Source organism: Paraburkholderia oxyphila NBRC 105797 (assembly GCF_000685075.1).
GTDB classification, from domain to species: domain Bacteria; phylum Pseudomonadota; class Gammaproteobacteria; order Burkholderiales; family Burkholderiaceae; genus Paraburkholderia; species Paraburkholderia oxyphila.
Map to the genome: position 1 here is coordinate 57,548 of NZ_BAYD01000027.1, position 57,671 is coordinate 115,218.

Genomic DNA, 57,671 nt, shown 5'->3' on the forward strand with positions numbered 1-57,671 from the left:
GCGGGACACGAGCGCGGCGTTTTTCCGATCGGCGTCTGATCGACTTCGAGCACGCGGTCGATGGTTTCCCATCCGCTAATCGAGTCGCAGCCTTGCCACGTATGCGAAACCTCGGGCTTCGGCTTCTTGCTCGTGCGCGCGAGCACGCTCGAACGGCGCTCGGCCGCGCTCGGTGCGCTCTCCTTCGCCGCCTTGCGCGCGCGGCGCTCCGCCGGCGAGGACAGCACCGAACGCCCCACCGCGTCGAGCAGGTTCGAGAGCAGCACGTCGCGCGCGAGCGTCGACTTGCCGGAGCCGCTCACGCCCGTGATCGCCACGAGGCGGCCGAGCGGAATCTGCGCCGTCACGTCGCGCAAGTTGTGCAGCTTGCCGCCATGCACGGTGAGCCACTGCTCGGGCACCGCCTCGCGACCTGCGCGCGCCGGCTTCACTTCGCGGCGCGGCTGCAGCGGATGCACGATCGGATGCGCGAGGTAGCGGCCCGTCACGGAGTCGGGCTGCGCCGCGAGATCGGCGACCTTGCCCTGCGCGACCACGCGTCCACCGCGCTTGCCGGCGCTCGGCCCGATGTCGATGATGTGATCCGCGCGGCGGATCGTGTCTTCGTCGTGTTCGACCACGACGAGCGTATTGCCCTTCTCGCCGAGACTGCGCAGCGCGTCGAGCAGAATCTGGTTGTCGCGCGGATGCAAGCCGATGGTCGGTTCGTCGAGCACATAGCACACGCCCTGCAGATTGCTGCCGAGCTGCGCCGCGAGACGAATCCGCTGCGCCTCGCCACCCGAGAGACTCGGCGCGGCGCGGTCGAGGCTCAGATAGCCGAGCCCGACTTCTTCGAGGAACTGCAAACGGCTGCGGATTTCGCTCACCACGTCGCGCGCGATCTGCGCGTCGCGTCCGTTCAGCTCGAGCGACTCGACCCATTGGCGCGTTTCGGCCACGGTCCACTGCGCGACATCGACGATCGGATGCTCATCGAACGTCACCGCTCGCGCCTCGGGATTCAGGCGCGTGCCATGACAATCGGGACACGGCTCGTCGACCATGCCCTCCGGCTCCAGCTCCTCGGACGGCAAGGTCTGCTCACGGCCGCGATCGTCGGCGCCAACGACGGTATCGTCATAGGCCGCGCGCTGCTCGCGCGTGAGCGCGAGACCGGTGCCTACGCAAGTCGTGCACCAGCCGTGCTTGCTGTTATACGAGAACATGCGCGGATCGAGCTCGGGATAGCTCGTGCCGCACACCGGGCAGGCGCGCCGCGTCGAGAGCACCTTGACTTCGCCGATGCGCGCAGTCGAGTTGCCGTTGCCGAGCGCATGACCGAGCCCATCGAGCGGCGCGAGCAGATGCACGACGCCCTTGCCGGCCTCGAGCGTCGCGGCGAGCATCTGGCGCAATTGCGCCTCGTTTTCCGGCTCGATCACGAGATCGCCAACCGGCAATTCGATCGTGTGCTCGCGGAACCGGTCGAGCTTCGGCCACGGCGAAACCGGCACGAATTCGCCATCCACGCGCAAATGCGTATTGCCGCGCGCCTTCGCCCATTTCGCGAGATCGGTGTAGACGCCCTTGCGGTTCACGACGAGCGGCGCAAGCAGGCCCACGTGCTGACCGCGGTGCTCGCGCAGCAGTTGCGCGACGATTGCATCGGCGCTCTGTGACGTTACCGGCGTGCCGTCGTGCACGCAATGCTGCACGCCGAGCTTCACATAGAGGAGCCGCAGGAAGTGCCAGACCTCGGACGTGGTCGCCACCGTGCTCTTACGGCCGCCTCGCGAGAGACGCTGCTCGATCGCGACGGTAGGCGGAATGCCGTAGACGGCGTCGACTTCCGGCCGTCCCGCGGGCTGCACGATGGAACGCGCGTAGGCATTCAGCGATTCGAGGTAACGGCGCTGGCCCTCATGGAACAGAATGTCGAACGCGAGCGTGGATTTGCCCGAGCCCGAGACGCCGGTAATCACATTGAAGCGGCCGTGCGGAATGTCGACGTCGAGCGCCTTGAGATTGTGCTCGCGTGCGTTCACGATGCGCACCACGTCTTCGCCCTGAATCTCGCGGCGCGCCTGCGCCGCGCGCAGCGCCGTCTGCAGCGCCACGCCCTCTTCCTCCGCCACGAGCGTGCCGACGCCGCTGCCGAGCGCGGCTTCATAACGCTCGAGCGCCGCGCCCGTATGCGAGCGCGGGCAGGCGATCGCGTCGTCCGGCGTGCCGACGCACACCACCTCGCCGCCCGCATCGCCACCCTCCGGGCCGAGGTCGATCAACCAGTCCGCGGCGCGGATCACGTCGAGGTTGTGCTCGATCACGAGCAGCGAATGGCCGCCCGCGAGGAGCTTGCCGAACGCGCGCATCAGCTTGGCGATGTCGTCGAAATGCAGCCCCGTGGTCGGCTCGTCGAACATGAAAAGACGGCCGCCAGCTGCGCTCTCCTTGCCCTTTGCCTGCGCCGTTTCGGCGAGATAGCCCGCCAGCTTCAGGCGCTGCGCCTCACCGCCCGACAGCGTCGGAACGGGCTGCCCGAGCTTCACGTATTCGAGACCCACGTCGACGATCGGCTGGATCACGCGCAATACTTCGGCATCCTCACGGAAGCACTGCGCCGCCTCACTGACGGTGAGGTCCAGCACGTCCGCCACCGAGAGCGTCCGGCCGCCGCGCTCGATCTTCACCTCGAGCACTTCCGGACGATAGCGGCTGCCGTCGCAGTCCGGGCAACGCAGATAGACGTCGCTCAGGAACTGCATTTCGATGTGCTCGAAACCCGAGCCGCCACAGGTCGGGCAACGCCCCTCGCCCGAGTTGAAGCTGAACATGCCCGCCGAATAGCCGCGCTGTTTGGCGAGCGGCGCCTTGGCGAACAGCTTGCGGATCTCGTCGAACGCGCCCACGTAGCTGGCCGGATTCGAGCGCGCGGTCTTGCCGATCGGCGACTGGTCGACGAACACGGCGTCGCTGATCAGCTCCGCGCCGCTCAGGTTGCGATAGACGCCTGGCGCTTCGGTGGCCTTGCCGAGGTGACGCGCGAGGGCCGGATACAGCACGTCCTGCACGAGCGTCGATTTACCGGACCCCGACACGCCCGTCACGCACACGAGGCGCTGCAGGGGGATCTCCACCGTCACGTCGCGCAGATTGTGCTCGCTCGCGCCTTCGAGCACGAGGCGTGGCGTGCTCGCGTCGACGGCGCGACGCGCCCAGTGCGAAGCGTCGGCGACAGCGCGGTGGCCGCCCAGGTACTCGCCCGTCAAGGTGCCGGACGAGCGAATGTCGTCGGGTGTGCCGTCGTAGACGATCGTGCCGCCACGCTCACCGGGACCGGGCCCCATGTCGATCAGACGGTCGGCGGCCAGCATCACCGAGGGATCGTGCTCGACGACGACGAGCGTATTGCCCGCGTCGCGCAGGCGCTGCATCGCTTCGACAATGCGGTTCAGGTCGCGCGGATGCAGGCCGATGCTCGGCTCGTCGAGCACGAACAGCGTCTTCGTGAGCGACGTGCCGAGCGCCGTGGTGAGGTTGATGCGCTGCACCTCGCCACCCGAGAGCGTGCGGCTCTGTCGGTCGAGCGTGAGATAGCCGAGCCCGACGTCGCACAGATACTTCAGCCGCGTGCGCACTTCGGCGAGCAGCAGCTTGAGCGCATCGTCAAGCAGTGCTGAAGATAGAGATAGACCATCGAAGAAGCGGCGGATGCGCTCGATCGGCAGCAGCATGACGTCGTGCAGCGTAAGACCGGGCAGCGCTTCGAGCTGCGCGCGCGACCACTCCACGCCGTGCGGCATGAAACGCGCCTCGGGTGCGAGCACTTCGTCCGCATTCTCTTGCGTGCCAAGGCGCCAAAGCAGAGCTTCCGTTTTCAGGCGCGCGCCGCCGCACGTTTCGCACGGCGTATAGCTGCGGTACTTCGAGAGCAGCACGCGAATGTGCATCTTGTACGCCTTCGACTCCAGATACTGGAAGAATCGCTTGACGCCGTACCACTGCGCTTGCCAGTTGCCCTTCCAGTCCGGAGTGCCGTTGAGCACCCAGTCGCGCTGCTCCTGGGTCAATTCCGACCACGCGGTGTCACGCGGAATGCCGGCCTTGGCGGCGTAGCGCATCAGGTCGTCCTGACACTCCTTCCACGCGGGCGTTTGCAGCGGCTTGATCGCGCCGCCGCGCAGCGTCTTGCGCGCGTCCGGAATCACGAGCCCCCAGTCGACGCCGATCACGCGGCCGAAGCCGCGGCACACATCGCACGCGCCGTAGGCGGAGTTGAACGAGAACAGGGCCGGCTGCGGGTCCGCGTAGCGCAGATCGCTGTCCGGGCAATGGAGGCCAGTGGAAAAGCGCCAGATCTGCGGCTCGGGTTTCGCATCGGAAACATCGGCAGCGCCGTCGGTTTCCGATACGACATAAATGTTCACGCGTCCCGCGCCGCGCCGGAGCGACGCCTCGATCGCCTCGATCACGCGGCTCTTTTCGGCGTTCTGCAGGCGGAAGCGGTCGGCCACCACGTCGAGCACCTTGCGCGTGCCTTCAGCGGTCTTCACTTCGCGCTCGGCCTGCACGCGCGTGTAGCCGCTAGCGGAAAGCCACTGCGCGACCTCCTCTTCGGTGGTCGTCTCGGGCAACTCGACCGGGAACGTCACGACGAGGCGCGGGTCGCCCGCGGCCGTGCGCGCGCGCAATTCCGCGTAGATCGTCTCGGGCGTGTCGTGGCGCACCGGCTGCGCGGTCACGCGGTCGAACAGATTCGCGGCGCGCGCGTAGAGGAGCTTCAGATGGTCGTTCAGCTCCGTCATCGTGCCGACCGTGGAGCGCGAGCTGCGCACCGGGTTGGTCTGGTCGATGGCGATCGCGGGCGGCACGCCGTCGACGCGATCGACCTGCGGCCGGTCCATGCGGTCGAGAAACTGGCGCGCGTAGGCGCTGAAGGTTTCGACGTAACGGCGCTGCCCTTCCGCGTAAAGGGTGTCGAACACGAGGCTGGACTTGCCCGAGCCTGACGGCCCCGTCACGACCGTCATTTGGCCGGTGTGCAGGTCGAGGTCGAGATTCTTGAGGTTGTGCTGGCGGGCACCGCGGATACGGATGGATCGGTTATCGCTCACTTGCGCTGGCATTCCGGCTGGATCAAACGCGTGGGGCCGGGCGGCGCTGCCCGGCGTCTCTCAGCCCTGGTGGGGCCGTCTGGGTTGAGATTCTACTGTATATTTATACAGGGCGCCGGGCGCGTGCACGGCGTGCCCCCGCCCGGGCCGCCGCGCCGGTTTGCAAGCTGGCCGAACGGGCTAGTCCATCCGGCCAGCCGCTCCGCCCCTGTTTCATGGTGCGCTTTCTGGCACGTCGGTCGACGCTCCACTCCGCTCACGCCACATCGCTTCGTAGGCGGCTTCCATGCCCCTCGCGAAACGTGCGCCGTCCATGAGCGGCGACGCCTCCATGCATGCGCGCAATGAAGCACGCAGACCGGCGAGCCGTGGCAGATCGTTCGAAAGTTCGACAACCGTGCGCACGAATGCATCGTCGGAAAACGCGGCGAGTTCGTCGAGCCCGAGATTCGCCAACTGAGACAAGCCGGCGCGCCCCGCGCAGGTCGCACCCACCCGCGTCACCACCGGCACGCCCATCCACATCGCGTCCAGGCTCGTGGTGTGACCGTTGTACGGCAGCGTGTCCAGCGCAAGATCGATCTCGTGGTACGTGCGCAAATAGGCATCGCGCGGCTGGAACGCCGCGAAACGCACACGCGCGGCATTAATGCCGTGCCGTGCCAGCCGTGCCGTGAGACGCTCGCGCGCCTCGCCTTGTGCTGCCATCAGCAGCAATCGCGCATCGGGCAGCGCCGCGAAGACCGCCGCCCAGAGATCGAGCGTGGCGTCAGTCAGCTTGCACGGGTTGTTCAGGCTGCCTAGCGTCACATATCCGGCGCGCTCCGCCGGCAGCGCGTTGACGGCCGGCTCCACCGTGAGCGGGTCATAGCACCAGAACGTGTCCGGCAGGCGAATCGAACGTTCGCTATACTGACTGTCGTGCGAGGACGGATCGAGAAACGGATCAGTCAGACGGTAATTCATGGCATCGAGGCCAGTCGTGCCCGGATAGGCGAGCCAGGCGACCTGCACCAGCGCTGCCTGACGCGCAAACAGCAAAGGCCGGCCATCGGCCATGTGCATCGCGAGATCGACGAGAATATCGATGCCGTCCGCACGGATTTTTTCGGCTAGCGCGGCATCGCCGAGCTGACGCACGTCGTGCCAGACGTCCACGTGCGAAGCGAGGCGTGCCGTGACGGCGTCGGGACGCACGACGCTCGAATACGCGTGAATCTCGAAGCGCGTCCTGTCGTGGTTCGACAATAGCGGCATCATGAAAAATGCCTGGCAATGCTCACGAAAATCCGCCGATACATAACCAATCTTCAAGCGCCGTCGTGAAGCACGTACCGGAGCAGGCACGATGCGAGACCCACGCAGCGGCCTCTCATGCTGCGCGGACCAACGGCGCGCCTCGGCAAGAATCGCCGCGGCATCGGACGACTGGAACGACAGTGCGTAGAGCAAATTGCTATGCGCGGTCAGGTTGCCGGGATCGCTTGCGAGCGCCTGACGCAGGCACGCGATGCCCTCGTCCAGCTCGCCGCGGTCCTTGAGCACGTTGCCAAGGTTGTTGAGCGTCGCGGAATGCGTGGGCGCGAGCGCCAATGCCTTGCGCAGCAACGCGCACGCTGCGTCCTGGCGGCCGAGCGCGCGCAACAGGTTGGCCGCATTGTTATAGGCATCGACGAAATCGGGCCGCGCCTGAATGGCCGTTTCGAACGCCTCCATTGCCGCCTTGTGCTCGCCCAGCTCGCGACACACGTTGCCGAGATTGTTCGCCGCTTCGGCATGGCCGGGCTCGATCTCGAGCACTCGCCGATACTGCGCCTGCGCCTCGCGGCCATGGCCTAGCGCATGCAGCGCGTTGCCGTAATTGAAGACCGCGGGCGCGAAGGCCGGCGCGATCGCCACCGCACGCGCGAGCACGTCCGCGGCCTCCTGCGGATTCCCGTACTCGATCAACACCGCGCCGAGATTCACGAGCGCGGCCAGCGACTCGGGTGCCGCCGCCACGGCTTCGCGCAGCAATACTTGCGCTTCCGCGTGCCGGCCTTGCGACCGGAGCAGCGTGCCGAGGTTCGTGAGCGCGTCCGCATTCCCGGGATGCGCCGCCAGCGCGCGCTCGTAGGCGGACTCCGCATGCGTCGGCTCGTCGAGCAACCTGAAACAGTTGCCCAGGTTGTTGAGCGCGTCGGCCCTATGCGGATCGCGCTGTGCGACGCTCTCCCATGCCGATGCCGCTTCTCGCAGCGCTCCCTGCGCCTGGAGTGCGCTGCCGAGTCCGAACCAGAGATCGGGATCGTCGGCGTCGTCAGCGAGCAAGCTGCAATAAATCGACGCGGACTCTTCATGCCGTTGCTCGAACGCATACGCTTGCCCCAGCGCCTCGCGATAGCGTCGATTACCCGGCTCGAGCTCGAGCGCGCGGGTCAGGCGCGCAATGGCGTCCTGAAAGCGTCCCTCCTGGATGTCGACTGCGGCGAGCCGGAATATCGCGGCGGCATGCAATGGATCGAGGTCCACAATGCGGCTATAAGTCTCGCGCGCACGCACGAGGTCGCCGCCAATATGCAGTTCATGAGCAAGCTGGAAGAGGTCTTCGATTTGCATTTGGATAAGTCGATCCAGAGGACCGCTCGATTGTAATCAAGTGAGCACCCGACGTGCAAAGGTACTCAAAGCGCCAACCGGCGAAAATTACAATTTATTTCGCACTGCAATTCAAATTGCGCTCGTTAGAAAACATTACAGAAACGTTGCCCGTGCAAGCTCAACGCAAGGTAAGCCGCTTTTCGGCACACTGATGCAAGAGGCGTCGCGCCAGCACACGCTCCGGCGTCACGCTTCGCCTTGCAAACAGGAGCCCAGCTATGAGCAAGACGATGCAGGCCGCAGTGGTCCGCGCTTTCGGCCAACCCCTTGCGATCGAAGAAGTGGAGATCCCCACGCCAGGCCCCGGCGAATTGCTGGTCAAGATCGAAGCTTGCGGCGTGTGCCACACGGACCTGCACGCCGCACACGGCGACTGGCCCGTCAAGCCGCAGCCCCCGTTCATTCCGGGGCACGAAGGCGTCGGTTACGTCGTTGCCGCAGGCAGCGGCGTCAAGCACGTGAAGGAAGGCGACCGAGTGGGCATCCCGTGGCTCTACTCGGCATGCGGCCATTGTGAACATTGCCTCGGCGGTTGGGAAACCCTTTGTGAGCAGCAAAAGAACACGGGGTACTCGGTCAACGGCGGCTTCGCGCAATATGCCAAGGCCGACGCGAACTACGTGGGTCGATTGCCGAAGGACGTGAGTTTCATCGATGTTGCGCCGGTGCTTTGCGCGGGCGTCACCGTCTACAAGGGCCTGAAGGTGACCGACACGCGGCCGGGCAACTGGGTGGTCATTTCCGGTGTGGGCGGGCTCGGACACATGGCGGTGCAATACGCACGCGCGATGGGCCTCAACGTCGCCGCAGTCGACGTTGACGATACGAAACTCGAGCTCGCGAAACGGTTGGGTGCAACCGTGACAGTGAACGCGAAAACAACCGATCCCGCTGCGTATCTGAAGAAGGAAATCGGCGGTGCGCACGGCGTGCTCGTCACCGCCGTCTCGCCGATTGCGTTTTCGCAGGCGCTCGGCATGGTCCGGCGTGGCGGCACGGTGTCGCTCAACGGCCTTCCGCCCGGTGACTTTCCGTTGCCGATTTTCGACATGGTGCTAAGCGGCGTGACCGTACGCGGCTCGATCGTCGGCACGCGGCTCGATCTCGAGGAGTCGCTGATGTTCGCGCAGGAAGGCAAGGTCAAGGCGACCGTCAGCACCGACAAGCTGGAAAACATCAACGACGTTTTCGCACGCATGGAGCGCGGCGCAATCGAAGGCCGCGTGGTGCTGGACTTCGCGAGTTGAGCCCACTGGCACTCTACCAGGGTGCATAAGGGGCCGGGAGTAACAACACCCGGCCCCGGCATCAAACGCGTCCGACTTTCACGCTTGACTCGCTCGCGGCCCTACGCCGCGATATCCACACCCGTCAGCACCTTGACGTCGACCGGTTCGGCCAGCCAGTCGCCAATCTTGCCGCGAAACGCCACGTAATGCGCGCTCTCGCGATGCGCTTGCACCGCCGCTTCGTCCACATAGGTTTCGTAGAGGTAAAAACCCGGCGCGCCGTCTGCGCGACGCAGCAGGTCATAACGGCGATTGCCCGCTTCCTTGCGCGTCTGCTCCACCATGTGACGCAATTCCGCCGCCAGTTCGGCAACGTGTTCGGGCTTCGGCGTGATGCTCGCAAAGAGATAGATGCTCATCGATATGTCCTTATCGTCAACGAAATTGCCGATGGGCAATATTGCCCATCGCCCTGCTCAACCCGCCTTATAGCGCTCGAGCCAATGCGCGTAAGGTGTGGGCAGCGTCCATGCGGCGCGCTCGACCTTCAACGCCTGTGCGGCGAAGTACGGCCAATGCGGATTCGCGAGATGCGCGCGGCCGACCATCACGAGATCCAGTTGCTCCGAGGCCACGGAACGTTCCGCCAGTTCCGGCGTGCCAATACCCCATGCCGACGACACCGGCAGACCCGCGGCGCGGCGCACCTTCTGCGCAATCGGCGCGAGGAAGGCCGGCGCCCAGGGAACCTGTGCGGTCGGCGTGGAGAAACCCACGCTCACGCTCAGCATGTCGAGCCCTTCACGCTTGAAGCCCTTGGCCACTTCGATCGATTCCGCAAGCGTCTGCTCGTCGCGGCCATCGTATTCGATCACGCCGAAGCGCGCGGTCAACGGCAGGTGCGCCGGCCAGACCTTGCGCACGGCGGCCAGCGTTTCCAGAAGGAAACGGCTGCGGTTTTCGAGGTTGCCGCCATAGGCGTCGGTACGCTGGTTCGAATGTTCCGAAAAGAAACTCTGGCCCAGATAGCCATGCGCGAAGTGCAGCTCGAGCCATTCGAAACCGGCGTCGAGCGCACGCTTCGCCGCCGCGACGAAATCCTCGCGCACGCGCGCGATGTCGTCCAGCGTCATCGCGCGCGGGACTTTCGGCAGATGCGCGCCGAACTCGAACGCGGACGGCGCGATCGTCTGCCAGCCGCGTGCGTCGCCTTCGGCGATATGGTCGTCGCCCTCCCACGGGCGGTTCGCGCTCGCCTTGCGGCCCGCGTGCGCGATCTGGATGCCCGGCACCGCGCCGGCCGCCTTGATCGCTGCGACCGTCGGCGCAAAGGCCTTGGCCTGCTCGTCGTTCCAGATGCCCGTGCAGCCCGGCGTGATACGGCCTTCCGGCGACACCGCCGTGGCTTCGACGATCACGAGGCCCGCGCCGCCACGCGCGATTTGCGTGTAGTGGGCGTGATGCCAGTCGTTGACCATGCCGTCGACGGCCATGTACTGGCACATCGGCGGCACAGCGATGCGGTTGCGCAGGGACACGCCCTTGAGCTTGAACGGTTCGAACAATGCAGACATCTACTGCTCTCCTGTGTCGACCAGAGTGGCCGCTTGCGTGGCCGACTCTGGTCTCGTGGTGGATACGGAGGGACGCAAGCCGCCAGGCGCGCCGCGCCTGGCGTTGCCGATAAGAAATGAAGATCGGGAGCGGGTGAAAGCAGCGATTGCCTCGCTGCCTTCGCCGCAAGACCGCCGGCTCAAAACTGGAGAACCGGCGCAGCAAAGCAACCGGACACGACACGCGCGCCGAGCGTCCGGTCGAAAGATTCGAGACTCAACGGGCCGCGCCAGCAGTCGATCGCCGACGGCAACCCGCCCAGGCTCACTTGCTGCGCAGCGCCGCGAGCAGCGCCTCGGCCACAGGTTCCGACGAAGCCGGGTTCTGCCCTGTGATGAGCAGCCCGTCGGTCGCGACGTGCGGCGCCCAATCGGCGGCTTTCGTGTACTTGCCGCCGCTTTCCTTCAGCATGTCCTCGACGAGGAACGGCACCACGTCGGTCAGTTGCACGGCAGCTTCTTCACTGTTCGAAAAACCGGTGACGGCCTTGCCCGCCACCAGCGGCCGACCGTCCGCGCCCTTCACGTGACGCAGCACACCCGGCGCATGACACACGGCTGCGACCGGCTTGCCCGCCGCAATCGTCTTCTCGATCAGCGCGATCGAAACAGGATCCTCCGCGAGATCCCACAGCGGGCCGTGGCCACCAGGATAGAACACGGCGTCGAACGCGCTCGCGTCCACATCGGCGAGACGTTTCGTATCGGAAAGTTCTGCACGCGCCGCGGCGTCGGCATTGAAGCGGCGCGTCGCATCGGTCTGGGCCGTGGGGTCGCTGCTCTTCGGATCGAGCGGAGGCTGGCCGCCCTTGGGCGAAGCCAGCGTGATCTGCGCACCCGCGTCGCGCAACGCGTAGTAAGGCGCGGCGAATTCCTCCAGCCAGAAACCGGTCTTCTTGCCCGTATTGCCGAGGTCTTCGTGCGAAGTCAAAACGATCAGTACCTTCATCGGCGTTCCTCTTTTCGGTGGTGTCCGGGCGCTCGCGCGCCCCGCGAAACCGGTCGGCGCGGCATAGTGCATGCGCGCTATTAGACCGGTCGTCTATTCACGGGCCGCATCGAACGGCCCTTCTGGATGGCGCCCGCTCAAGGGCGCCGGTTCACTGCATTTCCTGCTGCATGCCTGTTGCTGCGTGGCCTGGATTCGCGTTCGATCAATCGCTGGGCGGCAGGTTCAACATTTGCCGCGTGGTCGCCATCGCAGCGTCGAGCGGGCTGCGGTCGCGGCGGATCTTTTCCATCAGCGTTGCACCCAGCCACAGTTGGTAGAGTACCGCCGCCGTCACGGCGGCATCGCCCACGCCCGCGAGCGAGCCATCGGCCCGGCCTTCCTCGATGCAAACGGCGATACGCTCGACGATCTCGTCGGTGCCGCGGCGCAGGACCGCGCGCATGGGCTCCGAGAGGTCGCTCACCTCCGCGCCCAGCTTCACCGCGAGACACTTGCCGTCAGGACCGTCCGCGCATTGCAGCGTACGCCACTCCTCGAAGTACCCGATGAGCCGCATGGCCGGTGTATCCGTCTGGCGCCCGAACTGCGCTTCGAGGCGCTCTGCGTACTCGGTGAAATACGACGTCAGCAAGGCTTCGCCGAACGCCTCCTTCGAGCCGAAATAGTGATAGAACGACCCCTTGGGGACGCCGGCGGCCGCCAGGATCTCGTTGAGACCGACTGCCGAAAAGCCTTTGCCCAGCAGGATGGGCATGGCGGTATCGAGGATGTGTTGCCGCACTTCAACGGCTGGCGCTGCGTTCATGGGTCGCCATGTTACCGGCCGAATAGACCAGTCGTCTAGTAATCTCACGTTTAGCGTAGTGCCATTACCGGAGAGACAGTCATGTCGTCACGCACCCTGCTCTGTTACGGCGATTCCAACACCCACGGCACCAAGCCGCTCAACCTGCCCGGCGTGCTCGAGCGCTTTGGCCCCGCCGACCGCTGGCCCGGCGTGCTGGCCGCGGCGCTCGGCAGCGAGTGGCACGTGATCGAGGAAGGTCTGCCCGCGCGCACGACGGTTCACGACGACCCGATCGAGGGCCATCACAAGAACGGCCTCGCGTATCTGCGTCCGTGCCTCGAGAGTCAATTGCCTGTGGACGTCGTCGTGCTCATGCTCGGCACCAACGACCTCAAGGCGCGTTTCTCCGTCACGCCCGCCGACATCGCCAATTCGGTCGACGTGCTGCTCGAAACGCTCGTGGCCTGCCGCGCGGGCCCGGGCGGCTCGACGCCGCATGTGCTGTTGATGGCGCCAGCGCCGATCGACGAAGTGGGTTTTCTCGGCGAAATCTTCACGGGCGGCGCGGCCAGGTCGCGCCTGCTCGCGCCGCTCTACGAACGCGTGGCGGTGAAACACGGCTCGGCGTTTCTCGACGCCGGAGAAATCGTGAAAGTCAGCCCCACCGACGGCGTGCACTACGAAGCCGATCAGCACCACAAGCTCGGCAAGGCGGTCGCGGAACTCGTGCGGCAGCGCTTCAGCGACTGAAGTTTCCGAAGCGAAATCCCGCGCCCAAAATGAAAAACGCCGCCGGGCCGAAGCCCTGGCGGCGTTTCCTTGCCATTGCGCCCGGTGCCGGGCACCGGACGCAAACGAGGCAAGCGATTAACGCGACATCATGTTCATGCCGACGTTGTGCATGACCCACAGCGTGCCGCCGACGATGATCGCCACCGTCAGCACCGTATAGGTGAACGCGGTCACGTTCCAGCGCTGGCTCGACGACGTGTTCATGTGCAGGAAGAACACGAGGTGCACGAGGATCTGCACGACAGCCAGCGCGGCCAGGCCGAGCAGCGCGGTTTCGCGCGAGAAGCCGCCATGCAGCACGAGCCAGAACGAAGCGGCCGTGAGCACCACCGCCAGGACGAAACCTGCCAGATAGCCGCCGAGGCTGCCGTGGCTTTCTTCTTCGTGGATGGAATGAGCACTCATTTAGATCACGCTCGCAAGGTAAACAAAGGAGAACACGCAGATCCAGACGATGTCCAGAAAGTGCCAGAAGAGGCTCAGGCACGACAGGCGGCGGATTTCGCGCTCGCCGATTTCCGGCGCCTTCAGCGTCTGCACCATCAGGACGATCATCCAGATCATGCCCATCGTCACGTGCAGACCGTGGGTGGCCACCAGCGTGAAGAACGACGAGAGGAATGCGCTGCGCTGCGGGCCCGCGCCTTCTTCGATCAGGTGCGCGAATTCATGCAGTTCGAAATACAGGAAGGTCGCGCCCAGCAGGAACGTGACAGCCAGCCAGAACAGCACCTGGCCGGTGCGCTTCTTGTACGCGCCGATCATCGCGAAGCCGTACGTGATGGACGACAGCAGCAGCACTGCCGTTTCCATCGCGACGCCCGGAATGTCGAACAGGTCCTTGCCGGTCGGGCCGCCTGCGAACTGGTTCTGCATCACGGCGAACACTGCGAACAGCGAGCCGAACAGAATACAGTCCGTCATCAGGTACAGCCAGAAGCCGAACACCGAGTGTGACGGCGGGTGATCGTGGTGATCGTGCTCCGCGAGTGCGGCCGCACTTGTATTCGTCAACATCAGTTGGCCTCCAGTGCTTCTTCAACCTTGCCACGGCGTTGCTTGTCAGCGAATGCCTTGACCAGTGCGCGGTTGCGCAGTTCTTCGTCAGCCCGGACCTTGGCGGCCGGGATGTAGTAGCCCTCGTTCTTCTGGAAGCTGTAGCCGATGGCCGTCGCGAGAATGCCGACGAAGCCAGCGATGGCGAGCCACCAGATGTGCCAGATGCCTGCGAAGCCCAGCACGAGGCTGAACATGCCGATGAAGAGACCGGCGCTCGTATTCGAGGGCATGTGGATGTCGGTGTACTTCGTGTTCGCGACGTCCGTGGTCTCGCGGCCGGTTTCCTTCAGGTGCGCGAACTCGTCGAGCTCGCTCACGTGCGGGATGACTGCGAAGTTATACGACGGCGGCGGCGACGAGATCGCCCACTCCAGCGTACGGCCACCCCACGGATCGCCCGTCAGGTCGCGGTTTTCCGGCAGGTTGCGGTCGCGGATCGAAACATACAGCTGTGCGAACTGGTGCACGATGCCGATCAGCACGAGCACGGCGCCGAACCAGGCGATGATCATCCACGGATGCCATGCCGGGTTGTCGTAGTGGTTCAGACGGCGGGTTGCGCCCATGAAGCCGAGCACGTACAGCGGCGTGAACGCGACATAGAAGCCCGTGAGCCAGAACCAGAATGCACGCTTGCCGAGCTTCTCGTTGAGCTTGAAGCCGAACGCCTTCGGGAACCAGTAGTTCATGCCGGCGAGATAGCCGAACAGCACGCCGCCGATGATCACGTTGTGGAAGTGAGCAATCAGGAACAGCGAGTTGTGCAGCACGAAGTCCGCGCCCGGGATCGCCATCATCACGCCGGTCATGCCGCCGATGGTGAAGGTGACCATGAAGCCGAGCGTCCACAGCACCGACGAGTTGAACTCGAGGCGGCCGCGGTAGATCGTGAACAGCCAGTTGAAGATCTTCACGCCCGTCGGGATCGAGATGACCATCGTCGCGATACCGAAGAACGCGTTCACATCGGCGCCCGAGCCCATCGTGAAGAAGTGGTGCAGCCACACGACGAATGCCAGCACCATGATCGCGCAGGTCGCGTAGACCATGGCCTTGTAGCCGAACAGCGGCTTCTTGGCGTACGTTGCAACGACTTCCGAGAAGATACCGAACGCCGGCAGGATCAGGATGTACACCTCGGGGTGACCCCAGGCCCAGATCAGGTTCAGGTACAGCATGGCGTTACCGCCGCCATCGTTCGTGAAGAAGTGCATGCCCAGGTAGCGGTCGAGGCCGAGCAGCGCGAGCGTGACGGTCAGGACCGGGAACGCGGCCATGATCAGCACGTTCGTGCACAGCGCCGTCCACGTGAACACCGGCATCTTCATCAGCGTCATGCCAGGGGCACGCATCTTGATGATGGTGACGAAGAAGTTCACGCCGGTCAGCAGCGTGCCGACACCCGAGATCTGCAGCGCCCACAGGTAGTAATCCACCCCTACCCCGGGACTATAGGCAAGCTCCGAAAGCGGCGGATACGCGAGCCAGCCGGTCATCGCGAACTCACCCACGACGAGCGAGATCATCAGCAGGATTGCGCCGACCGCGGTCATCCAGAACGACAGCGAGTTCAGGAACGGGAACGCGACGTCGCGTGCACCGATCTGCAGCGGCACCACGATGTTCATCAGGCCGACCATGAAGGCCATCGCCATGAAGAAAATCATGATCACGCCGTGCGCCGTGAAGATCTGGTCGTAGTGGTGCGGCGGGAGGTAGCCCGGCGCGTTGTACGCGAGCGCGAGCTGGGTACGCATCATGATGGCGTCGGCAAAGCCGCGCACGAGCATGATGAGGGCGAGCACGATGTACATCACGCCCAGACGCTTGTGGTCGACGCTCGTCAGCCACTCCGTCCACAGATATTTCCACTTACCGAGGTAAGTGATGCCACCGAGCACGAATGCTCCGATGAGCGCCATGCCGATCATCGTGCCGAGAATAATCGGCTCGTGATATGGAATGGCATCCAGTGTAAGTTTTCCGAACATGCCTGGTTTACCCCTTGGTCACGCACGACGGGTCACTGAAGTTCGTGACATGGCCGTTGTTGTACTTCGCAATGATGTTGTTGAAGAGCTTCGGGTCGACCGTCGAGAAGTACTCAACCGGAGCCTTCTCGCTCGGCTTCGCAACCGTCGCGTATTGATCCATCGAAAGCGACGTCGAGGACGCCTTGACCTTCTGGACCCATGCGTCGAAGTCTTGCTGGTTCGTTGCGATCGTGCGGAACTTCATGTCCGAGAAGCCCTTGCCGCTGAAGTTCGCCGAGAGACCGGCGTAGTCGCCTGCTTCGTCAGCGATCAGGTGCAGGCGCGTCTGCATGCCGGCCATCGCGTAGACCTGGGTGCCAAGCTGCGGGATGAAGAACGAGTTCATCACCGAGTCCGACGTGATGCTGAAGTTCACCGGCGTGCCGACCGGCACAGCCAGCTGGTTCACCGTGGCAATGCCGAGGTCCGGATAGATAAAGAGCCACTTCCAGTCCAGCGCGACCACTTCGACGTTGATCGGCTTGACGTTCGATTCAATCGGCTTGTAGGGATCGAGCTCGTGCGTGGTTTTCCACGTGAGCACGCCGAGGAACAGAATGATCAGCGTCGGGACAGTCCAGACGACGATTTCGATGGCCGTCGAGTGCGACCACTTCGGCGCGTAGGTGGCGTTGCGGTTCGACGCGCGATAGCGGTACGCGAACCACAGCGTCAGGACGATCACAGGGATCACCACAATCAGCATGGCCCAGGTGGAGGTCGCGATCAGCGACTTCTCCGCCATGCCCACGCTGCCCTTGGGATCGAGGACTTCCAAGTTGCATCCGGAAAGACACATGGCCAATCCGGCACTGACGGGAAGCAGTAACCTTTGCAAGGTCGTTCTTTTCATCACGTTTGCCTGAAATTCATTCATTGAATAGTTCCGGACGCATCCCCTGACAAGCGACAAAGGAAGCGCGCCCGAATCATACAGCCGCTTTGATCGAAGACAATCAATGAATGCAGAAAATGACCTTTGTCAAAACGGAATCGAGACACTTTGTCGCATGTGTTCGCGAGGTTTGTCGCGCCTCGGGAACACACGCACGCCGTGCCCTACTTCGCACTTGACATCGATCCGCCGCGGCTTCTTTCGAATCTCAAAATTCGAAAACTGCTGGACGCACTCGCGCGCCGCGCCGCCTCACGGCGGGGCGGCGCGCAGGTGCGCCGTCATTCCTTACTGAGCGATCACTTGCTTTACGTCGGCGAGCGCTGAGCGGTGCGAGCGTCCGCACCCGCCGCGCGCACGGATTCCGTTTGCGCGGCATCTTCGACGGGTTGCTTGGTGCGGCCGGCCTGGGTGACGAGGTTCGCCGCCGAGAGCTCGATCGCGTCGGTCATGGGCTTCGGATAGAGGCCCACGGCCAGCACCAGCGCTGCGAGCGAAGCGAAGATCAGCGTTTCGCGGCGGCCGAGATCGGCCAGCTTCGCAACGCTCTTGTTCGCCACAGCGCCAAAGATCACGCGCTTGTACATCCACAGGGTGTACGCAGCGCTCAGAATGACGGTCGTCGCGGCGATCGCGCCGACCCAGAAGTTCACGCGAACGGCGCCCATGATGACCATGAACTCGCCCACGAAGCCCGAGGTGCCCGGCAGGCCCACGTTGGCCATGCAGAACAGCATCATGAAGGTGGCGTAGCGCGGCATCACGTTGACGACGCCGCCGTAGGCCGAGATGGTGCGCGTATGCGTGCGGTCGAACAGCACGCCGACCGAGAGCAGCAACGCGCCCGAGACGAAACCGTACGAGATCATCTGCACGATCGCGCCTTCGGTGCCGATCTGGTTGAAGAGGAACAGGCCCAGCGTCACGAGGCCCATGTGGGCCACCGTCGAGTACGCGAGCAGCTTGGTCATGTCGGTCTGCGCGAGCGCGAGCAGGCTCGAGTACACCACGGCCACGAGCGAGAGCGTGATGATGACCGGTGCGAAGAAGTGTGCGGCGTCAGGCGTGATCGGCAGCGTGAAGCGCAGGAAGCCGTAGCCGCCGAGCTTGAGCATCGCCATCAGCACGGTCGCGCCGGTGGGCGCCTCGAGGTGGACGTCGGGCAGCCAGGTGTGGAACGGCCACATCGGCACCTTGACCGCGAAGGCCGCGAAGAAGCCGATGAAGACGAGAATCTGCGGAACGAAGCCGAGCGAGGCGTTGTGCCAGACCGACATGTCGAAGGTGTGCGACTGGCTGTAGAGGTACAGCATCGACAGCAGCATCAGCAGCGAGCCGGCCAGCGAGAAGAAGAAGAACTTGACCGCGGCGTAGCTGCGGCGTGCGTGGCCCCACGTGCCGATCAAGAGGTACAGCGGGATCAGCGTCGCTTCGAAGAACACGAAGAAGAGCATGCCGTCGGTGGCCGCGAAGGTGCCGACCATCAGGCCCGAGAGAATCAGGAACGCGCCGAAGTACTGGGCGACGCGCACCGTGATCGAGGCCCACGAGGCGATCACGATCACGAGCGTGGTGAACGCGGTGAGCACGACGAGCCACATCGAAATGCCATCGATCCCGAGACGCCAGGCCACGCCGAAGTCGGGCAGCCAGTTGCGGAATTCGACGAACTGCATGCCGGCAACGTGGTTGTCAAAACCAGTGATCAGCGGCAAGGTCAACAGCAGGCCAACGACGGCGCCGATCAACGACAGCCAGCGTACGCGCTGCGGATGACGATCCGACCCGACGCGCAGCACTGCCACGCCGAACAGGATGGGAATCCAGATCGCCAGACTCAGGAATGGAACGGATTGCATTTCAACGGGACCTCAAAAATGCGGAGCGAATAGCTTCGTCAGCGCACGGACTGATACGCAAGCAACTTGAAAGATTGACGTGGGGTGAAAATCGGACCAGACAGGCTGTAATCGATTCGTCAGCTACGAGGCGAAATGCAACACACGTTCAAGGGTTAACGAGGGTAATCGGTATACGGAACTTTTGCAGCGCAACAACACGGGTCGAATCGAAAATTGATGCAAGTCATTGTTTTTATTTGAAACTGTACTAAGGCGAAATACAACAAATTGCCCGGCAGACATCTTTTTTGATCACGAAAGTGCCTCTCGCAACCGCCAGGACGAGCCCAGGAGCGACATGACGTCGCGCCGTGCGGCCCGAATAATACCTTACTTGTTTCTTTCGGTTCAATGACTTATGCATCGAGGTATGGCCCCTCGAAGCGCGCCAGCCCCGCTCCGCGCGCGTTTGCGCGGTGCAAAAAAAAGCCCCAGCCCTATGCAGGCCGGGGCGAACTCTCACGGTGCGCCAGCGGCGCTGGTACACGCATGTCCGGCACTTTAGCCCCTTCCGGCCCCCGAATTAAGCGGTCTGCCTGGAAGAGTCCTTTCTTGCGCGCCATGGGATCGCGGTGCCGCCGGAATCGCGGTGCCGTGGATGGTCCTGGTCGGGTCCTGGCTTATTTTGAGAATGAGAATCATTTGCATTTGATCCGGATTTGCAGCACCATAGAGCCCTTGCCGCCCGACACGACAGGAGGCTTTATGACCCCGACCGCCCCATTCGCGAGAAATGACACGCTGATCGACGAGACCTTCATCCAGCATCCGGACAGCGCCGAGCAAACCGTGCTGCGCGCGGTACGCACCTGGCTGCGTCCGCGCTGCGACGCCTCGGCCAGGTCCGAGAGCTGGCGCGGCGTGCTCGCCGAGGCCGGGCTGGCCGCGGACGGCATCGACCAGTTCGCGTTGCTGATGACCACCCTGTGCCGCGCCTCGTGCCGCCCGCTCGACACACGCTGCCGCTGCGCGTCCGAACTGGCGAAGGACGAAGGCTCACTGTTGCAGGTGATCGCGCTGCTGCAGTCGACGCGCAGCGAGGCCGCCGTGCAACTGCTCAACGACTGGCTGCCGATGCCGAGCGTGAGCGGCACGCTCAAGACGGCGCGCTGGTTCGCCATCGCGCTGCTCGACGCGGGACTGCGGTTGAGCCACCGCGCGCGCCGCGTCACGTACATGCACTGAGCGCTTCGATTCCGCGCGTGCGTTCGTCCTCCTGAGTTGATCTGGATGACTGATCAAATCGTATGCACTTCCAGTGCTACTCTCGCCTGGCGCGCCGCTCCTTGACATAGCGGCGCGCGGCGTGCGCCATCTGCGGATACACCTCGCCTGGAACGGCGAACAGCACGAGCGCGCAGAGCGCGAGCACGGCGCAGAACAGGAATGTGCCGCGATACCCCAACGCCTGCACGAGCAAGCCCGAGAGCACGCCGGATAGGATCGAACCCAGCCGCGCGGAGTTGAAGAACAGCGCCGTGGCGCGCCCCGGCGATTCGGGCATCAGATCCTGCACGTAGGTCATGCCCAGACACGACGTGACGGCCACCACGAAGGCGTTGAGGATCTGCATGGGAATGAGCGCGTGCACGCCGGGCGCCGCCGACATCGACACGAAATACAGCGCGTGCACAACGGCACAGGCGGCGAGCCAGTGCAGCTTGTTCAGGCGCGACGCCTTCGCGCCGAGCGCGAGCATCATCGGAATCTCCATGAAGGCGCCGAGACCGAGCATGATCGAGACGTCGATGCGCGTGCCCTGCAGGCCGTGCACGATATAGAGCGGCAGCACGATCATTGTCGCGTTGGCGGCAAGGCCGATGAGCGTGAGCGCAACCACGGCGCGCATGATGTCGCTCTGCGAGACGTCGGGCGCGCTGACGTGCACGCGCTGCTTCACCGCGGGCTGCACTTCGGCCTGGGTGAGCGGCTGGCCTTCGTAAGGCGCTATCGCCTCCTCGGCAAGCTCCTGCGCAACCTCTCCTGCCGTGGGCCGCGTCATCAGATGCTGTGTGGCGTGCTCGTCGAGGCGCGGCTCGCGCATGCGCCAGACGATCGTGCCGCAAGCAGCGAAGCTCGCTGCCGCGAACAGGAAGAGCCCATAGAAGCCGGTCGCCGCGAGCACCAGCGCGCCAACCGCCGGACCGAACACCCATGCCGCCGAAAGAATCGTGCGCAGCGTGGCGCTCGCGAAGGTGCGCTCGGCGTCGTCGGAGGCCGGCAACGCCGCGCGGCTGAACGAGAACACGAGCGACAGCGCGCAGCCGCCCGCGCCAATGAACGCGATGCCCACCGCGAGCAGCAAGCGGTAGTCGCGCACGATGCATAAGCACAGATAGCCAAGCGTGGCCGCACAGAGCGAGGCGAGCAACAGCGGGCGATGCTTGCCGGTGGCGTCGCTCCAGCGCCCGGCCGCTGTGCTGGCGATCACGCCGCTCGCCGCGATCACGGTCATGAACACGCCGAGCCGCAACGGCGTCATGCCGGCACGCTCGACGCCGAACAAGGACAGATACGGCGCGGTGAACGACATCGCCACGCCCAGCATCAGGGTGGCGGCGGCAAGCGGCAAAAAGCCGGGGATACGCAGAAGACCGACAAGGCGCGAGTTCTTGAGCACGGCGCGACGCTGAAGGGGAGGAAAAGCCGCAACGCGCGAAGCGTCACGATCAGGGCGTATCGAGCCGATTATCGGGCGCGAGCCGGGCGTCGCGCAAGGTGCTTGCAAGGCGTGTCAGCATCTGGGTGCGCTATCCACAGATTTTGTTGAGAGGCCTGTGCGTAACCTTGGGACGAGTGTCGCAAGTATCTGATGCGTATCGGATTGTGCACGCCGTTTCCGAATGCAGCAGATTCGCAGCGGATACGAAACGCGGTGGTGGGCTTGTCCACAGTTTTTGTTGAGAGCCTTGTGGGCAACCTTGGGACATTCACGCTAAGTCCATGATCCGAAACAGCAAGTGCGCGAAAGCCACGGCGAATGCACAAATTTTGCGCGAAAAAGTTGTCTACAGATTCTCTGGACAAGTATTTGCAGACAACATGGCAGCAGAGTCGCACAGCCCTTACTCGTCCCGCTCGCGCCGGCCTTCGCAGTACGCTTGCCACATTGCCCGGTATGCTCGTTCGATATCTGCCGCGAATCGTTGCGCATCCATTAGCGGCGATGCTTCCAGACGCGCTCTTAACAGGCCACGCAAAGCGGAGAGACGGGCTAAATCGTCTGCAAGTGCACAGGCTGCACGCACAAATTCGCCGTCGGAACTCGCAGCGAGCTCTGGCATCCCAAGATTCCCGGCGATACTCCTGCCACCTCGACTGATGGCTGAGCGCCCGGCTAGCGTGATGACAGGAACACCCATCCAGAAAGCATCCAAACTGGTCGTATGACCGTTGCACGGAAAAGTGTCAAGCGCGACGTCGATGCAATGATAGGTTTCCAGATAGGCGCGACGGGATTGTCGGCCGACGAGCAGCACACGTGAAGGATCAATGCCGTTTGCGCCGTATCGCTCGATCAGATGATTGTGATGTACGCCCCGAGGCGCCAAAACCAGCAAACGAGACCCGGGCACAGCGGCAAGAACAGCGCCCCAAAGGCGCAAAGCGTGGTCACTGACCTTCGCCGGATTATTGAGGCAACCGAAAGTGAACGGCGCGCCATTTGCAGCCGGCAGATCGTTGACAGCCAAGTGCTCTACCTGGGGGTCATAGCACCAGAATGCATGGGGCAAGCGAATGGTTCGTTCCGAATACAATGCGTCGCGACCCGGCTCGTCCTCAGGGTCCAGCCAGGGGTCCGAGAGACGGTAATCCATGGCGGGACTACCGGTTGTACCAGGGTAAGCGAGCCAGGCAACCTGTACAGGCGCAGGGCGCCGCGCAAACAACAGGCGCCGGCAATCCTCCATGTGCATGGTTAAGTCAACGAGTATATCGATGCGATCGACATGAATCTGTTGCGCGAGCGTTTCATCGTCAAACGCGTGAACATCGCGCCAAACATCGGCCAGGTTCCTGAGTGCTGCGGTTGTGCTATCCGGCTGCCTGACGCTCGAGTAGCAAACGATTTCAAAGTTCGCGTGATCGTGATGGGACAACACCGGCAGCGTGAAGAGCGACTGACAATGCGAATTGAAGTCAGGTGAAACGTAGCCGATGCGCAAGCGCCGGCCAGGTGTACGATCATTCGACTCGTCACCGGTACGCCCGATTGCAAGAACAGGCGCCTCGTGTTGTGCGACAAACCGGCTACACTCGTCCAGGATTGCCTTGGGGTCATCCGTCTGGAAAGGAAGCGTGAAGACGAGGTTCGCATGAGCTACGATGTTGCCCGGATCACACTCGAGCGAAGTGCGCAAAGCAAGGATCGATCTCGTTGCACACCCCAAGGCGAGGAAGACATTGCCAAGGACCGCGTGCGCAGTTGCAAGCTCAGGATTCAGGTCGATCGCCCTGCGCAGCGCCACCAAAGCTTCGGCTGGATCGTTTTTCGATAGCAAATGCCCAAGCAGATGCCATGCGTTTGCGTGATCGGGCTTCAGTGCCACAGCTCGCTTTAGCATTTCGACGGCTTCGTCCACGCGCTGATGGCAAAGCAACGCGCCAAGATTGTAGTGTGCGCTTGCAAGGCGCGGATCGAGTGCAATGGCCTTGCGCGCAGCACGCTCGGCTTCGGCCTGACTTGTGGTTGAAAGCACATGGGCGAGATTGGACCAGGCTACCGCAAAACCAGGGTCTAGCTCTACAGCTCGCGTAAGCGCGACCTGAGCTTCGCGTCGCCGTGAATTTGAGAGCAGGTGCCCTAACGCATTCCATGCGGGCGCAAAGCCGGCATCCAGATCGACTGCACGTCGCAGCGCGTTTTCCGCTACTTCTTGTTCAGATTGCTCGAGCAGAACGCCGAGATTGAACCAGGCCCGCGCGAAGTCGGGGCGCAATGCAATTGCTTGTTCGTATGCGGCTCGTGCTTCCTCCGGGCAGGTCGCGCGCAGCAGATTTCCGAGGTTGTTGTGTGCTTCCACGAGTGAAGGCGCAAGCTTGATTGCCTGCCGGAGATGCGCCTCCGCCTGGTCAGCATCTTCGGGACCAAATGTATTGGAAATATAGAAGTGAGCGGCCGCACGCGTCGGATCGAGCTCTAGCGTACGACGAAGCGTCATGCGCGCATCATCAATGCGGCCTTGCCTGAGCAACGCACAAGCGAATTCCAGCGCATCCCCGGCATTCGTGCTGTATGCGAGCGCGTCACGCAAGGACGCTTCAGCATCGGTGATCCGCCCAGCGGAGAACGCAATCAGGCTCGCCAAATAGTGCGCTACAGCATTTTCGGGTGAGGCGGAAATTGCCGCTCGGCAATGCTTTTCGGCATCGGGCAGAAGACCTGCACGCCAGGCGGCGAGTGCGGCGTCACACATGATTCAAGATTGTTTTCGTTGAAGGCTAACACTATGGACGCTGGAATAGGCGATTGTCTCCACCAACCAAGGGCGGCCCGCGTCCGGTCCCACCTTAGACCTGATCCGCTCTACAACTTGAACAGGTTATCGGAATCCTGATGATGCGCGGATGCAAAGATGGACGCTTCGACCGGCGCCTGCGCGGCAACTGTCGATGTGATGCCAGCAGTGCCTGCGCCGAGTGGAAGCTTGACCAGGAAGGTCCCGCCTCACAAACCCTGGATCACATATTCATTGAGCTTGCGCATGGATAACGACCATAATTAAATATCGTCATCGCAAATCTTTTTGCCCTGGCGTTCCCAGTTTCAATGCCAAGTCAATCCTCGCGCTATTCGATTCAGCAAGCTATTCAAGCCTGCGCTGCCTTGCATTCGCGAGCGCCACTTGCGTATTCAACTGACGCTTGGCAGGCCTTGCGTCGCGTCTGCGCGACTTTTGCGTCAGCCTATGCGATGTCGATTACGGCAGTGAGTGCCTGGCCAGCCAGGGAAGCTGTGGATGTTCCGCGCTCGCTGCGCCAATACCCTTGCCCATTTCAGCAAAGCGCTACATGCCGTGCTGGATCTCCAGCACCTCCATCGATCGGTTCTACCCTATCGCGTTCCCCACGAAACCGACGCACTGGACCGATGCCGGTCCTGAGCAAAGCCATCGACCAAGCAGCTAACCTGTTGAATCTAAACAGAACCGATGCTTGCAGGGTGTTGGAACGGCGGCAAAGTTCTCCACAGATTTTGTTCACAGCCTTGTGGGCAACCTTGGGACATTCACGCTAAGCCCCTGATCCGAAACAGAAAGCGCCCCAAAGCCACGTCGGATGCACCCATTTTTCGCGAAAAAGTTGTCCACAGATTTTCTGGACAACTCTGTTGATAACCGCCTGGGGATCGCGCCAACTCATTGATCGGACGGATAGTTCATCGATTCAGTCACAGAAGCGGCAACTGAGTTTCCAATGAGCAACCCGTCATCGACTTCGGGGCATGCGATGGCGGCGAGCGCGTTTCGCATCTGACTTTCTCGCGCCCGCACCGCCATCGACACGCCATCACGCCAGATCGAGCGCCCCCACCAGATCGCCCGGCGGCGTTTGCCCGCGCGAAGCGAAGGCGCGGTCGCGGGACGCCACGCCGTCGAGCGGCGCGAGTCCGTGCACGCGGCTGATGAAGCGCAGGATCGAGTTCGTGTCGTAGAACGTGTGATCCACGTAGCCCTTCTTCGCGAACGGCGCGATCACGAGCGCCGGGATGCGCGAGCCCGGCCCCCAGCGGTCGCCCTGCGGCGGCGCGACCGGGTCCCACCAGCCGCCGTTCTCGTCGTGCGTCATCACGATCACCGTGTTCGCCCAGTGCGGGCTGCGTTGCAGATGCTCGATCACGGCGGCGATGTGGCGGTCGCCCGACGCCACGTCGGCGTAGCCCGCGTGCATGTTCAGGTTGCCTTGCGGCTTGTAGAACGTGACGGCAGGCAGGCGTCCCGCGTCGATGTCGGCGAGCAGGCGGTTGGTGGCCGGATCGTCGCCGAGGCCCGCATCGCGCAGATGCCGCGCGCGCGCCGCCGTGCCCGGCGCATAGCTGGCGAAGTAATTGAACGGCTGATGGTGATACTGGAAGTCAGGCACGGCACCCGTGTCACGGTGGTCGAGCGCGTACTGCCAGGCGCCGCTATACCAGGCCCAGTCGACGCCCTTCGCCGAAAGCCGGTCGCCGATCGTCGCGTAGGTTTGCGGCGGCATCACGCGCGGATTGGCGGGATCGGCCCACGCGGGATTGCCGTCCTCGGCGGGCCGCACGCTGCTCGGCTGATACGGCGGCGCCATCGTGTTGACCGCAAAGCCGTCGGGCGTGAAAAGGCCGTCGTTCACGAACTTCGGCGGCCCGCCGAGCGCCGAAGGCGGGCAATTGGGCGCGAGCTTCAAGCGTGTGCCGAGCGGATCGTCGCCTTCGACCACGGAGACGAGGTGCTTCGCGGGGCTCGACTGAATGTCGGGATAGTACGGCGCTTGCGCGGAAATCAGGTAGATGTGGTTCAGCCAGGAGCCGCCGAACGCCGCCATGAAAAAGTTGTCGCAAAGCGTGTATTGCTGCGCGAGCTGCCAGAGCCGAAGCGTATCGGCGGAGTTCTCGTAATAGCCCATCACGAGACCGCCCGAATCGCCCCACGCGGCGAACTGGTCGTTGCGGCCCGCGTTGATCTGCATCTGGTTCTGGTAGAAGCGATGGACGAGGTCGCGCGTGATGATTCCGTTCGGCAACGGATGGCCATGCGCGTCTACGATGCGAAACGGCCGGTTCTCCAGGCCGGTGATGGCCTGCTCGCCGATCATGTAGCGTTTGCCGTCGAGCTCCTGCGCCTGCGGGACCAGGCCGCCCCAGATCTTCGGCAATTGCGCGAGCGGGGTCTTGCCGTCGCGGTCGAATTGCGTGTAGCGCTGGGCGGACACGCCCGAGAGCGGCGTTTGCACACCCGGGAAATTGCCGTAGAGGTTGACGAAGCTGCGGTTCTCCGCGTAGATCACGACGATGTGGCGCACCTGATCGCGCAGCGCCGCGTCGAGGCGCGTATCGCCGGCACTGCGCGGTGCCGCGCCCACCGTTTGCCCGGGCGACTCGCAGCCGCCGAGCGCGAGGCCCACGCCAACCGCTGCGAGCCCGCCCAGCACGCGGCGGCGGGCAGGATCGTGCGGACCGTCATGATTGGGGCCGCCATGTGCATCGAGCTCGTGCTCGTTGCCCTCGTTTGCTGCCTTCGAATCGTCATGCTTCATCGGCCTGCCTCCTGTCCGGTCGAGAAACGCACCATGCGCGCCTCGCAGGAGGATACCGCGCTCAGGCGTTGCGCGGCGGTATCGTCGGCTGCGGCCCTTGCGCGAGCGTCTGCGTGGGACGCAGTTCGTCGCTCGGGCTTGCGTGCGGCGCATGGGGCGCCGCCGGAAAATCCGCGCGCTCATGGCGCGGCGCGTTGCCGTTGTCGGTCCACAGCGGATCGGGAATCTCGCCGAACACCTGACGCAAGCGTTCGCCCCATGTCGAGTGCAGCATCTGGAAATAATCGTTCGAATGGTCGAGCGAGGCATAGCGCGTCACGCGCAGCGTGTCGCGTTCATACACGATCAGGTCGAGCGGCAGGCCCACCGACAGGTTGGAGCGCAGCGTCGAATCCATCGAGATGAGCGCGCATTTCGCGGCCTCGCCAAGCGGCGTGCGCGGCGTGAGCACGCGGTCGATGATCGGCTTGCCATATTTCGATTCGCCGATCTGGAAATACGGATTGACGCTCGAGGTCTCGATGAAATTGCCGGCCGCGTAGATCTGGAAGAGGCGCATGGGCTGCCCGCGCATCTGGCCGCCCAGAATGAAGCTGCAGTTGAATTCGACGTTGAAACGCTTGAGCGCCTCGGCGTCGCGCCGATGCACTTCCCGCACCGCCTCGCCCACGATGCGCGCGGCCTCCACCATGCTCGGCGCGTTCCAGAGCGTGGGCCGGGCGGGATCCTGCTGCTCGGTGAGCTCCTGGAGCGTGGCCTGGGTGATCGCGAGATTGCCGGCCACGAGCAGCACCAGCACGCGCTCGCCGGGCTCCTCGAACACCGCCATCTTGCGCGATGTGCTGATGTGATCAACGCCCGCATTGGTGCGTGTATCCGAAAGGAAAACGAGTCCCTCCTCCACCGCCATCGCCACGCAGTAGGTCATGATCGTCCTTCGCCTCGGGTCGTGAAGCACCGATTCTCGCATGCGCAACGCCAGCAGTGCGCATGCGAAACCGGTACTGTTCCCTTTGTGATAGCGGGAAAACTATTGCTGGGCGCTTTGCGCGCTAACCTTCACGCTGACGTCGAGCGTTTCGCTCGAGCCGCCAATGCGCCGGCCACGCACCGGCGCCGCCGCCTCGTAATCGCGGCCCACCGCGATCCGGCAATATTTCTCGCTTGCGAAACAGGCGTGCGTCACGTCCACGGTGACCCAGCCGTTGTCGATCCAGACGTCGACCCACGCGTGACTCGCCATCTCCTGCACATCGCCAGGATCGAAGTAGCCGCTCACATAACGCGCCGGCACGCCGCGCGCGCGGCACAACGCCAGCATCACATGCGCGTGATCCTGGCAGACGCCGCGGCCCAGTGCGAACACGTCGGCGGCCGTGTGCGCCACGTCGGTCACGCCGGACTCGTACTGCACGCGCTGCGTGATGCGCGCCGCGGCGTCGAGAATCGCGGCCGCGTCGTCGAGCGGCGCAAGGCTGTGCGCGAACTCCGTGAGCGCCTCGTCCGCCTCCGTGAGGCGCGTGGCCAGGGTGAAGTGATGCGTGGGGATCGGCCCCTCGCCTTCCGGCAAGCGACCGTCGGCGAGCGGGATGGTCTCCACTTCCCCGCGCACCCGCAGACGGATCTCCTTGTGCTGGCGCGATATCACCAGCGTCATGAGTGCATTGCCGTATGCGTCGCGGCTCGTTTCGAGCTTGCCGGGCGCATCCACATGCCATTGTGTGACGATCTGCGCGGGCGTCGTGAGCGGCGCGAGGCGCAGTTGCTGGATCGAGTAATGCACCGGCGCTGCGTAGCGGTACACGGTGTCGTGGCGAATTGCGAGCTGCATGGCGAATGTCCTTCAACGAAACGATCGGGATATCGAACTATGCATATTTACGCTAGCCGACTGGCAGCATCAGATAGGTACGCGCCACCTGATTGCCGAGCTCGTAGACGCGCACAAGGAACTGTGTGAGGAAGGTATGCACGCCCACCGAAAATATCTGCCGGAGGTCCGAATAAAGAAGTTCTGCGCGCAGCTTGCCGGCCGCACGCTCGACCTCGCGCGACGCATCGGTGCGCAGCAACGCGAGATTCGCACAGACGCCCTCCATCGAGGCGAGCAGCGATCGCGGCATCTGCTGGTTGAGAATCAGCAGCTCGACCACGCGCGCGGGCGTCACCACATCGCGATACACCTTGCGGTAGATCTCGAGCGCGGACACTGAGCTCAGGATCGAGGTCCAGTAGTAGAAATCCTCGAGCTGTCGCGCGGCGGAGCGGGAATCCGGCCGGTCGACCTCCACGAAGCGCACGTCCAGAATGCGTGCCGTGTTGTCCGCCCGTTCGAGGAAGGTGCCGAGCTGCGTGAAGTACAGCGCGTCGTCCTGCAGTGCGGTGCCCACCCGAACGCCGCGAGAAAGATGCGAGCGGAATTTCACCCACTCGAACAGCGCCTCCGGGTTCGTGTTGAGCTCGTCCCCGCGCAGATGCCCGGCGAATTGCAGCCACGTGTCGTTGACGGTCTCCCACCACTCGGTGGTGAGCGTGCCGCGCACCGCGCGCGCATTCTCGCGTGCCGCCTGAAGGCATGAATAGATGCTGGAAGGGTTGGTCGGGTCCGCCACGAGAAAGTGCAGTACGTTGCTGCGCGTCGTCTTGTCGTAGCGCGTGTCGAAGGCCGCATCGAGCTCGGAGATGCGCAGCACCGCGCGATGGGTGCGCGTCTCGTCGTCGGCGTTGCCGGGCAGCAGCAGCGCCTTCAAGTTGATGTCGAGCATGCGCGCGGTATTCTCGGCGCGCTCCATATAGCGGGCCATCCAGAACAGGTGATCGGCGGTACGGCTCAGCATGGTCGCTCCTCTTCGTTTCCAGCTTTCGTAGTTGTCCAGGGTGCGCTCATTCGAGCACCCAGGTATCTTTCGTGCCGCCGCCCTGCGACGAATTCACGACCAGCGATCCTTCGTTGAGCGCGACGCGCGTGAGCCCGCCCGCCGCGAGCTGAATCTTCTTGCCCGACAGCACAAATGGACGCAGATCGATGTGGCGCGGCGCGATGCCGGCTTCCACGAAGGTTGGGCAAGCGGAAAGCGACAGCGTGGGCTGCGCAATGTAATTGGCCGGACGGGCCAGCAGCCGCGCGCGAAACGCCTCGATTTCCTCGCGTGTCGAAGCCGGGCCGACCAGCATGCCGTAGCCGCCCGCCCCGTGCACTTCTTTCACGACGAGCTCGGGCAGGCGATCGAGTGTCCAGGCAAGGTCTTCGGGCCGCCGGCATTGCCAGGTCGGCACGTTGTTGAGAATGGGCTTTTCTCCGAGGTAGAACGCAATCATGTCCGGCACGTAGGGATAGATCGACTTGTCGTCGGCGACCCCCGTTCCCATCGCGTTTGCCAGCACGACACGGCCGGCTCGATACGCCGTGAGCAGCCCCGGCACGCCCAGCGCGGAGTCCGCGCGAAACGCGAGCGGGTCGAGGAAGTCGTCGTCCAGGCGGCGATAGATGACGTCCACGCGCCGCGGCCCTTTCGTCGTTCTCATGAATACATAGTTATCCTCTACGAACAGATCGCTGCCCTCGACAAGCTCGACACCCATTTCCTGGGCCAGAAACGTATGTTCGAAATACGCGGAGTTGTACATGCCCGGCGTGAGCAGCACCACGACGGGATCGTCCACGCCATCGGGCGCGCACGAGCGCAGCGTCTCGAGCAGCAAGTCGGGGTAATGCGCGACGGGCGCCACCTTGTGCTGGACGAACAGCTCGGGAAAGAGCCGCATCATCATCTTGCGGTTTTCCAGCATGTAAGAGACGCCGGAGGGCACGCGCAGATTGTCTTCGAGCACGTAGAACGCGCCGTCGCGGCCATCGCGCACGATGTCGATCCCCGCGATATGCGCATAGACACCCAGCGGCAGATCGATGCCCTGCATCTCGGGCCGATACTGTGCGTTGGTGTAGACCTGCTCGGCAGGAATCACGCCCGCGCGCACGATGTTGCGCTCGTGATAGACGTCGTGAAGAAAGAGGTTCAGCGCCTGCACACGCTGGCGCAAGCCGCGCTCGAGCAGCGCCCACTCGTCGGCGGGAATGATCCGGGGAATCAGGTCGAAGGGAATCAGCCGCTCGGTTCCCGACAGGTCTCCATTGACTGCGAAGGTGATGCCGACACGTCTGAACAGCAGGTCCGCTTCGGCACGCTTGCGCGCCATGGTCTCGCTGGTCTGCCGCTCCAGCCAGTGCTGGAAACGTTGGTAGTGTGGGCGCACCGCGCCCTCGTCGCGCATTTCGTCATGGACTTGCATCGGCTCGTTCTCGCGCGTAGATGCAGCGACGCTTCCTGCTCGCATGAGCTTCTCGTCATGCGCGGCGCGCTGCGGTACGAGCAAAAAAGCAAGGCGTATGCCATCCGCAGACCGCGCATTGCGCGCCGTAATGGTGCAAGGCGCCATGCACCACCGCGTTGCGCGCGGGCGACAAGCGCCGCCGAACTGCCGCTTGCCTCATCATAGTGCATCTTCGGCGCGCCGATGGTCCTGCATGGATCCGATCCATCCGGCATTAGATCTGATCATTCACCGGCTATCGCCGCCCATGCGAGCAGCGGCAATGCCATTCAGCGCGACTGGACCGCCGTCCCGCGCCCCCGGGTGGCGCCGAGGCCGGTGCGCTGCTGCACGCCCCACTTGCGACGCCCGAGCAGGAAGTGCAGCCAGCCGAGCGCGGCGCCGGCGTGACGCATCAGCTGGAACGAGAACGGCTCGAAGATTGCCGCGAGGAGCGCCATGCCGAAGCTGGAGCTCGTACGGTCCCCGCTCCATCGCCGGTACAGGTGCACCGAAAACAAATGGAACGCGAGGTCGATTGCGATCTTCCCGACGATCACCGCGAGCACCGGCAGCACGATCGCGAAGCGCCCGTCGAAGAGGAAACCGAGCAACAGCGCGAACGCCGTGAGGCCGTATATCGGCTGCACGGTGTCGAACGCCTTCACCGGCAGCATCATGAGCCCGAGCTTGCCGTAGCGGCGATTGCCGGTCATGTCGCGATACCAGTACTGGGTCTGCAAAAAGCCCGCGAACCAGCGGCGGCGCTGCCGCAGGAAACTGGCGAGCGTGCCCGGCGCGTCGGTGCGCGCGCGGGCGGCACCGATCACGCGCACGTCCCAGCCGAGCGCTTCGCGCGCGGAGTGGCGCCGCAGACGGTGAATCAATTCGTAATCCTCTACAAGGCAATGCGGATCGAAGCCGCCCACCTGCATCACCGCTTCGCGCCGGAACGCCGCGAACGCCCCGGAGACAAGCAGCAGACTGTCGGCGCGCATCCAGGCAAAACGCGAGATGAAATTGCGAATGTATTCGTAAGTCTGGAACCACTGAAAAAAGCGCCCGCTCGGCGAGGTGCCGCAGACCGGCGTGAGCAGTCCCGCCGCCGCCACGAGCGCGGGCTCACGGCCAAACGCGTCGGCCATTGCGGCGCAGGCGTCAGGTTCGAGCAGCGTGTCGGCATCGACCGTCATCACCGCGTCGGTTTCCATCATGCCGAGCGCCGCGTTCAATGCGCGCGCCTTGCCGCCGTGCGGCAGCTTCAGCCAGCGCAGGCTCGGATAGTCGGGCGAAGGCAGGCTCAGGCGCCCTTCGCCCGGATCAGACAGTCCGTAACGCCCTGCGAGCAGCGCTGCGGTGCCGTCGCTCGAGCCGTCGTCGGCGATCACGATCTGCTGCGGGGCGCGTGTCTGCGCAAACAGCGCGTCGAGCGTGATCGGCAGCACAGCCGCTTCGTTGTGCGCGGCGACGATCACGCCGAGCGTCGGCTGCGCTTCGGGCAACGCCGAAGCAGCCGTCGTAGCCGTCGGGCCGGCGGGACGCAGCAGCACACGCGCCTGCCAGGCCACGAATACGAGCAGTACCGTGTCGTAAATCACATAGGCAATGCCGGTCGACCACGCCACCACGCCTTGCAGAAAGAATGCGCGCGCAAACAAGATCCCCCAGAGCACCATGACACCTAGATGGATCGCAATGCTGGCAAACGGTGTTCGCACCGGCGTGAGGCGCGGCGACGTGCGTACGAGCACCTGGTCAAGCGAGTCGTTCAAGACAATCCTTTTTCGTTGTTCACGGCATCATCCGGCGCAGCACCGAATGACGATCGACCCATTGATGCTTCAGCGCGCCCGCGACGTGCAGCGCAAGCACGCCGTACAGCGCGTAGCTGCACGCCGTGTGCAGCGCACCGAATTGATCGTGCAACTGGTTCTTGGTTGCGGGATCGAGATTCATGATGAAGCCGATGCGCGGCCACTGAAACAGGCCGAACAGATACATCGGATGCGAAGCGGCGGCCACCCAGGCCGAATCGTGCAGCCAACCGGAGAGCGGCATCGCGAAGATGAGGACATACAGCGCAATGTGCGCGGCGTGCGCCGCCGTGCGCTCCCATGACGGAAACTCGGCGGGCAGCGGCGGCGGCCGGTGCGTGAGGCGCCATAGCACGCGCAGGATCGCGAGGCCCAGCACGGTAATGCCGATGGATTTGTGCGTGTCGATGACGAAACGAATCGACTCGTCGGAAAGCGTGCCGTCGGGCAACAGCGCGGCAGTCAGGCCGAGCGCGACATTGGCGAGGATCAGCAAGGCGATCGCCCAGTGCAATAGCACCGCGACACGCGTGTACTTCTGCGCGGTGGCCATCGTCTCGAAACCGGGTTTAGCGGAAAGGGGAGTTTTCACGTGAGCGTGCAGTAACGTTTCAGTTTGGAATAACGCGCCGCGCGGCAGATTTATTCCCTTGCGCAACAAGGACTGCACGGACCGCAGCGCACGCGCATGCCTCGGTATGCCACCGGCATGACGGCAGGCGGTGCCCGAACGGCGATCCGCGCATTATGCGCCCTCGCCTCGCGCTGCGCAGAAGCCAGCCGGAGACGCACGCAGGCGTGAAAAAAGCCGGAACTCCGCGCGCGCGATTCATGCGTTTCGCATAGGAAATCCGGTGCACTGCAAGACGCTTTCAGGAAGCCTTCGCCCTATCTCGATTTCCCGATGCGAATCAAGTGCTTACTGAATTGATGCAGCGCACAAAAATTCTCTTGACACGACTTTCTTTTGAGATATCATGAAGTCGATTGCTGCATCGCACCAATACGCGAACCGGTGATCGACAGAAAGTTTTCTTTTTTTCGTAACGGAACCGACGCGTAACGGTCCACCATCAGGAACGACGACATGACTCTGCCTACCCCCGAACAATTCGCCGCAACCCAGAAAGCCGGTCTCGAAGCGCTCTTCGGTCTCACGAACAAGGCGTTCGAAGGCGCCGTCAAGCTCGCCGAGCTGAACATCGAAACGGCCCGCGCCGCCATCGCCGAAGGCCAGGAACATGCCCAGCGCACGCTCTCGGCAAAGGATCCGCAAGGCTTCTTCGCCCTGCAGGCAGGCTTCGCCCAGCCGGCCGCCGAGAAGGCACTGGCCTATGGCCGCAACGTCTACGCGATCGTCTCGGCCGCGCACACGGATTTCGCGCAAGCCGCACAAAGCCAGTTCGAGCAGCAGCAACAAGCCGTGCAATCGCTGATCGACAACGCAGCGAAGAACGCACCCGCTGGCTCGGAAACGGCCGTCGCGGCATTCAAGTCGGCGATCACGGCTGCGCAAGGCGCCTACGAGTCGGTGAACAAGGCCGCCAAGCAAGCCGCCGAAATGGCCGAAAGCAACTTCGAAGCGGTCACCAAGGCTGCGTCGAAGGCTGCCGCTCAAGCCGCGCGTGGCGCGAAGCAAGCAGCGTAACAAGTCAGGCCAACGCCCTTCGGCGTTGTCGACCGGGCGCCCGGACGGGCGTCTCGGTCTGCCAGAAAGCGGGATCCGCGCGTAGCGGAGCCCGCTTTTTCTTTTCGTGCTTTCATTTCGCGCTTTCGCTTCGCTCACCCGCTGCAGCTTCCCACATCGAACATCGTCTTCATCGCACAGGGCGAAGTCAGCATGCGCGCGCCGTCATGGCCCACGCCGGGCACGATGTGAAACTCTTGATTCAACTCCACCGGATGACGCGTCTGCATGTAGCGAAAGAATCCTTGCGCCCGCGCCAGGCGCTGCGGCCCTTGCGCCTCAGCCGCGCAAGTCTTGTCGAGTGAAGCCGAGGCGGGATCGTCGTCCGCACCGCCCACGAGATAGACGATGCGCCGCTGTGCGTAGCGCGCTTCGAGCTGCTCGGGCGTGTGCCCGAGCATGAAGACGGGGCGCGCCTCCATGCCGTATTTCCAGGTATCGAAGCCGGGGCAGCGGCCAGCGTCGAAGCGGGCAGGCGCGCCATCCGCACCGGGCCGCAGCGCGTCGAAATAGGCATACGACGACGGGCTCGCCACCACGAAACGCACGGCGATGCCCGCTTGCGCAAGCGACTCCGGTGTTTCCGATGCGATCGCATAGCGTTGCAGCACCTGCGCACCGCCCGAGTGGCCCGCAAACACGATCGTCTTCAGATTAGGGAAACGCTGTTTGTCGGCGAGGCGGCGCGCGATCGCATCGAGCACCGCATAGGCGCTCACCGGCGTGCCCGTCGCGGCATCGGCCCCGCCCATCCACGCGTTGCCCTCCCAGCTCAGGAGATCGGGCGGCGCAGCGTGGGTCCGCGTGTCGGCGGTCGAAAGAAACTGCGGGGCAATCAGCAAGGTGCCGGCGGGATCCACGCCCGCCGCTTCGGCCAATGCGCGTGCGTGCTGCGCGGTGCGGTAATAGTCGTCGGCGTTGCGCAAGCGGCCGTGCAGCACGATCACCGCTCGCACGATGTCCGGCTGCGGCACGCTCCAGTCCCTGCTGATGTCGAGCGCAAACTCGCCGTGGCCCTGCGCGGTGTCGATCGGCATGCGGCCAGCTGCAATGGACGCGACCGTGCGCGAGTCCGCTCCGGGGGCATGACGCGCACTAGCCGGAGCGGCCAGCAATGCGGTGGCCAGCATCCCGGTCAGGGTGGCGAGCAGTCTGGCTCTGAGCAAACGCCAAGGCGCGGGGCCGCGCCGCCGAATCGAACCCATGGTGTTTCCCTTCGGAAATACGCCGCAAAAATCGTTCGAAGCGCAAGCCGCGCGACAGGATCGTTGTACGCGGCGCGAACCCAGCCGCGCCGCCGGTCCGGCCCGCCTTCAGTGCATCAGGAGCCGAACATGCGGCTCACCGCATGTTCGAGATGGTCGCGCATGGCCTGCGAGGCGCGTGGCACGTCGCGCGCCTGGATGGCTTCCAGCACTTCGAGGTGCTCCTGCTGCACGATGCGCTGCCGCTCGATGGACTTCACGAGCGAGAGATTGCGCGACAGATTCATGCTGAACACCATCTGCTCCTGGATGCCCGAGAGCGCGGTGATGAAGAACTGATTCTTCGAAGCGCGGGCGACGGCCATATGAAACGCGAAGTCGTCCTTCGCGCCAATGCCCGAAGTTTCGACGATGGTCTGGAGGTTGTCCCATTCGCGGCGGATCGCTGCGATATCGTCGTCGTCGGCCTTCTGCGCGGCGAGCGCCGCCGCGCCCGATTCGACGACCACGCGGTACTCGTAGCAGCGCCGAATGTCCGACAACGTTTCGAGCGGCGCGAAGCGGCGCACGTCCGGGTCGGGCCGGCGCATGACTGTCGTTCCCGAGCCGTGGCGCGTGGCGATGATGCCATCCGCACGCAATTGCGCGAGCGCTTCGCGCACGGTGGGACGCGAGGTCGCGAAGCGTTCCGCGAGCATGTGCTCGGTCGGCAGCCGCTCCCCTTCCTTGTATTCGCCTTCGATGATGCGGTTCAGGATGTCGCTGTAAATCCGCGCCGGCATGTTCGGCGCTTTCTGCTCAGCCATGGTCAGGTGCTACGCGGTGAGTTGTCAGGTATGTCACAGATTGTAAGTCATACGGCGCATGCGTTGAGCGCAGCAGCCCTGCCGCGCGGCTCGCCGTGCGCACGAACCGGCTCGGATCGCCCTTCAAAATCGCCCTTCAATCGAGCGCGCTCACGCCGATGCGCAACGACGCCGTCTCCGTTTGTCCCGGCTCCAGCCAGCGCAGGCCGAGACCGTTGTGAATCGCATCGGGCAGGCCGAGCCATGGCTCCACGCAATAGAAGTCCGAGTCGGGCGCGAGCGTCCACGAGGTCACGGCGTACCAGGGCACCGAGCCGGGACGGCGCAGATCGATTTCGACAGCGCGCCGCAGCGTAGGCATTTCGATGCGGACCGGCCCCGCCGGCTCGCCTTCGAGACAGTGAAACCGGTCGACGATCCGCGGGTCGTCGAATCTGTAGCGCGCGGCGCCCGCCTCCGGCGCGCTCGTTGTGCCGTCCGCCAGTTGATGCCGGTACACGTTGCGCGGCAGCGCGAGGGTCGCCGCGCCGCGCTGCGTATGCGGCAGGGCGAAATAGAAATGATGACCCGCGTAATACGGCATGCTGGCCTCGAGCGTATCGGCTGCGTTGGCCGCTGCCGTATTCGTCGTGATCAGCTCGACCTCGAGCGTCGCTTCGTCCACGAGTCGATAAACGGCTTCGAAACGGAAACGGAATGGATAGCCCGTGCGCGTCGCCTCGCTATCGGTCAAGGTCATGCGGACACCGTCGCCATGCGGATCGACTTGCGCCTCGAACGGCAACTCTCGCGCGAAACCATGCATGGGCACTTCGCGCACCACGCCCTGCGCGTCGCGCCATAAGCCGATGCGGCCGTCCACGCGATGGCGTGCGATGAAAGGAAACAGCAGCGGGTTGCCGCCGCGCACGAGCGCGGGCTGGCTCCAGTCGGCCGCGTCGGGCCAGTGGATGATCGGCGCGCCGTGCAGATGCCACGAGAGCAGCCGCCCGCCGGCTTGCGGAGCAACCAGCAGGCGCGAGCCGCCGCGCACGATTTCGATGACGTCCTGATCCTGAAACTTCGCCATTTCGTATCGGATAAAGAGAAAAATTTCGGCGCGGCCTCGCGGCTCGCTGTACGTTCAGCTACGCGCTCAAGCGCGCGCTTTCTTCCATTCGGCGTAGGCGGCCAGCGTCGCCTCGTTCGGCGGATAGGTGCCGGGTAGCGCCGCGCCCGCCTCGATCCGCCCGGTGATGAAGTGCTCGAGCTCCTCCTGCTCGCACGCCGCCTGCGCCACCGTTTCGGCCAGATGGCGCGGAATCACGACCACGCCGTCGGCGTCGCCGACGATGATGTCGCCCGGATAGACGGCCACGCCGCCGCAACCGATGGGCACGTTCAGATCGACCGTGTGGTGCCGGCACAAATTGAGCGGCGCCGAGGCGCCCGCGCAGAAGACCGGCAGGCCCAGCGCGGCAATCGTCGCGCTGTCGCGCACGGGGCCGTCCGACACCATGCCCGCCACGCCGCGCACGCGCAGGCGCGTGGCGAGGATCGAGCCCATCGACGCAGCGTCGGTCACGCCGCGGCAGTCCTGCACGAGGACGGCGCCGGCCGGCACGGTCTCGACGCCCTTGCGCTGCGGATGCTCGGGGTTCTGGAACGCGCTCAGTTGATCGAGGTCTTCGCGAGCCGGGATGTTGCGCATCGTGAAGGCCGGGCCGACGAGATTGGGGGCGCCGGGCGCCGGGGCCGCGAGCGGCTTCACGCCCTGCACGAAGACGTTGCGCAGTCCGTGCTTGAAGAGCTGGGTGGTCAGCGTCGCGGTGGAAACATGGCGCAGTTGTTCGAGGGCTTGTTCGCTGACGGCAATGGCAGATGAATTCATCGTGTCTCGTCCATTTTTGGGGGCGCGGGGGACGCGCAGGCGGGCGGCTCGATGTCTGTCGAGCGCTATGCCGGCATTGTTGTAATACAACAAGAAAATTGTCAACCAGCCCGGTGCGTCTCGATTGCTCCCGGTTGCGGGCCAGTCATCCGACAACCCAACCCGCCCAGGTGACGTGAACGCGCCAGGCCTTGCGCAGCCCCGCCCATCAAGGCTCGAGGAAAGGCCCCGCGTCGGGGCAATATGCAATACGCCAGGGAAATCCCCATCGCGACAATATTTGCTTTACAACTTTCGCGCAAATAGAATGATGTCTTACATGACGGGCCCGATACGGATCCGTCCCGGCCAGACAAAGCGCCGGCTGACGAATGATGGGCGCACAGGAGACGAGCAGTGCAACGAAAGACTATCAAGGGACTTCGGTGGTGGATCATCGGCCTCATCATGATCGGCACGATTTTCAACTATCTCGCGCGCAGTTCGCTTTCCGTGGCCGCGCCCACGCTCACCGAAACGCTCCACATGTCCACGCAGCAGTACTCGTACGTGGTCACCGCCTTCCAGGCCTGCTATGCAATCGCGCAGCCGATCGCCGGCTTCGTGCTCGACTCCGTGGGCGTGAAGATCGGCTTCGCCATCTTCGCGTTCGGCTGGGCCGTCGCCAACATGCTGCACGGCCTCGCCTCCAGCTGGCCCGCGCTCGCGTTCTTCCGCGGCCTGCTCGGCATGAGCGAAGCCGCGATCTTCCCGGCCGGCATGAAGGCGATCAGCCAGTGGTTTCCGGCCAAGGAGCGCTCGGTCGCGACCGGCTGGCTGAACACCGGCACCTCGATTGGCGCGATGATTGCCCCGCCGCTCGTGGTCTGGTGCATTCTTAAGTACAACTGGCAATTCGCATTCGTGCTGACCGGCGGCGTCGCGTTGATCTGGGTGGCCCTGTGGCTCGTGTTTTTCCGCACGCCGGCCGAACACTCGATGCTCTCGCAGGAGGAGGCCGAGTACATCCGCGCAGGCCAGGACGCGTCGCAACAGAGCACCGCGGGCAAGCGCCCGTCGTGGAAGGAAGTGCTCAAGCAGCGCCGCTTCTGGGGCATCGGCATCCCGCGCATGCTCGCCGAGCCGGCATGGCAGACCTTCGGCGCGTGGATTCCGCTCTACATGGTCACCGTGCGCCACATGAACCTGAAGGAAATCGCGCTGTTCGCGTGGATGCCGTTCCTCGCCGCCGACCTCGGCTGCCTCGTTGGCGGCTACCTTGCGCCGCTGTTCATACGCTGGTTCGGCTGCTCGCTCATCACGTCGCGCAAGCTCGTCATCACGACCGGCGCGCTGCTGATGGTGGGTCCGGCCTGCGTGGGCCTCGTCGCGAGCCCCTATGCCGCCATCGCGCTGTTCTGCGTGGGCACCTTCGCGCACCAGACCATTTCGGGCGCCCTGTTCACGCTCGCCTCCGACGTCTTCGGCCAGCACGAAGTCGCCACAGCCACGGGCCTCTCGGGCATGTTCGGCTATCTCGGCGCGACAGTGTTCTCGCTCATCGTCGGTGCACTGGCGAGCACGATCGGCTATAACCCCTTGTTCGTGTGCCTGATGCTGTTCGACATGATTGGCGCGATCGTGGCCTGGCGGCTGATCTCGAATCAGCACAAGGACAACGAGCAGAACCAGGCGGTGGGCGCCGCGCTCCAGCCGGCGCAGAACTTGAAAGCCTGACCCGTTCATCGGCCGGCGCCCAGTGAAAACGCGGGCGCCGGCTTTCGGCGTTTTTATGTGAGGTAACCCCACTGTGAAGAAAGTTGCATTGTCCGGCGCGGCCGGCCAGCTCGGCACCGTGTTGCGCAAGGGTCTGTTAGAACGCGGCGTGAACCTGCGCTCGGCGGCCGGCTCGAAGCCGCTCGAACCGCTCGTTGCCGGCGAAGATGTCATGCATGGCGATCTGCGCGACCCCGCAGTGGTCGACCGTCTGCTCGAAGGCGTCGACGTGCTGATCCATATGGCCGGCACGAGCGTCGAGCGTCCGCTGCCCGAGATCATCGAGAACAACCTGCGCGGGCTCGTCGAGATCTACGAAGGCGCGCGCCGCCACGGCACGAAGCGCATCCTGTTCGCAAGCTCGAATCACGCGATCGGCATGTATCCGGTGGAAGACAAGCTCACGCTCGATTGCGCATTTCGCCCCGACGGCTTCTATGGGCTCAGCAAGGCGTGGGGCGAATCGCTCGCGCGACTCTACTGGGACAAGCATGGCATCGAGACCGTGAACGTGCGTATCGGTAGTTGCCTGCCGAAGCCCACGGAGTTTCGTCATCTGAGCACCTGGTTCGGCCACGAGGATCTGTTCCATCTCGTCGATCGCGTGATCAACGTGGAATCGATCGGCTTCGCGGTCGTGTGGGGCGTGTCGAACAATACGCGCAGCTATTGGGTCCAAAGCGGCGCGAATGACGACGCCGTACGCCTCGGTTTCAAGCCGCAGCAGAATGCCGAAGACTACTCGGCTGAGATTCTCGCCAAAGAGAATCCGCTCGATGCGGTGGCGCAGCGCTATCAGGGCGGAAGTTTCGCGAGCATCGATTTCACGCCGGTGGAGAAGCGCGGCAAACAGGCGTGACAGCCGCTTTTGCCTGAGCGCCTTGCGAGATTTCCTCGCGACGCATACAAAAAAGCGCCCAAACGGGCGCTTTTTTTCTTCTTCCACGCACACCGCGTTACAGCACGCCCGATTTGATGATCATCTGCACCGCCGCCGCCAGCACACACACGAGCACGATCATCCGGAACGCCAGCGGATGCAGTTTGTCGCGCAACGGCCGGATGAGGAACATGCCCGCGATGGACGGCAGGCTCGCCGCCGCCGAGATCGCGAGGTCGGCGCCGCTCGCGTGTGCGCCGCCGCTGAACGTGGTGACGAGCGTAACCACCGACACCACCAGGATGATCGCGATCTGCTTCGTGAACACGCGGCCCGTTGCGCCCGTGGCGATCAGATACATCGCGAGCAGCGGTCCGGGCACCGAGGCAATGCTCTCCATGAGCGCCGCACCGAAGCCGAGCGCGAAACCCACCGGCTTGACGAGCCCGGGAGCCAGCTTGACCCGCGGCGAGGCGAGCATCAGCGCGGCGGCCACGATCAGCGTGACACCCGAAGCGGCCAGCGCGTGATGCGGCTCGAGCCGGATCAGCACGGCCACGCCCACGATATTGCCGATCACGGTGCCGATCAGCGGCGCGGCAATGTGCTTGACCGTCTTCCACAGCTCGCCGCCTTCGAGCGCCTGCGGAATGTTGCCGAGGATGATCGGCATCGAAAGCAGCAGGACGGCCTGCTGCACGGGCAGGAAGTGCGTGAGGATCGGCATGGCGACGAGCGGCACGCCTATGCCGGTCACCCCCTTCACCATGCCGCCAAGCACGAGCGCAATGGCAATGCCGCAGAGTTGCAGCACGTCGAGCGCCTGCATGTGCGGGAGCAGGACGCCCCCGGAAAGGTGGAAGTCGAACATTGAAAAGGTCTGGAGCGTGATTGGGCGGCGATCCACGCGCTAGCTGTCCACACGCGTCCGTCCGGTTTTATCTTGAAAATCGGAGTGCATGATAGCGCAGCCTTGCCGAACGCACCTGGCGCCGCCGTCTCGCCCCCCTCCCGCGCACAACGGTGCATACGCACAAAAAAGAGCGGCGGCGCCGCAATGGCGCCGCCGCAAAGACTGCGTCGGAGTGTGAAAGCGTGAAAATCAGAAGCGGTGGACGATGCCGATCGCACCCGCGAACTGGCTGCGCGACGAGGACGGCGCGCTGTTCTGGCCGTCGCCGATGTCGGCGGTCGCATTGATGATGTCGCCGGCGCCGTTCGTGCCGAGCGTCTGGCCGCCCGCGCGCTGGTATGCCTCGACGAAGTACAGGCCGGTGCGCTTCGAGAGCGTGTAGTACTGCGAGAGGTTGAACTGCTGATACGAAGCCGCGCTGGTGATGCCGTTCGCCTTGGTCGCGCGCGTATAGCTGTAGCCCGCCGCGAGGTCGAGCGCGGTCAGAGGCTTGTAGTGCAGGACCACGCCGCCCGTGTTCCAGATCTGCGTGTCGAAGAACTTCGATCCGGTTCCCGCGACATATTGCACATTCGAGTAGGATGCCGAAATGTCCCACTGCGAATTAAATGTGTAGCCGCCCGTCACGGCGAGGCGCTGTTGTGCCTGCGCGGTCTGGAAGCCGTTCGTGATGCCCGAAACGCCCGGCTCGCCATTGCTGTTGGCCGTGGAATTCGTCCCCCACGTGCCGCCGCCGCTCGTCGAGTTGTTCAGGCGCTCGAAGCCCACGGCGAGCCCGACCGGGCCACGAATATAGTTCGCCGCGACACTCCACGTCTGCCCTGCACCGACGCTGCCCGGCACGCCACCGAGCGCATACATGCCGCTCACGGTGAAGCCAGCGATATTCGGCGAGGTATAGACCACCGCATTGTTGATGCGGTAGATCGTGTCCATCGAGTCGAGATCGCCCGGATGCGCGCCATAGGCGCCGGTGAGCCAGGTGGTCGGGCTGTACGGCGCGAGCAGCGAGTAGTACGGCGCATACTGGCGGCCCATCGTGATCGTGCCGTATTGCTGATTCGCAACGCCGACGTAAGCCGCGCGGCTGAACATCAGGTTCGTGGTCGATTGCGCGCCATTGGCCGAGTTGAAGCCTTCTTCGAGCTGGAAGATCGCGCGCGTGCCGCCGCCCAGGTCTTCAGCGCCCTTCAGGCCGAAGCGCGAGCCGGCCCAGATGCCCTGGGCCATCTTGACGACCGAGTGGCCGCCCGAGTTGCTGCCGAGTGCGGCCGAGCTGCTCTGATAGCCGATGCCCGTATCGACGATGCCATACAGCGTAACGCTGCTCTGGGCGTGCGCGCCCAGTGCGGCGAGTCCAAGCGTGGAAGCGAGAATGGTCTTCTTCATCTGTACTCCTGCATATAGTCGTTGTGATGTCTTGCTTGTTTTCTACTACTCTTGATGCTTGATACGGAGTTTCCCCTGTCGAGCCGCGCGGGGCGCGCCGCAGTCGTGAACCGCAACGCGCCCTCGCCTTCAATGCCGGACCCCGTCTCCTGCGCGACCGGTAGTGGATCCCGCTGTGAATCGCTTAGTGAATCTCGGGCTCGCCACCGCCGCCGCACGATCCGGCAACGCCGTCGCGTTGCAGGAAATCGAACTCGCAGCCCTTGTCGGCCTGCATCACGTGCATCTGGTACATCGCGCCATAACCGCGCGTGAAGCGCGGCTCGGGCGCCACCCACGCGGCCTTGCGGCGCGCCATCTCTTCATCGGAGATCAGCACGTTCAGGCGGCGCTCCGGCACGTTCAGCTCGATCATGTCGCAGTCTTGCACCAGCGCGAGCGGTCCGCCAATGAACGACTCAGGCGCCACGTGCAGCACGCACGCGCCGTAGCTCGTGCCGCTCATGCGCGCATCCGAAATGCGCAGCATGTCGCGCACGCCCTTCTTGAGGATCTTTTGCGGAATCGGCAGCTGGCCCCATTCGGGCATGCCCGGGGCGCCGATCGGGCCCGCGTGCTGCAGCACGATCACGCTGTTCTCGTCGCAATCGAGCTCTTCGCTGTCGATGCGCGCGGCCATGTCGTTATAGTCCTTGAACACCACGGCCTTGCCCGTATGCACGTGCAGGCGCTTCTCGGCGGCACCGGGCTTGATGACCGCGCCATCGGGCGCGAGATTGCCGCGCAGCACGGCGAGTCCCGTATCGGGCATCAGTGGCTTCGCGCGGCGATAGATCACTTCGTCGCTATAGATCTGAGCATCGGCGATGTTCTCGCCCAGCGTCTTGCCGTTCACGGTCATCTGCGTGCCGTCGATCAGGTCGCCAAGCTCCTTGAGCATCGCGCGCAGGCCGCCCGCGTAATAGAAGTCCTCCATGAGGTACTTGCCGGTCGGGCGGATGTTCGCGAGCACCGGCGTGCGGCGCGCGATCTCGTCGTACTGCGCGAGCGTGAGGTCGACGCCCGCACGGCGCGCGAGCGCGATCATGTGCACGATGGCGTTGGTCGAGCCCGAGAGCGCGAGGCAGGTGGTGACGGCGTTGTCGACCGACTTGCGCGTGATGATGTCCGAGGGCTTGAGGTCCTCCCACACCATCTCGACGATGCGCATGCCCGTCTTCGCCGACATCTGCGCGTGGCGCGAATCCGGCGCGGGAATCGAAGCGAAGCCCGGCAGCGTGAAGCCGAGCGCTTCGGCCGCGCTCGTCATCGTCGAGGCCGTGCCCATCGTCATGCAGTGGCCCGGCGAGCGTGCGATGCCGCCTTCCACGCCCTTCCAGTCGTCCTCGGTGATCTTGCCCGCGCGCAGGTCGGCCCAGTACTTCCACGTGTCCGAGCCCGAGCCGAGCGTCACGCCGTTCCAGTTGCCGTTGAGCATCGGGCCCGCGGGCAGGAAGATCGTCGGGAGGTCCATCGAGATCGCGCCCATCAGGAGCGCGGGCGTGGTCTTGTCGCAGCCGCCCATCAGCACCACGCCATCGGCCGGATACGAGCGCAGCGTCTCTTCGGCTTCCATCGCGAGGAAATTGCGGTAGAGCATCGTGGTGGGCTTCTGGAACGGCTCGGAGAGCGTCTGCACCGGCAGCTCGATGGGGAAGCCCCCCGCCTGCCAGATGCCGCGCTTGACCTCCTCCACGCGCTGCTTGAAGTGCGTATGGCACGGGTTGATCTCGCTCCACGTGTTGAGGATCGCGATCACCGGCTTGCCCGCATACTCCGCGCGGCTATAGCCCATCTGCGCGGTGCGCGAGCGATGGCCGAACGAGCGCAGGTCGTTCACGCCATACCAGCGGTGGCTGCGCAGTTCTTCGGGGGTCTTTCGCTTGTTGCTCATCTTGCCTTGCTCCAGGTATTGCCGCGCATGGGTTTCAGCGCGTCTATCAATCAAGCCGCTAACGCGATTCCTTCACGCGCGACACGAGTTGCGTCGGGCTGACGAACTGCAGCGCGACCAGCACCCATGCGAGCGTGATCGCCATGTAGATCATCGCCATGGCGTCGATGGACTGCGGCGCGCGCACGCCCGTCGAGAACACTGCGTAATACAGCGCGACGACGAGGGTTTGCGTGTCGGGTCCAGCGGTAAAAAACGTGAGTTCGAACATGCCGATCGTGCGCACCAGCACGAGCAGGCCCGCCGCCAGCATCCCTGGCACGAGGAGCGGCAGCAATACGTAACGGAAATAGCGCAGCGTGTTCGCGCCGAAGATGCGCGCGGCCGACTCCAGGTTCGGATCGATCTGCTCGATGAACGGCGTCATCACGAGAATCACGAACGGCAGCGCGGGCACGAGGTTCGCGAGGATCACGCCGGGCAGCGTCCCGGCGAGGCCGAAGTGGTACATCGCCGTGGCCATTGGAATCCCGTATGTGACGGGCGGCACCATCAGCGGCAGCAGAAACACGAGCATGGCGATGCGCTTGCCCGGAAACTGCGCGCGCGCGAGCGCATAGGCGGCGGGCACGCCGAGCACGATGGACAGCAGCACGACCGCGCCCACCACTTCGAACGTCACCCACAGCACGCTGCCGAGCTGGAAGTCGCGCCACGCCTGCGCATACCAGTGCAGCGTGAAGCCTTGCGGCAGCGGCGTGCCGAACCAGCGCGTGGCGATGGAGTTCACGCCCACCGTCGCGATCAGCAGCAGCACGTTGAGCAGGAAGAACGCCATGCCGCCCCACACGATCACTTTCCAGAGCACGTCGGGCAGGCGCGAAGCCGGCTTCGTTTGCGGCGCCCTGGCGGCGGGAGCGGGCGCGGGCGCCGGACGCTCTTCGCTCACCGGCGCGCCTGCGGGGAGTCCCGCCGGGTGGTGTTGATGCGTGCTCATCAGCCTTTCCCTCCACTCACCGGGCCCGAGTAGAAGTAGCGCTTCGCGCCCAGCATCGCGGCCACCACGATCAACTGCACGAAGCCCATCACGATGGCAATGGTCGAGGCGAGCGAGTAGTCATAGCTCTCGAACGCGGCTTCCGACGCCGCGATGGAGATCACGCGCGTAGGGCCCGCCGGCGCGCCGAGCAGCACCGCCGAGGGAAACACCGAATACGCCTGCACGAACGAGAGGCACGCGGCCATCGTGAGGCCGGGCGCGAGCAGCGGGAGATAGATCTGCCGGAACTGCTGCCACGGCCCCGCGCCGAGCGTGGCGGCCGCGCGCGCGAGCGTCGGGTCGATGCCGGTAACGTAGGAGAGCGTGAGCAGGAAGGCGAACGGAAAGCCCGAGACGATCAGCGAGATCAGCACGCCCCAGTAGTTGTGCGTGAGGCGAATCTCTTCGTTCGTGTAGAGATGCAGTGCGTGCAGCGCCTGCGGGAACCAGCCGTTCGGGCCGAAGTAGCTGAGCATGCCATCGGCGATCAGCACGGTGCCGAGCGTGACGGGAATCACGAGCAGCGTGGTCACGAGCTTCTGATAAGGCGACTTGCGGCGCAGCGCGAACGCCACCGGCAGCGAGAGCCCGACGTTGATGACCGTCGCGGGCACCGCCAGCTTGAGCGTGACGAACACCGTCGGCCACAGCGAGAGATCGTGGATGAACTGCAGATAGTTCGCGAACATGCCGCCGCCGTTCATCGGCTTGAACGACAGCATGAGCCCGTAGGCGAACGGGTAAAGGAACATCGCGATGATGAAGCCCAGCGCGGGCGCGATCAGCCAGCCGCGCGCGTCGCGCGGCGCTTTGCTCAGCGACGAGGCGAATGTGCTCATGATGCGCGCTCCGCGTAGGCCAGCACGCGCGAAGGCGCGACGCGCAGCGTGGCGCGCTCGCCCGCTTCGAACTCGCCCGCCACGCGCGCCCACAGCTTGCCGAACGGCGCGTTCGCGAGCAGCAGCGAATCGCGGCCGCCGTATTCCACGAGCTCGACTTCGACGTCGAAGGCGTTAGGGTCGCCCGCGTCGGCGCGTTCGAAATCTTCGGGGCGCATCGCCACGGAAATCGCGTTACCGCCGGCCTGCACGATGGCGTCGTCCATCGGCACGCCCGTGAGCGTGATGCCCGACGCGGACAGCGCGATATGCTCGCCGCGCTCGCCGGTCACGGCGAACGGCAGCACGTTGCGATAGCCCATGAAGCGCGCCACGTGCAGATTCGCGGGCCGGCTGTAGATTTCCTTAGGAGTGGCGACCTGTTGCACGACGCCCTCTTTCATCACGACGATGCGGTCGGCCATCGAAAGCGCCTCGTCCTGGTCGTGCGTCACGTAGATCGTGGCGCGCTCGAGCTGCCCATGAATGCGGCGGATCTCCGCGCGCATCTCGATGCGCAGCCTGGTGTCGAGGTTCGAGAGCGGTTCGTCCATCAGCACGAGCGGCGGCTCGATCACGATGGCGCGCGCGATCGCCACGCGCTGCTGCTGGCCGCCCGAAAGCTGGCCCGGCAGCTTGCCTTCATGGCCGACGAGCTGCACCAGTTGCAGCGCCTCGCGCGCACGGCGCTTCGCCTCGTCGCGCGGCACGCCCTGCATCTTCAGGCCGAAGCCCACGTTCTCCAGCACGCTCATGTGCGGGAACAGCGCATAGTTCTGGAACACCATGCCGAAGCCGCGCTTCTCGGGCGGCAGCACGTCGATACGCAAATCGTCGAGCCAGATGCTACCGCTCGTGAGCGGCTGCAGGCCCGCAATGCAGTTGAGCGCCGTCGATTTCCCGCAGCCCGAGGGTCCGAGCAGCGCAATGAATTCGCCGCGGCGAATCTCCAGATCGAGATTGCGCAGCGCCGCGAGCTGCGTCCCTTCCGCGTTGGGGAAACTGCGGCACACCGAGTCCAGACGCAGACGATCGAATGAATGCTTCATGACACGTTCCTGAAACGCGAGGTCCACTTACCTGAGCATAGGCAACCGGCGGCACCCGTGCGAGGTCACACGCAAAGGCGCCGCCGGGGCGTCGCTGACTCGTCACCCATTACTGCGACTTCTGCGCGCCGATTTCGCGGTCCCATTTCTGGAACGCCGCAACCATCGCCTGCGCCGAAAGCGGCTGGACGTGCGGATACTGCGTGAGCCACTTCGCGTATTCGGGGCGGCCATATTTGGCGATCACGTCCTGGCTCTGCTTCGGCGCCATCGAGAGCGTCACGCCCTTCACGGCCGGGCCCGGATAGAAATAGCCGTCGTCATAGGTCATGGCCTGTTGCTGCGGCTCGAGCATGAAGTTCATCAGCTTGAGCAGCACGGCGAGCTTGTCCTTCGAGACGCCCTTGGGGATGACCATATAGTGGGCATCGTTCACCCAGGTCATGTTGTCGAACGCCTGCACCTTGAACTCGGCCGGCACGATGCCGAGCGCGCGCGGGTTGATGTCCCAGCCCGTCACGGTCACCGTCATGTCGCGCGAGCCCTCGCCCAGTTCCTTCATGACCGCCGAGGTGCCGCCCGGGTAGTACGGCACGCACGCATTGAGCTCCTTCAGGAACGCCCACGTCTTGTCCCAGCCGTTGATGGGGTCTTGCGGATTCTTGTCGCCGAGCAGGTACGGCAAGCCCATCAGGAACGTGCGGCCCGGGCCCGAGTTGGCCGGCCGCGCATAGATCAGCTTGCCGGGGTTCGCCTTGCACCAGGCGAGCAGCTCCTGTGGCGTATGCGGCGGCTTGGCCACCTTCGCGGGGTTGTACTCGATCAGCGGACCGGCCGGCATATACGACACTTCGAGGCCGTAGCCCTGCGCGAGGTCCTGCATCTTGCGCGGACCCGGCGCGTACTTGTCGAGCACGCCCGGCAGCGCTGCCGATTGATCCGGCAGCAGCTTCATCCAGAGGTTCTGCTCGATGCCGGCGGCGAGCGCGTCGGTGCCGGTGAGGACGAGATCGATATCGGCGCGGCCTGCCGCCTGCATCGCCTTGATCTTGCCGGGCAGCTGCGGCGCCGGCGCGTTGGTGTAGGTGATGTTGGAGACGAGATTCGGGTTCTGCGCCTTGAAGGCCTCGAAGGCCTTCTGCGTGAGCTGCAGGTTACCGGCCACGTCGACTATGTTCAGGGAAACCGGATCGGCCTTCGCCACGCCCGCGCCGAACACGGCCGCGGCCGCCACACATACGGCCAGCACCCTGGCCTTCAAGCGTCCATCGAACATCGCGTCTGTCTCCTCACATCTGTTTATGGAATTTGTTCTGCGCGGCCGTTCTGGTTCTGCTGCGGTCTTCACGGGTTCTGACCACTGAGCCGCGGTCAAAGGATGCCGAACCACACATCAAGTTGTCAAGCAACGTCAGGGACTTTGTGAGCCCTTTGTCGGACGTTTGTTGGGATACCTGCCGCAAAGGCGCCCGCAGCCCCGCTGCAAGCGCCTTTGCGCCGTTCCACCACGCGTACGGCCGCTTACTTGCGCACCAGTTCGCCGTCGCGCAGACGCCACAGCCCCAGCGGGTTGTCGTCCTGGACGGCGGCCGGCAGCAACTCCGCCGGCAGATCCTGATAGCAGACCGGGCGCAGGAAACGCTCGATCGCCATGGCGCCCACCGAGGTCGTGCGCGCGTCCGAGGTGGCCGGGAACGGGCCGCCGTGGACCATCGCGTACGAGACTTCGACGCCCGTGGGGAAGCCGTTCGCGAGGATGCGGCCCGCCTTGCGCTCGAGCACCGGCAACAGGCGCGCGGCCATCGCGTAGTCTTCGCGGTCGATCTGCAGCGTGGCCGTAAGCTGGCCTTCGAGGTGCTCCGCCACGCGCGCGAGCTCGGCTTCGTCGCGGCACGTCAACACGAGCGAGGCCGGCCCGAAGATCTCGTCCGACAACGCGTGCTGCGCGAGGAACTCCATGGCGCTCGTCTTGAAGAGCAGCGGCTGCGCGGAGCACTGGGCGTCGCTCGGCGTGCCAGCGGCCAGTTGTTCGACGCCGTCGGTCGTCTTGCGCGCCGCCACCGCATCGCCATAGGCCTTGGCGATGCCCGCCGTCAGCATGGTCTGCGCAGGCTTCTGGCCAAGCGCGGCGCTCACGGCCGTCACGAAGCGGTCGAGCCCGGGTCCGTCGATGGCGAGCACCAGACCCGGGTTCGTGCAGAACTGGCCGACGCCCAGCGTGAGCGAGTCGACGAAGCCCTGCGCGATCGACTCGCCGCGCGCAGCGAGCGCCGCCGGCAGCACGAACATCGGATTGATGCTGCTCATTTCGGCGTAGACGGGGATGGGTTCCGCGCGCTGCGCCGCGATGTGCGCGAGCGCGAGGCCGCCGCGACGCGAGCCCGTGAAGCCCACCGCCTTGATGGCCGGATGCGCGACGAGCGCCTCGCCCGTCTCGTTGCCGCCGCCGAAGATCAGCGAGAACACGCCTTCGGGCAAGCCGACGTCGGCGACCGCCTGCTGGATCGCGCGGCCCACGAGCTCCGAGGTGCCCGGATGCGCGAGGTGCGCCTTCACGACGACGGGGCAGCCCGCGGCAAGCGCCGAAGCCGTGTCGCCGCCCGCCACCGAGAACGCCAGCGGGAAGTTGCTCGCGCCGAACACGGCCACGGGGCCGACGCCGATGCGCCGCGCGCGCAGGTCCGAACGCGGCAGCGGCTTGCGCTCGGGCAGCGCCGAATCGAGCACGGCCCCGCACCAGCGGCCGTCGCGCACCAGCGACGCGAACAGGCGCAGCTGGCCGACCGTGCGGCCGCGCTCGCCTTCGAGACGCGCCTTGGGCAGCGCCGACTCCAGATGCGCGCGCTCGATCAGCTCGTCGCCGATGCCGAGAATGCGCTCGGCGATGGCTTCCAGCAGTTGCGCGCGCTGTTCGTGCGGCGCGGCCCGGAACGCGTCGAAGGCCTGCGCCGCGAGTTCGCAGGCGCGCGCGACATCGGCTTGATCGCCGAGACCGAACGGCGGTTCGATGTCCTTGCCGAGCGCGGGCGCGAACGCGCGCATCTCGCCCGCCTGGCCGCGCACCGCCTGCGCGCCCAGCAGCATTGCTCCAGTGATCTGCATGTTCGCTCCGCTCATATGCAATTTTCGCGTGCTACTTCGAGGCTCAAGCCAGCGCGCTTACGCGTGCGCCGCCTGCGCCGAACCCGTCAGCGACTGCTCGAACGCGAGCAGCGCCTGCGCAGCCGCGCCGATGGCGGGCAGCGCCTCGGCCGGCGACTGCGAGAGCAGCGGCAGGATCGGCCCCATGTCGGCGATGCCCGAAAGCGTGACGGCGTCGTGCAGCACGCGGATCAGCGAAATGTCGTCGCGCAGCGTCTCGAGCGGCATGAATGCATCGTAGAGCCGTTGCGCTTCTTCGGCGCGGCCTTCCTTCGCGGCCCTGAGCAGCGCCATCACGGCGTGCGAGGCGATGCAGCCCGAGCCCGTGGTCCATGCCGCAAGGCCGAAGTCGCGCACGTGCACGAGCGCCGGACGCTCGCCCATGCCCGAGACCACCTGTGAGGCGCGCACGCTTTGGAGCAGGCGGCGCAGATACGGATCGTTCGACGGGTCCTCACGCACGATGGCGTACTTCACCGCAATCAGCGTGCCGCGATCGATCAGGCGCGCGAGCGTGTCCACGTCGACATAGTTCTCGCTCTTGATATAGAGCGTGAGCGGAATGCCGGCGGCATCGGCGATGCGCGTGAGGCCCGCCTCCACGCCCTCGGGCGTGGTGAAGCCGGCGAGCGGCAGCACCATGGCCGTCTGGTACTTCGTCTGCGCGAGGATGCGCGCCTGGTCGAGCATCTTGCCGTAGTCCGGGCCGATGGCCGGGATCACGCGCGTTTCGGGCGCGCTCACCTCGGCCAGCATGTCGAGCAGTTCGCGGAACTCGCTCACGGCGACGTGGTAGAGGTTCGCGTTGCCGCCGTACAGCAGCGTGCGCAGGCCGCCCGCTTCCATGTGGCGGACGAGCTTGCGGTTGGCTTCGACGTCGAGCGAGAAGTCGGGGCGGCGTGCCAGAGGGGGCACCGCCATCACGGTCGAGGCGAATTCGCTCTCGACGATCGGGGACACGTTCATGAGGCCTCGTGCTGGGATAGAGGGTTGTCGATATCCGGCACAGTAGCATCCGTCATGCTTAGTTGTCAAACAACTTGGGTTATTTGTTAGGGTTTGTTTGGAGAGGTGGGAATCTCCGACATGCGGGGGCTGGGCCACTTGCGCTTCTGTCCAACCTCGCTAGCGCTCTTTAACAGTGCGGCCAGGCCACGCGCCACCACCCAGACAAGCCAAGTCGGCGTTACCGCAACCCACCGCCTCACCCCTCCCCCTGGCGAATGCAATGGATTATTGTAAAATTGCGCTTAAAACATGGAACCGGTTCCATTTACCATAAGGGCCAAATGCGACCTAGGCTAGATGGGAACCAGTCCCCGCATACGGCCGCAGCCGAGTCACACCGCGCCGAATTGATATAGAAACCAACAATGTCCGACACTCCTCTCACGTCACGCCGGGGCTTTCTGCGCACGGCGGCGGTGCTCGTACCCGCAGGGGCGCTGGCCGGCTGCGAGCGCAGTACGCAGCCCTCGTCCGGTACCGCGCAGCAAGGCGGCCAGCCTGAATCAGCCTCCGCGCCCCAGGTACAGGCGGTCTACAAGCCCCGCTTCTTCGACGCCCGCGAATGGGCCTTCGTGCACGCGGCCGTCGACCGTCTGATCCCGGCCGACTCTGAAGGCCCCGGCGCGCTCGAAGCGGGCGTGCCCGAATTCATCGACCGCCAGATGGACACGCCCTACGCGCACGGCGCGCTCTGGTACATGCAGGGGCCGTTCCAGCAGGGCGTGCCCGAGCTCGGCTACCAGTTGAAGCTGGTGCCGCGCGATATCTACCGCCTCGGCATCGCGGCGGTGAACGCGTACTGCAGCAAGGCCTACGGCAAGCCTTTCGACGCGCTCGACGCCAGCACGCGCGACGCCGTGCTCGGCGCGCTCGAAGCCGGCAAGGTCGAGCTCGACGGCGTGCCGGCCTCGGCATTCTTCGGCCAACTGCTGCAGAACACGCGCGAAGGCTACTTCTGCGATCCCATCCACGGCGGCAACAAGAACCTGGCCGCGTGGAAGATGATCGGCTTTCCCGGCGCGCGCGCCGATTTCATGGACTTCGTGAACCAGAACGGCAAGGCCTACCCGTACGGTCCGGTTTCGATCAGCGGGGAGCGCGCGTAATGGCGATCAAGAAACCTCATGTCGATGCCGTGGTCGTCGGCTTCGGCTGGACCGGCGCGATCCTCTCGAAGGAGCTGACCGAAGCGGGCCTGAGCGTCGTGGCGCTCGAGCGCGGCGAGTATCGCGACACCTATCCGGACGGCGCATACCCCAACACCATCGACGAGCTCACGTACAACATCCGCAAGAAGCTCTTTCTCGATCTCTCGAAGACCACCGTGTCGATCCGCCATGGCGTGAACGACACGGCACTGCCCTACCGCCAGCTCGCGGCTTTCCTGCCGGGCGAAGGCGTGGGTGGCGCGGGCCTGCACTGGTCGGGCGTGCACTTTCGCATCACGCCGGAAGAACTGCGTCTGAAGAGCCACTACGAAGAGCGCTACGGCAAGAAGTTCATTCCCGAAGGCATGACGATCCAGGACTACGGCGTGAGCTACGACGAGCTGGAGCCGCACTTCGACTTCGCCGAAAAAGTGTTCGGCACCTCGGGCCAGGCCTACAAGGTGAAGGGCAACGTGGTGGGCGACGGCAACGTGTTCGAAGCCCCACGCAGCGACAATTTTCCGTTGCCCGCGCAACTGAATACGTATTCGGCACAGCGATTCTTCGATGCGGCACAGTCGGTCGGGCTGCATCCTTACCGCCTGCCTTCGGCCAATACTTCGGGACCCTACACGAATCCATATGGCGTGCAGATGGGGCCGTGCAACTTCTGCGGCTACTGCAGCGGCTACGCGTGCTACATGTACTCGAAGGCCTCGCCAAACCTGAACATCCTGCCTGCGCTCAAGCAGGAAAAGCACTTCGAGCTGCGCGCGAAGTGTCACGTGCTGCGCGTCGAGCTCGACGACACGAAAAAACGCGCCACCGGCGTCACCTATGTCGATCCGTCGGGCCAGGAGGTGTTCCAGCCCGCCGATCTCGTGATCGTCTCGGCGTTCCAGTATCACAACGTCCACCTGATGCTGCTCTCGGGCATCGGCAAGCCGTACGACCCGGTCTCGGGCGAGGGCGTGGTGGGCCGCAACTTCGCGTACCAGAATCTCTCGACCATCACAGCGTTCTTCGACACCGACACGTGGACGAATCCATTCGTCGGCGCGGGCGGCAACGGCGTGGCCGTGGACGACTTCAACGCCGACAACTTCGACCACGGGCCGCTTGGCTTCGTGGGCGGCTCGCCGCTGTGGGTGAACCAGGCGGGCGTGAAGCCGATCAGCGGCATCGCCACGCCGCCGGGCACGCCCAACTGGGGCAGCGCGTGGAAGAAGGCGGTGAAGGACCACTACGCGCACACCATTTCGATGGACGCGCACGGCAGCAACATGTCGTATCGCGACGTCTACCTCGACCTCGATCCGACCTATCGCGATTCGTACGGCCAGCCGCTCTTGCGCATGACCTTCGACTGGAAGGACAACGACATCAAGATGGCGCAGTACGTGACGAGCCAGATGAAGAAGATTGCCGAGGCGATGGGTCCGAAGGCGCTCAACGTCTACACGCGCGAGTTCGGCGAGCACTTCGACTCGCGCCGTTATCAGACCACCCACCTCGTGGGCGGCGCGATCATGGGCACGGACCCGAAGACAAGCGCGATCAACCGCTATCTGCAGAGCTGGGACGTGCACAACGTGTTCGTGATGGGCGCCTCCGCGTTCCCGCAGGGCATCGGCTATAACCCGACGGGGCTCGTTGCCGCGCTCGCTTACTGGTCCGCGAAGGCCATTCGCAATCAGTATCTGAAGAACCCCGGCCCCCTGGTGAGCGTGTGACGAATCCCATGAAGAAGAAGAACTTGGTCCCCACGCCCATCGAACGTAAAAACGCACGTAATGGCGCACGCGGCGTGCTGCGGCGCTTCAGGAACGCTCCGAAGGCCGCCGCCGCACTGGCCGCCTGCGCGACGCTCGCAGCAGCGTTCGTGCCGCTCGCGGCTCGCGCCGCCAACGGCGTTACCAACAGCGCAAGCGCAACACTCGTCGCACACGGCGAATATCTCGCGCGCGCCGGCGACTGCATCGCCTGCCATACCACGCAGGGCGGCAAGCCGTTCGCGGGCGGGCTGAAGTTCGACACGCCCATCGGCGCGATCTACTCGACCAACATCACGCCCGACGCGAACACCGGCATCGGCAAGTGGAGCTACGACGATTTCGCGCAAGCGGTGCGCGAGGGCGTGCGCCCGAACGGCGAGACGCTCTATCCCGCGATGCCCTACCCGTCGTACGCGCGCCTTTCCGATGACGACATGAAGGCGCTCTACGCGTACTTCAAGCAAGGCGTCGCGCCGGTCGCGCAACAGAACCGCGCGGTGGACATTCCCTGGCCGCTCTCGATGCGCTGGCCGCTCGGCATCTGGCGCACGCTGTTCGCGCCCAAGGTGCAGGCGTTCGACGGTGCGCACTACAACGACGCGATCGTCGCGCGCGGCGCGTATCTCGTGCAGGGCCTCGGCCACTGCGGCGCGTGCCACACGCCGCGCGCGCGCACGATGCAGGAGCTCGCGCTGACCGATCTCGAAGGCGACGACTTCCTCGCGGGCGGCGGCGCGATCGACGGCTGGGTGCCGTCGAGCCTGCGCGGCAATGCGCGCACCGGCATCGGCGCGTGGAGCGAGGAGGAGATCGTCCAGTTCCTCAAGTCGGGCCGCAATCTGCATACGGCGGCTTTCGGCGGCATGACCGACGTGGTCCAGCACAGCACGCAGTACATGACCGATGCGGACCTTCTCGCGATGGCGCGTTATCTGAAGACACTGCCGCCGGACGACCCGAAGGAAACGCCCTATGCCTACGATCCCGCCGCCGCCAGCAAGCTGCAAAGCGGCGATGCGAGCGCGCGCGGCGCGGCGGTCTATGTCAACAACTGCATGGCCTGCCACCGCAGCGACGGCCGCGGCTACACGCGCGTGTTCCCGGCCCTTGGCGGCAACCCGGTCGTGCAGGGCAAGGACGCCACCTCGCTGATCCACGTGCTGCTCACGGGCGCCGCGCTCGATGGCACGAAAAGCGCGCCATCGACGTTCACCATGCCGCCGTTCGGCTGGCGCCTCTCAGACCAGCAAGTCGCCGACGTGGCCACCTTCGTGCGCACGAGCTGGGGCAACACCGGCGAGCCGGTCAGCGCCGACGACGTTGCCAAGGTGCGCAAGACCGTGACCCTCACCCCGCCCGAGCTGCCGCCGGGCGCGTCGCTCAAGCGCTGATGCCGTAGCGCACGCACGCTTCAACCCGCGTTTTTCCCAAGTGCCTGCCGCTGGCCGCCTCGTTCGCGAGGCGCGCCGGCATGCGCGCGCATAACAAGAGACCGCTCCATGCGGCGGTCCATCGCTATCACGACTCGTCGAGACAACACATGATGAAAAAACACCTGATCTCTGCGCCGGTTCTGCTCTCTCTCGCGGGCACGGCGGCGGCGCAGGGCTCCGTCACGCTCTATGGCATCGTCGACGCGGGCATCACTTACCGCAGCAACGAGCGCACCGGCAGCGTAGGCGCCTATCAAGGCCATTCCAATGTGGCCGTGACGAGCGGCAACCTCTCGGGCAGCCGCTGGGGGCTCAAGGGCAAGGAAGACCTCGGCAACGGGCTCTCGGCGATCTTCCTGGTCGAAGACGGCTTCGACATCACCAACGGCACCTCGGGCCAGGGCGGCCGCC

44 protein-coding genes (2 of these 44 running past the window's edge) are annotated in these 57,671 nt (G+C 64.6%); 11 read left to right on the forward strand and 33 right to left on the reverse strand.

Annotated features, from left to right (window positions below):
• A protein-coding gene (uvrA, locus tag BO1_RS51580; RefSeq protein WP_407669962.1) for an excinuclease ABC subunit UvrA crosses the window boundary here: on the reverse strand, positions 1-5,108 show its 5' portion. 868 nt of this gene lie to the left of the window's left edge; the window shows 5,108 of its 5,976 coding nt (coding positions 1-5,108); its start codon is at positions 5,106-5,108; its stop codon lies beyond the left edge, outside the window.
• Positions 5,109-5,309: 201 nt separating this feature from the next.
• The gene (locus BO1_RS51585) at positions 5,310-7,694 is read right to left on the reverse strand and encodes a tetratricopeptide repeat protein (protein WP_043285330.1); all 2,385 of its coding nucleotides are present in this window, start codon (positions 7,692-7,694) and stop codon (positions 5,310-5,312) included.
• Between the two features lie 260 nt (positions 7,695-7,954).
• On the opposite strand from BO1_RS51585, the gene adhP reads away from it, so the two are divergent.
• Complete coding sequence (gene adhP, locus BO1_RS18295) at positions 7,955-8,983, forward strand: alcohol dehydrogenase AdhP (protein WP_028218803.1); 1,029 nt, start codon at positions 7,955-7,957, stop codon at positions 8,981-8,983.
• Between the two features lie 101 nt (positions 8,984-9,084).
• On the opposite strand, the gene BO1_RS18300 is transcribed toward adhP, so the two are convergent.
• From BO1_RS18300 to BO1_RS18315, 4 genes are all read right to left on the reverse strand, one after another.
• Positions 9,085-9,384, reverse strand: a complete 300-nt coding sequence (locus tag BO1_RS18300; RefSeq protein ID WP_028218804.1) for a putative quinol monooxygenase — start codon at positions 9,382-9,384, stop codon at positions 9,085-9,087.
• Between the two features lie 57 nt (positions 9,385-9,441).
• The gene (locus BO1_RS18305; protein ID WP_028218805.1) at positions 9,442-10,539 is read right to left on the reverse strand and encodes an NADH:flavin oxidoreductase/NADH oxidase; all 1,098 of its coding nucleotides are present in this window, start codon (positions 10,537-10,539) and stop codon (positions 9,442-9,444) included.
• Positions 10,540-10,843: 304 nt separating this feature from the next.
• Positions 10,844-11,527: a type 1 glutamine amidotransferase domain-containing protein gene (locus BO1_RS18310; RefSeq protein ID WP_028218806.1), complete on the reverse strand. Its 684-nt coding sequence runs from the start codon at positions 11,525-11,527 to the stop codon at positions 10,844-10,846.
• A gap of 205 nt (positions 11,528-11,732) precedes the next feature.
• A complete protein-coding gene (locus tag BO1_RS18315; protein WP_028218807.1) occupies positions 11,733-12,335 on the reverse strand; it encodes a TetR/AcrR family transcriptional regulator in 603 nt (200 codons plus the stop codon).
• Positions 12,336-12,416: 81 nt separating this feature from the next.
• On the opposite strand from BO1_RS18315, the gene BO1_RS18320 reads away from it, so the two are divergent.
• A complete protein-coding gene (locus BO1_RS18320; RefSeq protein WP_028218808.1) occupies positions 12,417-13,067 on the forward strand; it encodes an SGNH/GDSL hydrolase family protein in 651 nt (216 codons plus the stop codon).
• Positions 13,068-13,184: 117 nt separating this feature from the next.
• On the opposite strand, the gene cyoD is transcribed toward BO1_RS18320, so the two are convergent.
• Genes cyoD through cyoA form a run of 4 tightly spaced genes read right to left on the reverse strand, consistent with a single transcriptional unit; the run spans position 13,185 to position 17,054 of the window.
• A complete protein-coding gene (gene cyoD / locus BO1_RS18325) occupies positions 13,185-13,514 on the reverse strand; it encodes a cytochrome o ubiquinol oxidase subunit IV (RefSeq protein WP_028218809.1) in 330 nt (109 codons plus the stop codon).
• On the reverse strand, positions 13,515-14,126 hold the full coding sequence (cyoC, locus tag BO1_RS18330; RefSeq protein ID WP_028218810.1) for a cytochrome o ubiquinol oxidase subunit III: 612 nt from the start codon (positions 14,124-14,126) through the stop codon (positions 13,515-13,517).
• The gene (cyoB, locus tag BO1_RS18335) at positions 14,126-16,159 is read right to left on the reverse strand and encodes a cytochrome o ubiquinol oxidase subunit I (protein WP_028218811.1); all 2,034 of its coding nucleotides are present in this window, start codon (positions 16,157-16,159) and stop codon (positions 14,126-14,128) included. Before cyoB ends, cyoC begins: the two co-directional genes overlap by 1 nt.
• 7 nt (positions 16,160-16,166) lie before the next feature.
• The gene (cyoA, locus tag BO1_RS18340) at positions 16,167-17,054 is read right to left on the reverse strand and encodes a ubiquinol oxidase subunit II (RefSeq protein ID WP_043285347.1); all 888 of its coding nucleotides are present in this window, start codon (positions 17,052-17,054) and stop codon (positions 16,167-16,169) included.
• Between the two features lie 150 nt (positions 17,055-17,204).
• Here cyoA and BO1_RS18345 point away from each other — a divergent pair, with 150 nt between their 5' ends.
• Positions 17,205-17,423 carry a hypothetical protein gene (locus BO1_RS18345; RefSeq protein WP_028218813.1) on the forward strand — a complete coding sequence of 73 codons (219 nt, stop codon included), beginning with the start codon at positions 17,205-17,207 and terminating at the stop codon, positions 17,421-17,423.
• On the opposite strand, the gene BO1_RS18350 is transcribed toward BO1_RS18345, so the two are convergent.
• Positions 17,405-18,955, reverse strand: coding sequence for an NADH-quinone oxidoreductase subunit M (locus tag BO1_RS18350; protein ID WP_028218814.1), 1,551 nt, complete (start codon positions 18,953-18,955; stop codon positions 17,405-17,407). The genes BO1_RS18345 and BO1_RS18350 overlap by 19 nt on opposite strands.
• A 747-nt stretch (positions 18,956-19,702) precedes the next feature.
• On the opposite strand from BO1_RS18350, the gene BO1_RS18355 reads away from it, so the two are divergent.
• Positions 19,703-20,182, forward strand: a complete 480-nt coding sequence (locus BO1_RS18355) for a hypothetical protein (RefSeq protein WP_028218815.1) — start codon at positions 19,703-19,705, stop codon at positions 20,180-20,182.
• Positions 20,183-20,258: 76 nt separating this feature from the next.
• On the opposite strand, the gene BO1_RS18360 is transcribed toward BO1_RS18355, so the two are convergent.
• The 9 genes from BO1_RS18360 to BO1_RS18400 form a co-directional block, all read right to left on the reverse strand.
• A complete protein-coding gene (locus BO1_RS18360) occupies positions 20,259-21,617 on the reverse strand; it encodes a sugar efflux transporter (protein ID WP_028218816.1) in 1,359 nt (452 codons plus the stop codon).
• A 445-nt stretch (positions 21,618-22,062) separates the two neighbouring features.
• Positions 22,063-24,414, reverse strand: a complete 2,352-nt coding sequence (locus tag BO1_RS51590; protein ID WP_052409510.1) for a tetratricopeptide repeat protein — start codon at positions 24,412-24,414, stop codon at positions 22,063-22,065.
• 1,093 nt (positions 24,415-25,507) lie between these two features.
• Positions 25,508-27,226, reverse strand: a complete 1,719-nt coding sequence (locus BO1_RS51595) for an acid phosphatase (protein WP_043285335.1) — start codon at positions 27,224-27,226, stop codon at positions 25,508-25,510.
• A gap of 61 nt (positions 27,227-27,287) precedes the next feature.
• Positions 27,288-28,154: a proteasome-type protease gene (locus BO1_RS18375; protein WP_028218817.1), complete on the reverse strand. Its 867-nt coding sequence runs from the start codon at positions 28,152-28,154 to the stop codon at positions 27,288-27,290.
• A gap of 102 nt (positions 28,155-28,256) precedes the next feature.
• Positions 28,257-29,057 carry a transglutaminase family protein gene (locus tag BO1_RS18380; protein WP_028218818.1) on the reverse strand — a complete coding sequence of 267 codons (801 nt, stop codon included), beginning with the start codon at positions 29,055-29,057 and terminating at the stop codon, positions 28,257-28,259.
• A 52-nt stretch (positions 29,058-29,109) separates the two neighbouring features.
• The gene (locus tag BO1_RS18385) at positions 29,110-30,063 is read right to left on the reverse strand and encodes an alpha-E domain-containing protein (RefSeq protein WP_028218819.1); all 954 of its coding nucleotides are present in this window, start codon (positions 30,061-30,063) and stop codon (positions 29,110-29,112) included.
• Between the two features lie 46 nt (positions 30,064-30,109).
• Positions 30,110-31,516, reverse strand: coding sequence for a circularly permuted type 2 ATP-grasp protein (locus tag BO1_RS18390; RefSeq protein ID WP_028218820.1), 1,407 nt, complete (start codon positions 31,514-31,516; stop codon positions 30,110-30,112).
• A 311-nt stretch (positions 31,517-31,827) separates the two neighbouring features.
• Positions 31,828-33,309, reverse strand: coding sequence for a glycosyltransferase family 2 protein (locus tag BO1_RS18395; RefSeq protein ID WP_043285337.1), 1,482 nt, complete (start codon positions 33,307-33,309; stop codon positions 31,828-31,830).
• A 19-nt stretch (positions 33,310-33,328) separates the two neighbouring features.
• Entirely contained in the window at positions 33,329-33,904 is a 576-nt protein-coding gene (locus BO1_RS18400) for a cytochrome b (RefSeq protein ID WP_043285339.1), read from the reverse strand.
• A 534-nt stretch (positions 33,905-34,438) separates the two neighbouring features.
• Between BO1_RS18400 and phaP the strand changes: the two genes are divergently transcribed.
• The gene (gene phaP, locus BO1_RS18405; RefSeq protein WP_028218823.1) at positions 34,439-34,999 is read left to right on the forward strand and encodes a TIGR01841 family phasin; all 561 of its coding nucleotides are present in this window, start codon (positions 34,439-34,441) and stop codon (positions 34,997-34,999) included.
• Between the two features lie 134 nt (positions 35,000-35,133).
• Here phaP and BO1_RS51600 read toward each other — a convergent pair whose 3' ends face one another.
• The 4 genes from BO1_RS51600 to BO1_RS18425 form a co-directional block, all read right to left on the reverse strand.
• Positions 35,134-36,243, reverse strand: a complete 1,110-nt coding sequence (locus BO1_RS51600; protein WP_245643828.1) for an alpha/beta hydrolase — start codon at positions 36,241-36,243, stop codon at positions 35,134-35,136.
• A gap of 116 nt (positions 36,244-36,359) precedes the next feature.
• Entirely contained in the window at positions 36,360-37,049 is a 690-nt protein-coding gene (locus BO1_RS18415) for a FadR/GntR family transcriptional regulator (protein WP_028218824.1), read from the reverse strand.
• 136 nt (positions 37,050-37,185) lie between these two features.
• Positions 37,186-38,118 (reverse strand): aldose epimerase family protein, encoded by a 933-nt coding sequence (locus tag BO1_RS18420; RefSeq protein ID WP_028218825.1) that lies wholly within the window; start codon positions 38,116-38,118, stop codon positions 37,186-37,188.
• A 66-nt stretch (positions 38,119-38,184) separates the two neighbouring features.
• Positions 38,185-38,919 (reverse strand): ribonuclease activity regulator RraA, encoded by a 735-nt coding sequence (locus BO1_RS18425; protein ID WP_028218826.1) that lies wholly within the window; start codon positions 38,917-38,919, stop codon positions 38,185-38,187.
• 396 nt (positions 38,920-39,315) lie between these two features.
• Between BO1_RS18425 and BO1_RS18430 the strand changes: the two genes are divergently transcribed.
• Together BO1_RS18430 and BO1_RS18435 are read left to right on the forward strand one after the other, a co-directional pair.
• Positions 39,316-40,635, forward strand: coding sequence for an MFS transporter (locus BO1_RS18430; protein ID WP_028218827.1), 1,320 nt, complete (start codon positions 39,316-39,318; stop codon positions 40,633-40,635).
• A gap of 73 nt (positions 40,636-40,708) precedes the next feature.
• On the forward strand, positions 40,709-41,533 hold the full coding sequence (locus tag BO1_RS18435; protein WP_028218828.1) for an NAD-dependent epimerase/dehydratase family protein: 825 nt from the start codon (positions 40,709-40,711) through the stop codon (positions 41,531-41,533).
• A 97-nt stretch (positions 41,534-41,630) separates the two neighbouring features.
• Here BO1_RS18435 and BO1_RS18440 read toward each other — a convergent pair whose 3' ends face one another.
• From BO1_RS18440 to BO1_RS18480, 9 genes are all read right to left on the reverse strand, one after another.
• Positions 41,631-42,425, reverse strand: a complete 795-nt coding sequence (locus tag BO1_RS18440) for a sulfite exporter TauE/SafE family protein (protein WP_028218829.1) — start codon at positions 42,423-42,425, stop codon at positions 41,631-41,633.
• A 231-nt stretch (positions 42,426-42,656) separates the two neighbouring features.
• Complete coding sequence (locus BO1_RS18445; RefSeq protein WP_028218830.1) at positions 42,657-43,856, reverse strand: porin; 1,200 nt, start codon at positions 43,854-43,856, stop codon at positions 42,657-42,659.
• Positions 43,857-44,040: 184 nt separating this feature from the next.
• Positions 44,041-45,789, reverse strand: coding sequence for an L-arabinonate dehydratase (gene araD / locus BO1_RS18450; RefSeq protein WP_028218831.1), 1,749 nt, complete (start codon positions 45,787-45,789; stop codon positions 44,041-44,043).
• Between the two features lie 58 nt (positions 45,790-45,847).
• Positions 45,848-46,786 carry an ABC transporter permease gene (locus BO1_RS18455; protein WP_028218832.1) on the reverse strand — a complete coding sequence of 313 codons (939 nt, stop codon included), beginning with the start codon at positions 46,784-46,786 and terminating at the stop codon, positions 45,848-45,850.
• The gene (locus BO1_RS18460) at positions 46,786-47,667 is read right to left on the reverse strand and encodes an ABC transporter permease (RefSeq protein ID WP_028218833.1); all 882 of its coding nucleotides are present in this window, start codon (positions 47,665-47,667) and stop codon (positions 46,786-46,788) included. The genes BO1_RS18455 and BO1_RS18460 overlap by 1 nt, the downstream gene beginning before the upstream one ends.
• On the reverse strand, positions 47,664-48,755 hold the full coding sequence (locus BO1_RS18465; RefSeq protein ID WP_028218834.1) for an ABC transporter ATP-binding protein: 1,092 nt from the start codon (positions 48,753-48,755) through the stop codon (positions 47,664-47,666). Before BO1_RS18465 ends, BO1_RS18460 begins: the two co-directional genes overlap by 4 nt.
• Before the next feature lie 109 nt (positions 48,756-48,864).
• The gene (locus BO1_RS18470) at positions 48,865-50,031 is read right to left on the reverse strand and encodes an ABC transporter substrate-binding protein (protein ID WP_028218835.1); all 1,167 of its coding nucleotides are present in this window, start codon (positions 50,029-50,031) and stop codon (positions 48,865-48,867) included.
• A 245-nt stretch (positions 50,032-50,276) separates the two neighbouring features.
• Positions 50,277-51,857, reverse strand: a complete 1,581-nt coding sequence (locus BO1_RS18475) for an aldehyde dehydrogenase (NADP(+)) (RefSeq protein WP_028218836.1) — start codon at positions 51,855-51,857, stop codon at positions 50,277-50,279.
• Between the two features lie 57 nt (positions 51,858-51,914).
• Entirely contained in the window at positions 51,915-52,862 is a 948-nt protein-coding gene (locus BO1_RS18480) for a dihydrodipicolinate synthase family protein (RefSeq protein WP_028218837.1), read from the reverse strand.
• Between the two features lie 407 nt (positions 52,863-53,269).
• Between BO1_RS18480 and BO1_RS18485 the strand changes: the two genes are divergently transcribed.
• The 4 genes from BO1_RS18485 to BO1_RS18500 all read left to right on the forward strand — a co-directional run.
• On the forward strand, positions 53,270-54,010 hold the full coding sequence (locus BO1_RS18485) for a gluconate 2-dehydrogenase subunit 3 family protein (protein WP_028218838.1): 741 nt from the start codon (positions 53,270-53,272) through the stop codon (positions 54,008-54,010).
• Positions 54,010-55,785 (forward strand): GMC family oxidoreductase, encoded by a 1,776-nt coding sequence (locus BO1_RS18490; RefSeq protein WP_028218839.1) that lies wholly within the window; start codon positions 54,010-54,012, stop codon positions 55,783-55,785. The genes BO1_RS18485 and BO1_RS18490 overlap by 1 nt, the downstream gene beginning before the upstream one ends.
• An 8-nt stretch (positions 55,786-55,793) precedes the next feature.
• Positions 55,794-57,218 (forward strand): c-type cytochrome, encoded by a 1,425-nt coding sequence (locus tag BO1_RS18495; protein WP_084688041.1) that lies wholly within the window; start codon positions 55,794-55,796, stop codon positions 57,216-57,218.
• 152 nt (positions 57,219-57,370) lie between these two features.
• On the forward strand, positions 57,371-57,671 hold the beginning of the coding sequence (locus tag BO1_RS18500; protein WP_028218841.1) for a porin. It continues 893 nt past the right edge of the window; 301 of the gene's 1,194 nt are visible here — the first part of the coding sequence; the start codon lies at positions 57,371-57,373; the stop codon falls past the right edge of the window.

Excerpts from the sequence above, each read along its gene's own strand:
- BO1_RS18400 (WP_043285339.1), bottom strand. The coding sequence starts at position 33,904 with ATGGCCACCGCGCAGAAGTACACGCGTGTCGCGGTGCTATTGCACTGG.
- BO1_RS18475 (WP_028218836.1), bottom strand. The coding sequence starts at position 51,857 with ATGCAGATCACTGGAGCAATGCTGCTGGGCGCGCAGGCGGTGCGCGGC.
- BO1_RS18385 (WP_028218819.1), bottom strand. The coding sequence starts at position 30,063 with ATGCTGAGCCGTACCGCCGATCACCTGTTCTGGATGGCCCGCTATATG.
- BO1_RS18480 (WP_028218837.1), bottom strand. The coding sequence starts at position 52,862 with ATGAACGTGTCCCCGATCGTCGAGAGCGAATTCGCCTCGACCGTGATG.
- cyoD (WP_028218809.1), bottom strand. The coding sequence starts at position 13,514 with ATGAGTGCTCATTCCATCCACGAAGAAGAAAGCCACGGCAGCCTCGGC.
- BO1_RS18375 (WP_028218817.1), bottom strand. The coding sequence starts at position 28,154 with ATGACCTACTGCGTGGCGATGGCGGTGGAGGAGGGACTCGTTTTCCTT.
- BO1_RS18355 (WP_028218815.1), top strand. The coding sequence starts at position 19,703 with ATGACCCCGACCGCCCCATTCGCGAGAAATGACACGCTGATCGACGAG.
- adhP (WP_028218803.1), top strand. The coding sequence starts at position 7,955 with ATGAGCAAGACGATGCAGGCCGCAGTGGTCCGCGCTTTCGGCCAACCC.
- BO1_RS18455 (WP_028218832.1), bottom strand. The coding sequence starts at position 46,786 with ATGAGCACGCATCAACACCACCCGGCGGGACTCCCCGCAGGCGCGCCG.
- araD (WP_028218831.1), bottom strand. The coding sequence starts at position 45,789 with ATGAGCAACAAGCGAAAGACCCCCGAAGAACTGCGCAGCCACCGCTGG.
- cyoB (WP_028218811.1), bottom strand. The coding sequence starts at position 16,159 with ATGTTCGGAAAACTTACACTGGATGCCATTCCATATCACGAGCCGATT.
- BO1_RS18315 (WP_028218807.1), bottom strand. The coding sequence starts at position 12,335 with ATGAACGCAGCGCCAGCCGTTGAAGTGCGGCAACACATCCTCGATACC.
- BO1_RS18310 (WP_028218806.1), bottom strand. The coding sequence starts at position 11,527 with ATGAAGGTACTGATCGTTTTGACTTCGCACGAAGACCTCGGCAATACG.
- cyoC (WP_028218810.1), bottom strand. The coding sequence starts at position 14,126 with ATGTTGACGAATACAAGTGCGGCCGCACTCGCGGAGCACGATCACCAC.
- BO1_RS18460 (WP_028218833.1), bottom strand. The coding sequence starts at position 47,667 with ATGAGCACATTCGCCTCGTCGCTGAGCAAAGCGCCGCGCGACGCGCGC.
- BO1_RS51590 (WP_052409510.1), bottom strand. The coding sequence starts at position 24,414 with ATGTGTGACGCCGCACTCGCCGCCTGGCGTGCAGGTCTTCTGCCCGAT.
- BO1_RS18440 (WP_028218829.1), bottom strand. The coding sequence starts at position 42,425 with ATGTTCGACTTCCACCTTTCCGGGGGCGTCCTGCTCCCGCACATGCAG.
- BO1_RS18305 (WP_028218805.1), bottom strand. The coding sequence starts at position 10,539 with ATGTCTGCATTGTTCGAACCGTTCAAGCTCAAGGGCGTGTCCCTGCGC.
- BO1_RS51595 (WP_043285335.1), bottom strand. The coding sequence starts at position 27,226 with ATGAAGCATGACGATTCGAAGGCAGCAAACGAGGGCAACGAGCACGAG.
- BO1_RS18300 (WP_028218804.1), bottom strand. The coding sequence starts at position 9,384 with ATGAGCATCTATCTCTTTGCGAGCATCACGCCGAAGCCCGAACACGTT.
- BO1_RS18420 (WP_028218825.1), bottom strand. The coding sequence starts at position 38,118 with ATGGCGAAGTTTCAGGATCAGGACGTCATCGAAATCGTGCGCGGCGGC.
- BO1_RS18390 (WP_028218820.1), bottom strand. The coding sequence starts at position 31,516 with ATGCAAGTCCATGACGAAATGCGCGACGAGGGCGCGGTGCGCCCACAC.
- BO1_RS18465 (WP_028218834.1), bottom strand. The coding sequence starts at position 48,755 with ATGAAGCATTCATTCGATCGTCTGCGTCTGGACTCGGTGTGCCGCAGT.
- BO1_RS18320 (WP_028218808.1), top strand. The coding sequence starts at position 12,417 with ATGTCGTCACGCACCCTGCTCTGTTACGGCGATTCCAACACCCACGGC.
- BO1_RS51600 (WP_245643828.1), bottom strand. The coding sequence starts at position 36,243 with ATGGGTTCGATTCGGCGGCGCGGCCCCGCGCCTTGGCGTTTGCTCAGA.
- BO1_RS51585 (WP_043285330.1), bottom strand. The coding sequence starts at position 7,694 with ATGCAAATCGAAGACCTCTTCCAGCTTGCTCATGAACTGCATATTGGC.
- BO1_RS18415 (WP_028218824.1), bottom strand. The coding sequence starts at position 37,049 with ATGGCTGAGCAGAAAGCGCCGAACATGCCGGCGCGGATTTACAGCGAC.
- BO1_RS18495 (WP_084688041.1), top strand. The coding sequence starts at position 55,794 with ATGAAGAAGAAGAACTTGGTCCCCACGCCCATCGAACGTAAAAACGCA.
- BO1_RS18490 (WP_028218839.1), top strand. The coding sequence starts at position 54,010 with ATGGCGATCAAGAAACCTCATGTCGATGCCGTGGTCGTCGGCTTCGGC.
- cyoA (WP_043285347.1), bottom strand. The coding sequence starts at position 17,054 with ATGAAAAGAACGACCTTGCAAAGGTTACTGCTTCCCGTCAGTGCCGGA.
- BO1_RS18470 (WP_028218835.1), bottom strand. The coding sequence starts at position 50,031 with ATGTTCGATGGACGCTTGAAGGCCAGGGTGCTGGCCGTATGTGTGGCG.
- BO1_RS18425 (WP_028218826.1), bottom strand. The coding sequence starts at position 38,919 with ATGAATTCATCTGCCATTGCCGTCAGCGAACAAGCCCTCGAACAACTG.
- BO1_RS18445 (WP_028218830.1), bottom strand. The coding sequence starts at position 43,856 with ATGAAGAAGACCATTCTCGCTTCCACGCTTGGACTCGCCGCACTGGGC.
- BO1_RS18350 (WP_028218814.1), bottom strand. The coding sequence starts at position 18,955 with ATGCAATCCGTTCCATTCCTGAGTCTGGCGATCTGGATTCCCATCCTG.
- BO1_RS18380 (WP_028218818.1), bottom strand. The coding sequence starts at position 29,057 with ATGCAGCTCGCAATTCGCCACGACACCGTGTACCGCTACGCAGCGCCG.
- phaP (WP_028218823.1), top strand. The coding sequence starts at position 34,439 with ATGACTCTGCCTACCCCCGAACAATTCGCCGCAACCCAGAAAGCCGGT.
- BO1_RS18485 (WP_028218838.1), top strand. The coding sequence starts at position 53,270 with ATGTCCGACACTCCTCTCACGTCACGCCGGGGCTTTCTGCGCACGGCG.